At 71.3% G+C, this 49720-nt stretch carries 41 protein-coding genes; 23 read left to right on the top strand and 18 right to left on the bottom strand.

The annotated features are described in order from the left end of the window. On the top strand, positions 1 to 1950 hold a 1950-nt coding region (locus GT045_RS25870), incomplete at its 5' end, for a polymorphic toxin-type HINT domain-containing protein (protein WP_272926897.1). Positions 1951 to 2014: 64 nt separating this feature from the next. Next, positions 2015 to 2662 carry a hypothetical protein gene (locus tag GT045_RS25865; RefSeq protein ID WP_161335627.1) on the top strand — a complete coding sequence of 216 codons (648 nt, stop codon included), beginning with the start codon at positions 2015 to 2017 and terminating at the stop codon, positions 2660 to 2662. A 316-nt stretch (positions 2663 to 2978) separates the two neighbouring features. Here the strand turns inward: GT045_RS25865 and GT045_RS25860 are convergent, their stop codons facing one another. After that, entirely contained in the window at positions 2979 to 3959 is a 981-nt protein-coding gene (locus GT045_RS25860; RefSeq protein ID WP_161335626.1) for a winged helix-turn-helix domain-containing protein, read from the bottom strand. A gap of 378 nt (positions 3960 to 4337) precedes the next feature. Between GT045_RS25860 and GT045_RS25855 the strand changes: the two genes are divergently transcribed. From GT045_RS25855 to GT045_RS25840, 4 genes are all read left to right on the top strand, one after another. Further along, positions 4338 to 5552: an MFS transporter gene (locus GT045_RS25855; protein WP_161335625.1), complete on the top strand. Its 1215-nt coding sequence runs from the start codon at positions 4338 to 4340 to the stop codon at positions 5550 to 5552. Between the two features lie 212 nt (positions 5553 to 5764). Further along, complete coding sequence (locus tag GT045_RS25850; protein ID WP_161295914.1) at positions 5765 to 6271, top strand: MarR family transcriptional regulator; 507 nt, start codon at positions 5765 to 5767, stop codon at positions 6269 to 6271. A gap of 52 nt (positions 6272 to 6323) precedes the next feature. Continuing rightward, positions 6324 to 6662 carry a DUF3817 domain-containing protein gene (locus GT045_RS25845; protein WP_161295913.1) on the top strand — a complete coding sequence of 113 codons (339 nt, stop codon included), beginning with the start codon at positions 6324 to 6326 and terminating at the stop codon, positions 6660 to 6662. A gap of 75 nt (positions 6663 to 6737) precedes the next feature. After that, positions 6738 to 8438, top strand: coding sequence for a methylmalonyl-CoA mutase family protein (locus tag GT045_RS25840; RefSeq protein WP_161295911.1), 1701 nt, complete (start codon positions 6738 to 6740; stop codon positions 8436 to 8438). Positions 8439 to 8710: 272 nt separating this feature from the next. On the opposite strand, the gene GT045_RS25835 is transcribed toward GT045_RS25840, so the two are convergent. After that, entirely contained in the window at positions 8711 to 9337 is a 627-nt protein-coding gene (locus GT045_RS25835) for a TetR/AcrR family transcriptional regulator (RefSeq protein WP_161295909.1), read from the bottom strand. Between the two features lie 209 nt (positions 9338 to 9546). On the opposite strand from GT045_RS25835, the gene GT045_RS25830 reads away from it, so the two are divergent. From GT045_RS25830 to GT045_RS25810, 5 genes are all read left to right on the top strand, one after another. After that, positions 9547 to 10518: a tetratricopeptide repeat protein gene (locus GT045_RS25830; protein ID WP_161335624.1), complete on the top strand. Its 972-nt coding sequence runs from the start codon at positions 9547 to 9549 to the stop codon at positions 10516 to 10518. Between the two features lie 620 nt (positions 10519 to 11138). After that, positions 11139 to 11798 carry a DUF6230 family protein gene (locus GT045_RS25825; RefSeq protein ID WP_161295905.1) on the top strand — a complete coding sequence of 220 codons (660 nt, stop codon included), beginning with the start codon at positions 11139 to 11141 and terminating at the stop codon, positions 11796 to 11798. Positions 11799 to 11918: 120 nt separating this feature from the next. After that, positions 11919 to 12503, top strand: a complete 585-nt coding sequence (locus GT045_RS25820; protein WP_161295903.1) for a DUF6114 domain-containing protein — start codon at positions 11919 to 11921, stop codon at positions 12501 to 12503. Beyond that, positions 12493 to 13956 carry a hypothetical protein gene (locus tag GT045_RS25815; RefSeq protein ID WP_345942757.1) on the top strand — a complete coding sequence of 488 codons (1464 nt, stop codon included), beginning with the start codon at positions 12493 to 12495 and terminating at the stop codon, positions 13954 to 13956. The genes GT045_RS25820 and GT045_RS25815 overlap by 11 nt, the downstream gene beginning before the upstream one ends. Positions 13957 to 14503: 547 nt before the next feature. Further along, positions 14504 to 14986 carry a hypothetical protein gene (locus tag GT045_RS25810; protein WP_161335623.1) on the top strand — a complete coding sequence of 161 codons (483 nt, stop codon included), beginning with the start codon at positions 14504 to 14506 and terminating at the stop codon, positions 14984 to 14986. A gap of 84 nt (positions 14987 to 15070) precedes the next feature. Here GT045_RS25810 and GT045_RS25805 read toward each other — a convergent pair whose 3' ends face one another. After that, positions 15071 to 15460 (bottom strand): hypothetical protein, encoded by a 390-nt coding sequence (locus GT045_RS25805; RefSeq protein ID WP_161295899.1) that lies wholly within the window; start codon positions 15458 to 15460, stop codon positions 15071 to 15073. A 3-nt stretch (positions 15461 to 15463) separates the two neighbouring features. Continuing rightward, positions 15464 to 15943, bottom strand: coding sequence for a hypothetical protein (locus GT045_RS25800; RefSeq protein WP_161335622.1), 480 nt, complete (start codon positions 15941 to 15943; stop codon positions 15464 to 15466). 71 nt (positions 15944 to 16014) lie between these two features. Here GT045_RS25800 and GT045_RS25795 point away from each other — a divergent pair, with 71 nt between their 5' ends. The 3 genes from GT045_RS25795 to GT045_RS25785 all read left to right on the top strand — a co-directional run bounded on the left by GT045_RS25795 (position 16015) and on the right by GT045_RS25785 (position 17801). After that, complete coding sequence (locus GT045_RS25795; RefSeq protein WP_161335621.1) at positions 16015 to 16179, top strand: hypothetical protein; 165 nt, start codon at positions 16015 to 16017, stop codon at positions 16177 to 16179. A gap of 786 nt (positions 16180 to 16965) precedes the next feature. Continuing rightward, positions 16966 to 17256, top strand: coding sequence for a hypothetical protein (locus GT045_RS25790; RefSeq protein WP_161335620.1), 291 nt, complete (start codon positions 16966 to 16968; stop codon positions 17254 to 17256). Next, positions 17253 to 17801, top strand: coding sequence for a hypothetical protein (locus tag GT045_RS25785; protein WP_161335619.1), 549 nt, complete (start codon positions 17253 to 17255; stop codon positions 17799 to 17801). Before GT045_RS25790 ends, GT045_RS25785 begins: the two co-directional genes overlap by 4 nt. A gap of 509 nt (positions 17802 to 18310) precedes the next feature. Here GT045_RS25785 and pyk read toward each other — a convergent pair. From pyk to pta, 3 genes are all read right to left on the bottom strand, one after another. Next, a complete protein-coding gene (pyk, locus tag GT045_RS25780; RefSeq protein WP_161295890.1) occupies positions 18311 to 19738 on the bottom strand; it encodes a pyruvate kinase in 1428 nt (475 codons plus the stop codon). Between the two features lie 87 nt (positions 19739 to 19825). Further along, positions 19826 to 21037, bottom strand: a complete 1212-nt coding sequence (locus GT045_RS25775) for an acetate kinase (protein WP_161335618.1) — start codon at positions 21035 to 21037, stop codon at positions 19826 to 19828. Continuing rightward, positions 21034 to 23124 carry a phosphate acetyltransferase gene (pta, locus tag GT045_RS25770; RefSeq protein WP_161335617.1) on the bottom strand — a complete coding sequence of 697 codons (2091 nt, stop codon included), beginning with the start codon at positions 23122 to 23124 and terminating at the stop codon, positions 21034 to 21036. Before pta ends, GT045_RS25775 begins: the two co-directional genes overlap by 4 nt. Before the next feature lie 193 nt (positions 23125 to 23317). Here pta and GT045_RS25765 point away from each other — a divergent pair, with 193 nt between their 5' ends. Beyond that, positions 23318 to 24343, top strand: coding sequence for an ATP-dependent 6-phosphofructokinase (locus tag GT045_RS25765; RefSeq protein ID WP_161295884.1), 1026 nt, complete (start codon positions 23318 to 23320; stop codon positions 24341 to 24343). A 50-nt stretch (positions 24344 to 24393) separates the two neighbouring features. Here the strand turns inward: GT045_RS25765 and GT045_RS25760 are convergent, their stop codons facing one another. The 5 genes from GT045_RS25760 to GT045_RS25740 form a co-directional block, all read right to left on the bottom strand. Then, entirely contained in the window at positions 24394 to 25098 is a 705-nt protein-coding gene (locus tag GT045_RS25760) for an XRE family transcriptional regulator (RefSeq protein WP_345942756.1), read from the bottom strand. A 139-nt stretch (positions 25099 to 25237) separates the two neighbouring features. Continuing rightward, positions 25238 to 26065 (bottom strand): carbohydrate ABC transporter permease, encoded by an 828-nt coding sequence (locus GT045_RS25755; protein ID WP_161295880.1) that lies wholly within the window; start codon positions 26063 to 26065, stop codon positions 25238 to 25240. Further along, a complete protein-coding gene (locus tag GT045_RS25750; RefSeq protein ID WP_161295878.1) occupies positions 26065 to 26928 on the bottom strand; it encodes a sugar ABC transporter permease in 864 nt (287 codons plus the stop codon). Before GT045_RS25750 ends, GT045_RS25755 begins: the two co-directional genes overlap by 1 nt. Continuing rightward, positions 26925 to 28298 (bottom strand): extracellular solute-binding protein, encoded by a 1374-nt coding sequence (locus GT045_RS25745; RefSeq protein WP_161335616.1) that lies wholly within the window; start codon positions 28296 to 28298, stop codon positions 26925 to 26927. Before GT045_RS25745 ends, GT045_RS25750 begins: the two co-directional genes overlap by 4 nt. A gap of 185 nt (positions 28299 to 28483) precedes the next feature. Continuing rightward, a complete protein-coding gene (locus GT045_RS25740; RefSeq protein WP_161335615.1) occupies positions 28484 to 29341 on the bottom strand; it encodes a 5'-methylthioadenosine/S-adenosylhomocysteine nucleosidase in 858 nt (285 codons plus the stop codon). A 27-nt stretch (positions 29342 to 29368) separates the two neighbouring features. Between GT045_RS25740 and GT045_RS25735 the strand changes: the two genes are divergently transcribed. Together GT045_RS25735 and GT045_RS25730 are read left to right on the top strand one after the other, a co-directional pair. After that, on the top strand, positions 29369 to 29926 hold the full coding sequence (locus GT045_RS25735) for a hypothetical protein (RefSeq protein ID WP_161335614.1): 558 nt from the start codon (positions 29369 to 29371) through the stop codon (positions 29924 to 29926). Next, positions 29923 to 32103, top strand: coding sequence for a tetratricopeptide repeat protein (locus GT045_RS25730; RefSeq protein WP_161335613.1), 2181 nt, complete (start codon positions 29923 to 29925; stop codon positions 32101 to 32103). The genes GT045_RS25735 and GT045_RS25730 overlap by 4 nt, the downstream gene beginning before the upstream one ends. Here the strand turns inward: GT045_RS25730 and GT045_RS25725 are convergent. Then, a complete protein-coding gene (locus GT045_RS25725; protein ID WP_161335612.1) occupies positions 31985 to 32677 on the bottom strand; it encodes a response regulator in 693 nt (230 codons plus the stop codon). The two genes, GT045_RS25730 and GT045_RS25725, sit on opposite strands and share 119 nt — an antisense overlap. Beyond that, the gene (locus GT045_RS25720) at positions 32674 to 34482 is read right to left on the bottom strand and encodes a sensor histidine kinase (RefSeq protein WP_237538865.1); all 1809 of its coding nucleotides are present in this window, start codon (positions 34480 to 34482) and stop codon (positions 32674 to 32676) included. The genes GT045_RS25725 and GT045_RS25720 overlap by 4 nt, the downstream gene beginning before the upstream one ends. Before the next feature lie 154 nt (positions 34483 to 34636). Between GT045_RS25720 and GT045_RS25715 the strand changes: the two genes are divergently transcribed. After that, positions 34637 to 36025 (top strand): cation:dicarboxylase symporter family transporter, encoded by a 1389-nt coding sequence (locus GT045_RS25715; RefSeq protein ID WP_161335611.1) that lies wholly within the window; start codon positions 34637 to 34639, stop codon positions 36023 to 36025. 568 nt (positions 36026 to 36593) lie between these two features. On the opposite strand, the gene GT045_RS25710 is transcribed toward GT045_RS25715, so the two are convergent. Next, positions 36594 to 37208, bottom strand: a complete 615-nt coding sequence (locus GT045_RS25710; protein ID WP_161335610.1) for a TetR/AcrR family transcriptional regulator — start codon at positions 37206 to 37208, stop codon at positions 36594 to 36596. A 170-nt stretch (positions 37209 to 37378) separates the two neighbouring features. Here GT045_RS25710 and GT045_RS25705 point away from each other — a divergent pair, with 170 nt between their 5' ends. From GT045_RS25705 to GT045_RS25685, 5 genes are all read left to right on the top strand, one after another. After that, positions 37379 to 39052, top strand: a complete 1674-nt coding sequence (locus GT045_RS25705) for an MFS transporter (RefSeq protein ID WP_161298450.1) — start codon at positions 37379 to 37381, stop codon at positions 39050 to 39052. Between the two features lie 131 nt (positions 39053 to 39183). After that, entirely contained in the window at positions 39184 to 39942 is a 759-nt protein-coding gene (locus tag GT045_RS25700) for a DUF2127 domain-containing protein (RefSeq protein WP_161289861.1), read from the top strand. A 157-nt stretch (positions 39943 to 40099) separates the two neighbouring features. Continuing rightward, entirely contained in the window at positions 40100 to 42334 is a 2235-nt protein-coding gene (locus GT045_RS25695) for a UvrD-helicase domain-containing protein (protein WP_202529034.1), read from the top strand. A gap of 473 nt (positions 42335 to 42807) precedes the next feature. Beyond that, positions 42808 to 43008: a hypothetical protein gene (locus tag GT045_RS25690; protein ID WP_161335609.1), complete on the top strand. Its 201-nt coding sequence runs from the start codon at positions 42808 to 42810 to the stop codon at positions 43006 to 43008. Between the two features lie 143 nt (positions 43009 to 43151). Next, entirely contained in the window at positions 43152 to 45359 is a 2208-nt protein-coding gene (locus tag GT045_RS25685) for a hypothetical protein (protein ID WP_161335608.1), read from the top strand. A 21-nt stretch (positions 45360 to 45380) separates the two neighbouring features. Here the strand turns inward: GT045_RS25685 and glgB are convergent, their stop codons facing one another. The 3 genes from glgB to GT045_RS25670 form a co-directional block, all read right to left on the bottom strand. After that, positions 45381 to 47768: a 1,4-alpha-glucan branching enzyme gene (gene glgB / locus GT045_RS25680; RefSeq protein WP_161335607.1), complete on the bottom strand. Its 2388-nt coding sequence runs from the start codon at positions 47766 to 47768 to the stop codon at positions 45381 to 45383. Positions 47769 to 47795: 27 nt separating this feature from the next. Beyond that, entirely contained in the window at positions 47796 to 49220 is a 1425-nt protein-coding gene (locus tag GT045_RS25675) for a phosphotransferase (RefSeq protein WP_161297704.1), read from the bottom strand. A 108-nt stretch (positions 49221 to 49328) separates the two neighbouring features. Further along, the coding region (locus GT045_RS25670) for an alpha-glucosidase C-terminal domain-containing protein (protein WP_202516519.1) at positions 49329 to 49720 on the bottom strand (392 nt) is incomplete at its 5' end.

Raw genomic sequence — 49720 nt, 5'->3', positions numbered from 1 at the left:
GACCAGGCCAAGGGTGACGCCAAGGAGGCGTACGTCCACGCGGCGAACGCCGCCAAGTACGCCGCCGACGCCCGCACCTACTCCAAGGAGGCCCTCGGCTACGCGGCCGACGCCGCCAAGGCCGCAGCCGCGGCACAGGCGTCACTGGCCCGCACCATCACCTACGACCAGCAGGCCGCCGACGACGCGGCAGCCGCCGACAAGGCCGCCGGCAACGCCGAGGGCTACGCCAAGGACGCCCGCGACTCCGCCGACGCCGCCGAACTCGACGCCGAAGCCGCCCGCTCCGCCGCCAGCCAGGCCGAACAGGACGCCAAGGACGCCCGCGCCGCCGCCGACCGCGCCGACGCCGCGGCGACCGAGGCCGAACAGGCAGCCAAGGACGCCGACAAGTACGCCAAGGAAGCCCAGGAAGCAGCCGACCGCGCCGAGAAGGTGGCCAAGGCCAAGCAGATCAACGACGGAACCGTCACCGACGAGCGCGGCTCCATCGGCAACGTCTTCTACGTCATCGACCGCATCGAGAAGACCGGTGATCCGGAGGTCGTCAGCAAGACGGACGGCTGCGACCACTGGTGGAACCACCTCGCCTACCGGGGCGACTGCACGATCACCACGAAGATCAAGTACAAGGCCGTCCTGAACCTGTACCTGTGCGCCGCCGAGGGCATCGACCCGCAGAAGCTCATGTGCCCGACCGAGGCCACGACGTACATCGGTGAGATCAAGACCGACGAACTGTCCAAGGAGGTCACCCACACCATCACGATCGCCGAGTGGCAGGACGGCGTCGATCCCATCGACATCCTCTTCGGTAACTGGATCAAGTGCGCACAGAAGTTCTCCTCCGGCTTCGAGAGCGGTAGCTGGGGCGGCTGCGCGTGGGCATCCCTGGACGTCGCGAGCCTGTTCGCGGGCAAGATCATCCGACCCATCGCCGAGGCGCTGCGCGCCGTGGACGCCGCGTTCGTCACCGGCATCGGTGTCCGCGACGCCTTCAAGGCACTCAAGGCCATCGAAGGCATAGATGCGGCGGCGGTCGCCGCGATCGAGCGCGAAGTCGAGCTCTATGAGGAAATCGCGACCTCGTGCCCCCGGAACAGCTTCCCCGGCGACACCCGGGTGCTGATGTCCGACGGGACGCGCAGGCCGATCCGGGACGTCCGCGTCGGCGACCTGGTGCTCGCCACCGACCCCGATTCCGGGCAGGCTCGGCCGGAACCGGTCACCGACACCTTCCGGCACGACACGAGCCACCTGGTCGATATCGCCCTGGCAGGCGGCGGCACCCTGACGAGCACGACCGGACACCGCGTCTACGTGACCGGCCGTGGCTGGGCCCACGTCTCCGACTTGCGAGTCGGGGACCGGCTGCGCTCGGGCGACGGCTTCCTGCAGGCTGTGACCGCCCTGCGTGACCGCTCTGGTCTGGCTTCACAGCGGGTTTACGACCTCACGGTCGACGGTCTCCACACCTTCTACGTCCTTCCTCGGGGCGGGCAGTCCGACGAGGTACTCGTCCACAACTGCGTGAACATCGTGGCAGATGAGGGGGTGGAGCAGGCTCATACCCTTAAGGACCATGTCAACCCCACGGATCAGGAGATGCAGGCCGAGGCCGTCAAGAAGGGTCGCGCTACCAAGTGGACCGACCAGGACACCGCCGTCAAGAGCGTGCAGGCCGCCTTCGACAACTGGATTAGGAAGAAGAGCAACCGCACCCGGCTGGACAAGTGGCTCGCCCAGCAATCCCACAACCCGAGCTTCGACCCTCGCTTTGATCTGCTCGAATTCAGGTGGGAGCTGAGAGGCCAGGGGTCCCTCGGACGAGTGTGGATCAAAAACGGTCCGCAGGGTGTGGCGACCGGCAACGAGGTGGTCGTTCAGCTGAGATACGCGGGCAAGCACAAGCCGACCAGGTACGTGGTCTACACGTCCTATCCGGAATAGGAGGGTGACTCTGATGGCAGGGGCGGACGGAGAGTGGGTAAGCGCCGGACGGCAGGAGTTCATCGTGGACATTGGGCTGAGCTGGTTGGCGATGAAGTCCTGCCACCCGGTGTGGCTGTCCGCCGAGGACCACGACCGGTTCGTTCCGGGCGGCGGGCCGGTGGAGGTCCAGCTCCGTCTGGTGGAGGACGCCGTCACCGCGGTCGGCCGTACCATCGTCCTGCAGATCGGTGAGGACGTGCGGCGGCTGCTGGCCTCGGATCTGCCGGACGAGGTGCTCCGCGCCGTATGGATCGGAGCGACGAAGCGCTACTTCGATCCCGCGGAGTACGACCTGACGGGAGGACAGTGGCTGCGCCGCGTCGAAGGCGCGTGGGCCACCGGCATGCGCCGGTCCGACGCTGCATTCGTCCCGGCGCCGCCGCGGCCCGTGACGGACGCCCGGCTGCGCAGTGCGGTCCGGGAGCAGATCGGTGCCGTCGCCGACGTGTTGGGACAAGCGGCCGTCGACGGATCGGTACCCGGCCTGGTCCCGGCGTTGGAGCGGGTGGTCGACGAAGCCTGTGCGGACGTCGGTTTCCGGATGTTCCTGAGGTGCATGAAGGCGTACTTCGTGGCGATCGACGAGGAGCGCTGCGACGCCTTCACCGCCCTCGGCGAACGCTTCGGCTACCCGGAGTTCCTCGTGGACGACCACCTCAACGTCGGCTAGGGACGACGGGACCGACCAGCACCGCCCGGGTCCCGCCGAGACGGGAGCCATGCGACTCCGGTCTCGGCGGGACCTTCGCGTACCGCACGGCCCGCCCCTACGTACCCCACCCACCGCCCCGTGCAACTCCGTTGACAGCTCGCGGGGCGCTGCGACTACATCACCGAGCCTTGATTCCGCACTCCGCCAACTCACCCCGGAGCCGTTCCGTCTCCCAAGCCTCGTACCGGCAAGACGGCCACCACCAGGAACCTGACGTGACGAAGCACTACCAGGCAGTCTCGCCTGGATCGCCGGGCGGGCCGGAGGGACGCCGTCAGGCCGGGGAGGTCAGCGCCGTGCCGAGTGGGGTGCGTTCGTAGAGGACCTGGTGGCCGTAGCGTCGGGCGGTCAGCAGGCCCGCGTCGCGCAGCACCGCCAGGTGGGCCGACACCGACGACGCGGCCAGCCCCAGCCGGTGTGCCAGCGCGGAGGTCGACGCCGGTTCGTCCAGCGCGGCCAGCACCGCCGCCCGGTTGCGCCCCAGCAGCCGTACCAGCGCCCCGGGGACCCCGGCACCGGGCTCGGTCCACAGGCCGCCGACGCCCCGGGCCGGGTAGACCACTGTGGGCTGCCACGGGGGCTCGAAACCGGTGACCACGTCCGGCCACGAGAACACGCTCGGCATCAGCACCAGCCCTTGGCCGCCGAGGTCGCGGGCGTACTCGACGTGGAGCGCGAGGGTCAGCGTGCGGCCGTTCCAGGACAGCCGCGGGTCCAGCTCCGGCAGCAGCCTGCCGAGCCCCACCTCGGCCAGCCGCCGCGAGTGGAAGGCCACGTCCGCCTCCAGCAGGGCCCGCAGCCGCAGCCAGTCCGGCTCGACCAGCACCCGCCAGGCGTTCTCCAGGGCGTCCGCCAGCTCCCGCACCATCCGCACCGGATCCGCCAGCCAGGCCCGGCCGTGCGCCGACTCGAGCGCGCCCGGCGTGCAGGCCAGCGCGCGGGCGGTGTCCTCACGGGCCGTCGCCGGGTCGGACCGCCGAACGGCCGCGATCTCCTCCTCGAAGGTGGCCCCCGGTCCGATCGGCGGTGGGCCGAGCCAGTCCGGTGAGTGCCCTCGCCTCGGCATGAGCAGCCACAGCGGGGCGAGGTCCAGTCCGGCCGCCGCCGTACGGATCCGCCGCAGCCACGGCGCGTGGTACCCGTGCCGGTCCGGCCGCTTCAGGGTCCGCACCGCCTCATGGGTCTCCCAGAGCGGCGACACCGCGAACCGGCAGCGCAGGAAGTCGTCCTCACCGAAGCGCAGGAGAGAGGGCACGGGTCACCTTCCTCGGGCCCACAGCCGCCGACCGCCGACCGCCGACCGCCGGCCGTCGACCGCCAGCCGTGGGCCCGAGGGACCAGAGCCAGGGCCAGGGCGGGTGGCCACCGGCCAGGGGCCGGCGGCGGCGGGCGACGGTCCGGTAGCCGGGGCAGCCGACGGGCGACGGTCCGGTAGCCGGGGGAGCGGACTGGGAACGGTCCGGCAGCTGAGGCAGCCGACGGGGAACGGTCCGGCAGCCGGGGCAGCCGGCGGGTAACGGTCCGGCAGCCGGGGCGGCGGACCGGGGGCGGAAGCTCGGCCTCTCGGGTGAGAACATTCGGCCGCAGCCGAAACTCTACGGCCACCCCGCCCCGTCCGGGCACGCTGCCCCGCATGTCCGCACCGCCCCAGGCGGCCCCGGCGAGCCCCGTCGGATACGGCCGCGTCTTCGCCGTGCCCGAGTTCCGGGCCGTCTTCGCCGCGCACACCCTGTCCATGCTCGGCGTGATCGTCAGTGAGGTCGCCCTCTCCGTCCTCGTCTACGACACCACCGGCTCGGCCCTGCTGAGCGCGCTCACCTTCGCGCTGGGCTTCCTGCCCTACGCCCTCGGCGGCACGCTGCTCGCGCCGGTCGCCGACCGCTTCCCGGCCCGGCGGGTGCTCGTCACCTGCGACCTGGTCTGCGCCGGCTGCGTGGCCGTGATGGCGGGGCCCGGCACCGGCATCGGCGTCCTGCTCGCGCTGCGCTGCTGCCTCGCCGTCGTAGCCCCGGTCTTCACCGGCACCCGGACGGCCACCCTCGCCGACGTCCTCGGCGACGGAGACCTGTTCGTGCTCGGCCGCTCCCTGCTGCGGATCGTCGCCCAGAGCGCCCTCCTCGTCGGCTACGGCCTCGGCGGTCTGCTGCTCGCCGCCGTCACCCCGCGCCACGCCCTGCTGATCACCGTCGCCACCTTCCTCGCCTCCGCCGCCCTGCTCCGCCTGGGCACCCGGCGCCGCCCGGCCCGCGCGCCCGGCCCGACGGACACCCCGCCCGGCCTCCGGACACTGTTCGCCCACCCGCGGATCCGGCTCCTGCTCCTCCTCTTCTGGGTGCCGTCGGCGTTCGTCGTCGTCCCAGAGGCCCTGGCCGCGCCGTACGCCGACGCCCTGGGCAGCGGACCGGTGGGGCTCGGCCTGCTCATGTGCGGACTGCCGGCCGGCACGGTGGCGGGCGAGCTGTTCATAGGGGCCCGGCTGCGCCCAGCGGCCCGCGAACGCCTCGTACTCCCTCTGCTGCGCCTGTCCCTGCTGCCCTGCGCCGGCTACGCCCTGCACCCCGGGCTCGCCGGGTCCCTGCTGCTCCTGGTGCTGTCCGGGGCAGGCTCGGCGTACACCCTCGGCCTGGACCAGTGGTTCGTGCGGGCGGTGCCGGAGGAACTGCGCGGGCGGGCCATGACCGTGCTGAGCGCCGGGCTGATGACCGTCCAGGGCGTGGGCATGGCGCTGGCCGGGGTGGCCGCGCAGGCGGTGGGGGTCCGGGCGGCCGTGGCGGGCGCCGGGGCACTGGGCACCCTGTGCTGCTGCGGCCTCGCCCTGTGGTCGCGGACACGCGCGCCGGAAGCCTGAGCGCACCGGCCCGTGGTCGCGGGCACGCGCGCCGGAAGCCTGACGTGCACCGGCCCGTGGTCGCGGGCACGCGCGCCGGAAGCCTGACGGGCACCGGCCCGACTGCGGTCCGTGCCGCACCCGGCGCCGGCCGGACCCCGGCGGACCGGGCCGGTGACCGAAACCCGAGACGGAGCTGACCGGCATATGACCGGCCGGTAGGGTCTGATGACGTGCCGAAGCCTCTCAGCCTCCCGTTCGACCCCATCGCCCGCGCCGACGAGCTCTGGAAGCAGCGCTGGGGAACCGTACCGTCCATGGCCGCGATCACCTCGATCATGCGTGCCCAGCAGATCCTGCTCGCCGAGGTGGACGCGGTGGTCAAGCCGTACGGGCTGACGTTCGCCCGCTACGAGGCACTCGTGCTGCTGAACTTCTCCAAGGCCGGCCGGCTGCCGATGTCCAAGATCGGTGAGCGGCTGATGGTGCATCCCACGTCGGTGACCAACACCGTGGACCGGCTGGTGAAGTCCGGACTGGTGGCCAAGCGCCCCAACCCCGACGACGGCCGCGGCACCCTCGCGGTCATCACCGAGAAGGGCCGCGAGGTGGTCGACGCGGCCACCCGCGACCTGATGGCCATGGAATTCGGGCTCGGGGTGTACGACGCGGAGGAGTGCCGGGAGATCTTCGCGATGCTGCGCCCGCTGCGGATCGCGGCACACGACTTCGAGGAGTGACCCGGGGCACCCGGGGCAAGATCTCCCGGAACGGGTGGTTACGCTCGACTCCATGAAAAAGAGCGTGCTGACCCGCTACCGCGTACTGGCGTACATCACCGGTGTCCTGCTGGTGCTGCTGTGCCTGGGCATGATCGCGAAGTACGGGCTGGACGTCGACGGTGCCGCCGACTTCACCCGAGTCGTCGCCATCGCCCACGGCTGGCTGTACGTCGTCTACCTCGTCTTCGCCTTCGACCTGGGCTCCAAGGCGAAGTGGCCGGTCGGCAAGCAGCTGTGGGTGCTGCTCGCGGGCACCGTCCCCACCGCCGCGTTCTTCGTCGAGCGGAAGATCAGCCGCGAGCTGGAAGCCCGGGTCGCCGACCCGGCCCCGGCCGTCGCCAAGGCGTAGCGCACACCGCCGTACGGATGCCGTACGGCGGTCTGCCATCGACATTTACTAGGACGTCCAAGTAAATTCGAGGGTATGGACGCTCACGCCATCGAGGAGGGCCGCCGACGCTGGCAGGCCCGCTACGACGCCGCGCGCAAGCGCGACGCGGACTTCACCACGCTCTCCGGTGACCCAGTGGAGCCGGTGTACGGGCCCCGGCCAGGTGACACGTACGAGGGATTCGAGCGGATCGGCTGGCCCGGGGAGTACCCCTTCACGCGCGGGCTCCACCCGACCGGCTACCGCGGCCGCACCTGGACGATCCGCCAGTTCGCGGGGTTCGGCAACGCCGAGCAGACCAACGAGCGGTACAAGATGATCCTCGCCGCCGGCGGCGGGGGCCTGTCCGTCGCCTTCGACATGCCGACGCTGATGGGCCGCGACTCCGACGACCCGCGCGCGCTCGGCGAGGTCGGCCACTGCGGGGTCGCCATCGACTCGGCCGCCGACATGGAGGTGCTGTTCAAGGACATCCCGCTGGGGGACGTGACCACCTCCATGACCATCAGCGGGCCGGCCGTGCCCGTCTTCTGCATGTACCTGGTCGCCGCCGAGCGCCAGGGTGTCGATCCGCGGGTGCTCAACGGCACCCTCCAGACCGACATCTTCAAGGAGTACATCGCCCAGAAGGAGTGGCTCTTCCAGCCGGAGCCCCACCTGCGGCTGATCGGCGACCTGATGGAGTACTGCGCGGCGGGCATCCCGGCGTACAAGCCGCTGTCCGTCTCCGGCTACCACATCCGGGAGGCCGGGGCCACGGCCGCGCAGGAGCTGGCCTACACGCTGGCGGACGGCTTCGGGTACGTCGAGCTGGGCCTCAGCCGCGGGCTGGACGTCGACGTCTTCGCACCCGGCCTCTCCTTCTTCTTCGACGCCCACGTGGACTTCTTCGAGGAGATCGCCAAGTTCCGGGCCGCACGCCGGATCTGGGCCCGCTGGATGCGGGACGTCTACGGCGCGAAGACCGACAAGGCGCAGTGGCTGCGCTTCCACACCCAGACCGCCGGCGTCTCGCTGACCGCGCAGCAGCCGTACAACAACGTGGTGCGTACGGCCGTGGAGGCGCTGGCCGCGGTGCTCGGCGGGACCAACTCGCTGCACACCAACGCCCTGGACGAGACCCTCGCGCTGCCGAGCGAGCAGGCCGCGGAGATCGCGCTGCGCACCCAGCAGGTGCTGATGGAGGAGACCGGGGCCGCCAACGTGGCCGACCCGCTGGGCGGCTCCTGGTACGTCGAGCAGCTGACGGACCGGATCGAGGCGGACGCGGAGAAGATCTTCGAGCAGATCAAGGAGCGGGGCCTCAGGGCGCACCCCGACGGACAGCACCCGATCGGCCCCGTCACCTCCGGCATCCTGCGCGGGATCGAGGACGGCTGGTTCACCGGGGAGATCGCCGAGTCCGCCTTCCGCTACCAGCGGGCCCTGGAGAAGGGCGAGAAGAGGGTCGTGGGCGTCAACGTCGCCACCGGGTCGGTCACCGGCGACCTGGAGATCCTGCGGGTCAGCCACGAGGTGGAGCGGGAGCAGGTGCGCGTGCTCGCGGACCGCAGGTCCGCCCGCGACGAGGCGGCGGTGCGCGCGGAACTGGAGAAGATGCTGGCCGCCGCCCGGTCGGGCGCGAACATGATCGAGCCGATGCTGAACGCCGTCCGTGCCGAGGCCACGCTGGGCGAGATCTGCGGGGTGCTGCGGGACGAGTGGGGGGTGTACACGGAGCCGGCGGGCTTCTGACGGGCAGCCCGGCGCGCCGCCCACCGCATGGAGCAGGGGCGTGCGGTGGGCGGCGCGCGCCGTCGTACGTCACCTCCGTCGGCGCGCACGGCGCCGGCCGTGGGAGGCGGACATGGGCGGACGTGGGCGGGCGTCCGCGCCGCGCCCGGTGCCGCACGTGGGCGTTCGCCGCGCCCGGCGCCGGACGTGGGCGTCTGCCTTACCCGGTGCCGGCCGTGGGCGGGCGTTCCCCTCCCGCCGTGCCCGTGCCCGTGCCCGTGCCCGGGGGTGTCCTAGGCGTCCCGTGCGGCTCCCGCCAGTCCCAGGAGCAGTACGCGGGTGAAGTCGCGGACCCATGCCTCGTCCGCGGCCTTGCCGCTCACCAGGGTGCGGTGGACCACCGCGCCCGCCACCATGTCGAAGATCAGATCCACCGTGCGGGCGGATTCGGCCGGATCGGGCTGCGGGGGGAGTTCTCCGCGGAGCTGGGCCCGTGCGCGTCCCTCCAGGACCAGGCACATCTGCCGCTCCACGATGGAGGCGCGGATGCGCTCGCGCAGGGCGTCGTCGCGGGTGGACTCGGCGATCACCGCCATCAGGCCGCTCCTGGCCTCGGGGCGGGCCAGGATGGCCGCGAACTGGAGCACCACGCCCTCGATGTCGGCGGCCAGGCTGCCGCGGTCGGGCAGTTCCAGCTCGTCGAAGAGTTCGGCGACGGCGTCCACGACCAGTTCGTTCTTGCCGGACCAGCGGCGGTAGAGCGTGGTCTTCGCAACCCCGGCCCGCGTCGCCACGTCCCCCAGGGTGAGCTTGGACCAGCCCAGCTCGACCAGAGCCTGCCGGGTCGCGGCCAGGATCGCGGTGTCCGCGGCGGCGCTGCGCGGGCGCCCGGGACGGCTGGCGGGGGTGCGGCTCTGCATCCCCTGACCATAACCGGCGGGTCCTGTGGCGTCGTGAGGGAGATCACCGGGCTGTGGTGTCGCGCGGTGCCCTCATGGCATTACGCTACGACTCGTAGCGAAAGCTCGTGAGGGACGTATCACGGGTGACGACCGTCCGGCGTGGGGTGGGGACCCCGGCGCCGTACACCGCTTTTCACTCAGGCGCGCAAACGGGGGAGGATAGACGCATGCAGCCACGGAACATGTCCATGAGCGGTGTCGTCGACCTCGCCGCGGTGAAGGCGGCCCAAGAGGCCAAGGCCAAGGCCGAGCAGGCGCGCGCCGAAGCCGCCCGGCAGGGCGGGACGGGGGCCGTCTCTCCGGCCGATCTCGTCATCGACGTCGATGAGGCGGGGTTCGAGCAGGAAGTCCTGCAGCGCTCCGCCGAAGTGCCCGTCGTCATCGACTTCTGGGCCGAGTGGTGTCAGCCCTGCAAGCAGCTGAGCCCGGTCCTGGAGCGGCTGGCCGTCGAGTACAACGGCCGCTTCCTCCTCGCCAAGATCGATGTCGACGCCAACCAGATGCTGATGCAGCAGTTCGGGGTGCAGGGCATCCCGGCGGTGTTCGCCGTCGTCGCGGGCCAGGCGCTGCCGCTGTTCCAGGGAGCGGCCGACGAGCAGCAGATCCGGCAGACCCTGGACCAGCTGGTGACGGTCGCCGAACAGCGCTTCGGCCTGACCGGCCTGACCGTCGACCCGGACGCCGAGCCGGGCGGTGCCCCCGTCGCCGCGCCGGCGGAGGGCCCGTACGAGGCGGCGCTGAACGCCGCCGCGCAGGCGCTGGACGCCGGTGACCTCGGCGGTGCGGTCCGGGCGTACCAGAACGTGCTGGCCGACGACCCGGCGCACCCGGAGGCCAAGCTGGGCCTGGCCCAGGCCGAGCTGCTCCAGCGGGTGCAGGACATGGACCCGCAGAAGGTGCGTCAGGAGGCCGCCGAGAAGCCGAAGGACGCCGCCGCGCAGATCGCCGCCGCCGATCTGGACCTGGTGGGCGGCCATGTGGAGGACGCGTTCGGCCGGCTGATCGACACCGTGCAGAGCACGGCGGGCGACGACCGGGACGCCGTACGCGTCCGGCTGCTGGAGCTGTTCGAGGTCGTGGGCCAGGACGACCCGCGGGTGGTCGGGGCGCGCCGGGCGCTCGCCCGTGCCCTGTTCTGACCTGTCGTTAAACCCCGGCTTGTGATGCCGGGGTGAAAGATTCGCCACCGAGGCGCCACGGGGACCGCGCTTTACCAAATCTTGGTAATTGCGGTCCCTGTTACTCCGAGTAAGACGAGGCCGTTGGTCTGTCTGGATTCGTCCAGGGATCAACGGCTTTGCTCTGCCCATGAAAGCCACCGAGCGTCGCGCTCCGAGATCGGGCGGTCGTCCTCCGGTTATCCCGCCGTTACTAGCCAGTAACGAACCCCCTTGTGTCCAGGCCGAGAATGCACCACGATCGGCGACGCTCGGTCCATTCCCGTACCCCGGCATCCGGCCGGGTCGCGGGAGACTCTGGGTCCCCACCGAGCAGGGCCGGCGGCAGTGGCGCCGGTCCTGGGACAGGGGGGTCTTCGCCGGCCGGTGAAGCCTGTCCAGCAAGGTTGTGCGTGATGCGTGTCAGGCGCGACCAGTGGTTGTCGCTCGGGGGTGATCGCCGGTGATTCGGGCGCGATGCGCGCCTCCGGGTACGGGCGCTCTCCTTCCCGAGGACGTAGCACTTCTCCCATCCCTGCCTGGCCGAGCCGCCGACCGGCGCACGACCGGGCCAGGAGATGTACGTCCGAGAAGGAGGAAATATGGAGTCCCAGGTGCGTGGCGGGACCAGATGGAAGCGGTTCGCTGTGGTCATGGTGCCCAGCGTCGCCGCTACGGCAGCGATAGGCGTGGCCCTGGCGCAGGGTGCGCTGGCGGCTTCGTTCAGTGTGTCGGGCCAGTCGTTCAAGGTGTCGGCGAAGTTCCTCCACGGTGAGGGCTTCTCGCAGTACGGAGCGATCGACCAGGGCTACACCCTCACGGGTGACAAGGCCGCTCACCCGGTTGCGGTCTCGGCCTTCACCACGGCCCGCATCCAGAAGATGTGCCAGTCGGTCGTCACCCCGGACATCCCGATCCTCGGTGATGTCACGCTGCGGCTCGAGGCGGGTGACAGCGACGACGAGAACAAGCAGGTCCACGCGGAGCACCTGTACATCGACGTCGAGGACCTCGGCGCCGACGCCACCTTCAACAACATCGACATCGGCGTCGCCGCCAAGGACCTCAAGCACGAGAAGATCAAGAGTGGCGAGGTCCAGAACAAGCAGGCCAATCCGTTCGGCTTCGCCCAGCAGGCGGACTCGGCGGACCTGAGCAACGTGAAGCAGACGGCTTGGGCGACCACTGCCGGAACCTTCAAGCTCAGCGGTCTGCACATGTCGCTGGCGCGAGGCAGCGGCCCGAAGTACGAGTGCTACTAGTCACTCATTGGCGGGCGGGGGAGGCCCACGGCACTCCCGCCCGCCGACTCTACGGCCGCGTCTGACACGCGGCACACATCACCACCACGGCTATGCCGCCGCACCAGGGAGCTGTTTTCCATGAGCGCCGAGACTCCTGCCGCCGCACCTGGCCAGTTGACCCGCCGGAGGCTGCAGTTCCGCGCCTGGCGGGGCACGCGTCCGTTCTGGGCCGGTCTGCTCGTCATGATCGGCGGATTCTTCATCCTGTACTTCCCGTACGCGCACCTCCAGCTCGGCCACCTGACCCTGGCGATGGGAACCCCCGGCGGTTCCAGTTCCCTGATCATCGGTGTGCTGCTCATCGTCCTCGGGATCATCTTCTGGTTCCAGCAGCACATGCGTGTCTTCGGAGGCGCCGCGGCGATCCTGCTGGCGCTGGTGTCCCTCCCGATGTCGAACTTCGGCGGCTTCATCGTCGGATTCCTGTGCGCGCTGACCGGCGGAGCGATGGCCGTGTCCTGGGCGCCGGGCGCGCCTGCGAAGCAGCAGCCGTCGGCCGAGGCCGCCCCGGGCGAGGGCGGTGCCCCCGAAGCGGTGGTACCGCACCAGGGAACCGACCCGGTGGGCGACGGGGGCCCTTCCTCGGCGTACCAGCCCTGGGAGAACGACCTGTCAGGAACGAACCCGTCCAACGGGGCGAACGGGAGGCACAGTGCCGGCTGACGAGGTGACCCGCGGGACTGGCGTGGAGTCGCCCCGGGCGAGAACCGGGGCACGCCACGCGGCCCCCAAGAAGCCGCTGTTCACCAGGTTCCACATGCCGGCCGGCAAGGCGATAGCCACCGTGGCGATGCCGACCGCGGTGCTCGTGGGCCTCGGGTTCACGTCGTCGCTCGCCCTGGCCAGCAACGGCAGTCCTTCTCCCTCGAACTCGCAACAGGCCGAGGACTACAAGGACTGCGTCAAGGCGCTGGGCGACGACAAGGATCCCTCCGCCTCGCCGTCACCGTCCGCCTCGGAGAGCACGTCGGAGTCGGCCTCGCCGTCGTCCTCCCCGTCGCCCTCGGCCGACGACAAGGACACGCAGGGCGGTACGGACGGCACGGGCGAGCAGAGCAAGGGTTCGCCGGACGCCAAGGACACGGGCGGCATCCCCTCTTCGCCGGATTCAGGTTCCGACGACAAGGGCGCGCCCGAGCCGAGCGCGACCTCCGAGACCTCCGGCTCCGGTTCGGATTCCGCGGGCGACGCGACGAAGCCGGTACCGGAGGAGACGGGGAGCAAGACAGGGGGCATCCTCGGCACCATCGGGGACACGATCGGTGACATCCTCACCGGCGGTCACAAGGACTCCGGCGCGCCGTCCGCGACTTCGACGCCGACAGCGTCCCCGTCGTCCTCGTCGGGCACCCCGGCTTCGCCCGCCCCGGATTCGCCGTCCCACGCGCCGTCGAGTTCCGAGGGCTCCGGCTCGTCCTCCTCGGGCGGCGGCAGTGTCTCCGACACGGTCAAGGACACGGCCAAGAAGGCCGGGGACACGGTCGAGGACACGGCCAAGAAGGCCGGGGACACGGTCGAGGACACGGCGAAGAAGGCCGGGGACACGGTCAAGGACACCACCGACACCGTCTCCGAGACGGCAGGGGACGCGACCGGATCAGCCACGCCGAGCCCGTCCGCCAGCGAGTCCGCCTCCGCGAAGGACTGCGCGGCGGCCACGGACAAAGTGAGCGGCGTCGACAACAAGGTGCTGGTCGCCGACGATCCCTGGTACCTGGACGCCAGCTCGCTGTACCTCAAGCAGGCCGATTACCAGGGCGTCGTGGAGGTCCAGACGGCCAGTGGCAAGAAGAAGAAGGTGCTGAAGTACGTCATCTCCGGTGGCACCGTCATCGGGGACCTGCACCAGATAGTCAAGGACAAGCAGACGAACAAGACGTACCACGTCCAGGCGGCCAAGGACTCGGAGTCCAACATCACCGGCGGCGACACGGTGATGTACACCGAGAGTATATCCGGCAACCTGTTCGGGCTGCTCCCGGTGACGTTCAGTCCCGACAGCCCGCCCCCGCTGAACATCCCGTACATCTACTTCACCCACGTGAAGGTCACTCAGGCCGCCCAGTTCGGCGGCAACCTGACGATTCCCGGGATGCACCAGTACGTCGAGGGGTGAGCGCCGGCGTCCTCGACGGACCTCTTCGGATGCCGCGAGGGACCGTGCCCCGCCGGGTCGACCCGGCGGGGCACGGTCCCTCGCGGCATTGCACTTCGGCGGTCCCGAACCGAGATCGGCCGCCGCGACCAAGCGCACCGGTACCGACACCGCCCTGCGCACGCTCGTGACTCCGGACGCCTCGGCCGGCGAGTGGGCACAGGCCGCACCGCAGGACAAGGACGCGGGCCTCGCGGCCCTGAACGTCTTCCGCCGCCGGGCGAAGCTGAGCGACAGCAACAAGCCGTATCGTGCGGTGAACGACTCGCAGGGGCGTGAGTCCTGGGCGCCCGGGTTCGGCGGAGACATCGCTCATCGAGCAGGCCGCGCGGTACGCGCACGAGGTTCCGAGGACCAGGGACGACCCGGGCGGAGGCAACTTCGCAGACTACGCTTCGATGACATCACAACGGGTGCGACCGGTCAGAACCGCATCCCACTCGTCCTCGACGAGTTCGGCACCTCAAGAGCGCACAGCCGCACAACGTCTGGTAGGAGCGGAAAGAAGTTGATCTCATTCTCCTTCGAGCCTCGTGCCGAAGATGTCTTCTGGTCCTGCGGCGTGCGGCCCGAGCACCCGGACCGGCCCGAGCACCCCGAGCTGACCGGCGCGGACTTCTCCATGGACTTCTTCAAGGCGGACCTGCGGCTCGTCGTCCACGGTGTGGATCTCGGGCTGCGCACGCCCGGACTGCCCGTGGTCGACTTCGCACTCATGCTGGAGTACGCGAGGAGAGAGCTGGAGACACGGAGTGACATCGCGGTGGAGACGAGCGTGACCCAGCATGTGTTTTCCTTCAGCCGCGAGGCGGAGGCCGTCACCTTGACGACGAACTACGCGCCGGCCGTGGCCCGACTGACCTGGCCCGAGCTGCGGCAGCTCACGGAGCGGGCGAAGGCCGGGGCGTACCGGCTGATCACCACCGCGCATCCGCAACTGCGCGACAACGTGTGGCTGCGGGAGACCGTGGGAACTCCGTCGGCTGTGTGATCTTCCGGCCGTCGGGCAGTCACCCGAAGAACCGAGGGCGCCCCCTGTGACAGGGGGCGCCCTCGGTGTTTCACCGGGCCGGTGTCACACCTGCGCCGCCGCCTCCGCCATGGCGCGCGCCAGCGTGTCGAAGTTCTCCCGGTAGAAGCCCAGCCGGATGTGGAACGGCTCCTCCGTGAACGCGCCACCGCGCACCAGGAACATGGTGGGCACGGCGGTCAGCGCGCTGTGCGCCATGTGCAGTTCGGCCAGGGTCAGCCGGATGTCGCGTGACTCCGTGCGGGGTCCGGCCAGGCGCTCCAGCAGCCCGTCGACCGCTTCCCGGCCCGCGCCGACCAGCAGGGTCAGTTGCGTGTCGCCGAGGTCCTGCTCTCGCAGGTGGCTCAGCGCCTCGTACATCGCGGACGCCTGGGAGGGCGCCAGCCGGGCGATGAACGCGTCCCCGTCGCGGGTCAGCTTCAGCCGTGTCCTCAATGGTCACTCCTTCCCGCGTCGGTCCTGGCCGATGGGCTCGTAGCGGCCGCCGTCGTGGGACGACTCATACGACTTCTTGTAGGCGTGGATGCGGTGCGGCTGGCTGATGATGATCAGCTTCCGGTCCTCATCGTAGGCGACGGGGTTCTTCGTATCCGTGTCGATGTGGGTCTGCTTGCTCCGCCACTGCCGGAAGTAGTCGGCCATGTCCTCGAGGTTGCGGCCGACGCCCGGAGGGGCATGATCCGCCGCCTCCTTGATGTCGCTGCTGCCCATCCGCATCCGCTGGTACTCCACGCCGTCCGCCACGTCCGACCCGTACTTCTTCTCGATGTCGGCCAGTACCTCGTAGGGCAGGTCGTCGGCCAGATCGAAGTCGCAGACGTTCAGGTCGATGCCGTCGTCGGACGAGGCCGCCGCGGCGGTGGACACCGACGCCGGGCCGGCCGTGCCGACGAAGCCGGCGCTCCGCGCGGGCGCCACCCATCCGGGGCTTCTTCTTGCGGGACGGGAGGTTGGGCTCCTTCTTCGCCTTCTGCGCGAGTTTGCGGAGCTTGTCCAGCGTCTTCTTCGCCTTCGCGGACTTCTCGAAGAAGCCGAAAACGCCGGAGGACATCCGGACGATCGCCTTGACCGCCGTGCCCAGCTTCTGGATCGGGATCGCCTTGGCCAGCGTCCACAGGCAGCTCTCGACGTCCCCCTTGGTCAGACAGTTTTGAGGTCGGTCCAGCCGATTTCGTCGAGGAGGATCTGGCCACCGTTGTCCTTGACCCAGTCCAGCAGGCTCAGGGACGCCAGGGCGCGCGCCTGCCGGTACTGATCTACACACTCCTGTGGACCAGTACCGCGAGGCCATGGCGGCCGGGAACCAGGATGTTCTCGACTGGGTCAAGGCGAACGGCGGCCAGATCCTGCTCGACCTGCTGGGCGTGACGGACGCCAAGAAGTGCTTCTCCGATCCTGACGTGGAGAGCTGCCTGTGGACGGCGGTCAGCGCCATCAGCCTGGTCGCCCTGATCGGCAAGGCGCCCGCCGTGGCCACGGCCATGGTCCGGGTCGCCGGTGGACTCGCCAAGTTCTTCGAGGGTGCCTCCAAGGCACGCAAGACCTCACCAGCCGCTCCTGGACGGACGCCGGGCGTCTGCGGGTCGGTGACCGGCTACAGACCCCGGACCACGGCACCGTCAAGGTCGTCGGCGTCACCTCGTACACGAAGCCGCAGGTCACGTACGACCTCACGGTGGAGGGAACTCCTATTTCGTCGCGGCCGGGGACCCGGCCGCGACGAACAACATCAGCTGCAGGACGATCACGGAGGGTGCGCTGAAGCACATCGCGGACCAGCACCTGTGGGGTGGCAAGTACCACAAAGTGGGTGATAAGGGCAACGTGTCCGCAGAGGGATTGATGCCACCAAGCTCAAGAAGCCCATCGAGGAGGCTGCTCAGTTCGGGGAGGAGGCCCCGCGGGCCAAGGGTGACCCGCGCGGAGGCAACTACATCGACATGGACGGCGAGCTGGTCAAGTGGGCCGCGCTGGAGGACGGAGAACTGGTGATCATGCCGAAGAGGGTGCAGGGAGAGGAGCTGTCCCACCCAGTGCTGAGCGGTGGCGCGGCGGTGCGTGCCGCGGGCGAGGCTGAGGTCGCCGGCGGTGGGGGGCAGTACTTCGGCCTGCGCATCGACAACCACAGTGGTCACTTCTTCAAGGCGGGCGACCCGTTCTGGTCGCCGGGCGGCGGTGCGGAACAGTTGCGGAAGGAGATGTTCGAGGCGGCCGGGGTGCACTTCGGATGAATGGGCTCTTCGATGGCCTAGACCAGCTCGACCTGGACGCCCACGTACGCCGGTGGTCGGCTGCGGAGGTGGCCCGGGCGGAAGGGTCGGTGAACCACTGGATCGCCGCGGCGCAGATGTTCGCCGCCCGCATCCAGAAGGATCCGGCCCGGCTGACGGTGGAGCGGTGGCGGGCGGTCGGCACGGCATGGTCGGCTCTGCTCGCCGCCGCCGAGCGGGCCACGGGGACGCAGCACGGCGAATGGCTGCTGCGCGATCTGTGGCTCAGAAGCTCACTGTCCCAGTCGGTGGGTGCACGGACGGACGTACCGCTGCTCGATCCACGGACCGTGCTCGAACGGGCGCTCGGCGCCCTGCCGATGGACCGTGAGACGGCTGCAGCGCTGGCGCCGCGCTGGCGTGAGCTGGAGCGCTCGCAGATCCTCACGCTCCGGACGGTCCGCCGCCTGCTCAGCCCGGTGGCGCCGCTGCGGCAATGGCTGGCTGAGCACCCGCGGTGGGGCGAGTTCGAGGCGTGGCAACGGCTGGCCGCCGACCTGCCGTAGCCTCGGACGAACTCCGGACAGAACCGAGCGCGTCTCCTGGGGCGGGGCGCCCTCGGTGCCGAGCGGAACGGCCGGGAGGCGGCAGCCCCCGGAAAGCCGCAACGGAGGTGCCTTCACCGCCGACAGTCAGGGAGGCGGAGAAGTAACCGTCGGGGGACGGGGGCGATTTGAGAACACAGCTCAAGCTGACCCTGCTCGTCGGTGCCAGCCGGGAGGCGGTCGACGCGGTGGTGGAACGCCTGCCGGACCGCACACCAAGTCCTGAGACGCCGGGCTTGCCCGCTCGCCCTGGCCGACTGCACACGGTCCACGGGGCGTCGACCGCCGTACCCACCCTGTTCGCCGGGTCGGGCGGAGGTTACTGAAGGAGCCGGCCGGATTCCTACCGTGAGAACTTTGCACGCCCTGGCGAACGCCGTCGTGCCGGCGGCGCAGGTGTGACACCGGCCCGGTGAAACACCGAGGGCGCCCCCTGTCACAGGAGGCGCCCTCGGTGCCGTTCAGGGCCTCTACTTGCTCTGGCCGCCCAGGTGGTGGACGCGGAGCATGTTCGTCGTGCCGGGGACCCCGGGGGGCGAGCCGGCGGTGATGATGACCGTGTCGCCCGAGTCGAAGCGGCTCAGCTTGGCGATCTCCTGGTCCACCAGGTCGACCATCTCGTCGGTGGTGTTCACGAACGGCACGATGTGCGACTCCACGCCCCAGCTCAGGGTGAGCTGGTTGCGGGTGCCCTCGTCCGTGGTGAAGGCGATGATCGGCTGGCAGGCGCGGTACCGGGACAGCCGGCGCGCGGTGTCGCCGGACTGGGTGAAGGCGACCAGGCCCTTGGCGCCGAGGAAGTCGGCGATCTCCGCCGCCGCACGGGCCACCGAACCACCCTGCGTGCGCGGCTTCTTGCCGGGGACGAGGGGCTGCAGACCCTTGGAGAGCAGCTCCTGCTCGGCGGCGGTGACGATCTTCGACATCGTCCTGACCGTCTCGATCGGGTACGCGCCCACGCTCGACTCGGCCGACAGCATGACCGCGTCCGCGCCGTCCAGGATCGCGTTGGCGACGTCGGACGCCTCGGCGCGGGTCGGCCGGGAGTTGGTGATCATCGACTCCATCATCTGGGTCGCCACGATCACCGGCTTGGCGTTGCGCCGGCACAGCTCGATCAGGCGCTTCTGCACCATGGGGACCTTCTCGAGCGGGTACTCGACGGCGAGGTCGCCACGGGCGACCATGACCGCGTCGAACGCCGCGACGACGTCCTCCATGTTCTCCACCGCCTGCGGCTTCTCCACCTTGGCGATGACCGGGACCCGGCGGCCCTCCTCGTCCATGACGCGGTGGACGTCCTGGACGTCCTTGGCGTCGCGGACGAAGGACAGGGCGACCATGTCGCAGCCCATGCGGAGGGCGAAGCGGAGGTCCTCGACGTCCTTCTCGCTCAGCGCCGGCACGTTGACGGCCGCGCCGGGCAGGTTGATGCCCTTGTGGTCGGAGACGACACCGCCCTCGATGACGATGGTCTTGACCCGGGGCCCCTCGACGTCCAGGACCTTCAGCTCGACGTTGCCGTCGTTGATGAGGACCTGGTCACCGCGCGAGACGTCGCCCGGCAGCCCCTTGTACGTCGTACCGCAGATGTGCTTGTCGCCCGGCACGTCCTCGGTCGTGATGACGAACTCGTCACCGCGTTCCAGCTCGACCGGACCCTCGGCGAAGGTCTCCAGGCGGATCTTCGGGCCCTGGAGGTCGGCGAGGACGCCGATGGCGCGGCCGGTCTCCTTGGACGCGGCCCGGACGCGGTCGTACCGCGCCTGGTGCTCGGCGTGGGTGCCGTGGCTGAAGTTGAAACGGGCTACGTTCATGCCCGCCTCGATCATGGCGACGAGCATCTCGTGGGAGTCGACCGCGGGGCCGAGAGTACAGACGATTTTCGAACGGCGCATGGGGCGATCCTATCGGTTTGTTTCGCTACGGAATATTCCGTCTGGCGGAAGATACAAATGAGTGCCGCACCGCTCAGGTGCTGCTATTCAGTTCTTCTTTCCGACCAGTGCGTAGGTCTGCGTCGCGATCTCCAGTTCTTCGTCCGTCGGCACCACCGCGACCGCCACTCGGGCGGATTCGGGTGAAATGAGCCGAGGCTCGCCACCGCGCACGGCATTGCGCTCCGGGTCGACCGCCAGGCCCAGGCCCGCCAGGCCCGCGATCGCCGCCTCCCGCACCGCGGCCGCGTTCTCGCCGACCCCGGCGGTGAAGGCGACCGCGTCCACCGTGCCGAGCACCGCGTAATAGGCGCCGATGTACTTCTTGATCCGGTGAATGTAAATGTCGAAGGCGAGCGCGGCCTGTTCGTCGCCCGCCTCGACCCGGCGGCGGATCTCCCGCATGTCGTTGTCCCCGCACAGACCGAACAGGCCGCTCCTCTTGTTGAGGAGAGTGTCGATCTCGTCCATGGACATATCGCCAACCCGTGCCAAATGGAAGATGACGGCCGGGTCCAGGTCCCCGGAGCGCGTACCCATCACGAGCCCCTCCAAGGGCGTCAGCCCCATGGAGGTGTCCACGCACCGGCCCTTCTCCACCGCCGACGCGGAGGCGCCGTTGCCCAGGTGCAGCACGATCACGTTGACCTCGGCCGGGTCCTTGCCCAGCAGCCGCGCGGTCTCCCGGGAGACGTAGGCGTGCGAGGTGCCGTGGAAGCCGTAGCGGCGGATGCGGTGGCGGTCGGCGATCTTCGGGTCGATCGCGTAGCGCGCCGCCGACTCCGGCATCGTCGTGTGGAACGCCGTGTCGAAGACGGCGACCTGGGGCAGGTCGGGGCGGAGCGCCCGCGCGGTGCGGATACCGGTGAGGTTGGCCGGGTTGTGCAGCGGGGCGACCGGGATCAGCCGCTCGATCTCGGTGATCACCTCGTCGTCGACGACGGTCGGCTCGGTGAAGAACAGCCCGCCGTGCACCACGCGGTGACCGACCGCGGCCAGCTCGGGGGAGTCGAGGCCGAGGCCGTCGCGGCCCAGCTCCGCCGCGACCGCCTTGAGTGCGGCGTCGTGGTCGGCGATCGGCCCGGTGTGCTCGCGGGTGTCGCCGGAGGTGAGGCAGGTGTGCTTCAGCCGGGACGTCTGCTCACCGATGCGCTCGACCAGGCCCACCGCGAGACGGCTGCTGTCCCGCATGTCCAGGAGCTGGTACTTCACCGACGAGGAGCCGGAGTTGAGGACGAGGACACGGGTCGGGGAGGTCACTGCTGGGACGCCTTCTCGCTGGGGTTCTGGGCCTGGATCGCCGTGATGGCGACGGTGTTGACGATGTCCTGGACGAGCGCGCCCCGGGACAGGTCGTTGACCGGCTTGCGCAGGCCCTGCAGGACCGGGCCGACGGCGATCGCGCCGGCCGAGCGCTGCACGGCCTTGTAGGTGTTGTTGCCGGTGTTGAGGTCGGGGAAGATCAGCACGCTGGCCTGGCCCGCGACCTCGGAGCCGGGCAGCTTGGTGGCCGCCACGGACGGCTCCACGGCCGCGTCGTACTGGATGGGACCCTCGATCTTCAGGTCGGTCCGGCGCGAGCGCGCCAGCTCGGTGGCCTCGCGCACCTTGTCGACGTCGGCACCGGAGCCGGACGTGCCGGTGGAGTACGACAGCATCGCGATCCGCGGTTCCACGCCGAACTGCGCGGCCGTGCCCGCCGACTGGATGGCGATGTCCGCCAGCTGCTCGGCGTCCGGGTCCGGGTTGACCGCGCAGTCGCCGTAGACCAGCACCTTGTCCGCCAGGCACATGAAGAACACCGACGACACGATCGAGGAGTCCGGCCGGGTCTTGATGATCTCGAAGGCCGGCCGGATGGTGGCGGCCGTGGAGTGCACCGAGCCGGAGACCATCCCGTCGGCCAGGCCCTCCTGGACCATCAGGGTGCCGAAGTAGTTCACGTCGGAGACCACGTCGTAGGCCAGCTCGACCGTGACGCCCTTGTGCGCGCGCAGCGCCGCGTACTTCTCCGCGAAGGCGTCGCGCAGCCCTGAGGTGGCCGGGTCGATCAGCTGGGTGTCGCCGAGGTCGATGCCGAGGTCGGCGGCCGTCTTGCGGATCCGGTCGACCGGGCCGAGCAGGGTCAGGTCGCACACGCCCCGGCGCAGCAGCACCTCGGCCGCGTGCAGCACCCGCTCCTCGGTGCCCTCCGGGAGCACGACCCGCCGCTTGTCGGAGCGTGCCTGCTCCAGCAGCTTGTGCTCGAACATCATCGGGGTGACCCGGTCGCTGCTCGGCGCGGAGACCCGGCGGGCCAGGTCCGCGGTGTCGGCGTACCGCTCGAACAGGCCGAGGGCGGTCTCCGCCTTGCGCGGGGTGGCCGCGTTGAGCTTGCCCTCCAGGGAGAACAGCTGCTCGGCGGTGGGGAAGCTGTTGCCGGCCACCGACAGCACCGGGGTGCCCGGGGCGAGGCGGGCGGCGAGGGTGAGGACCTCGTCGCGCGGCACCTCGCCGAGCGTCAGCAGCACCCCGGCTATCGGGGGGGTGCCGGCGCTGTGCGCGGCCAGCGAGCCGACGACCAGGTCGGCGCGGTCGCCGGGGGTCACCACGAGGCAGCCGGGGGTGAGGGCGCCCAGCAGGTTGGGCAGCATGGCGCCGCCGAAGACGAAGTCCAGCGCGTCCCGGGCCAGGCCCGAGTCGTCGCCGAGCAGCACCCGGGCGCCGAGGGCGTGGGCGATCTGGGAGACGGTCGGCGCGGACAGCGCGGGCTCGTCCGGCACGACGTAGCAGGGCACCGGCAGCCGGTCGGCGAGCCGGCCGGCGATCTCGTCGCGGTCCGCGCGGGCCACCCGGTTGGTGACCATCGCCAGCACGTCGCACCCGAGGCCGTCGTACGCGCGGTAGGCGTTGCGGGTCTCGGCCAGCACCGACTCGGCGGTCTGCTTGCGTCCGCCCACCACCGGGATCACCGACGCGCCGAACTCGTTGGCGAGCCGGGCGTTCAGGGACAGCTCGTCCGGCAGCTGTGTGCCGGCGAAGTCGGTGCCGAGGACCAGGACCACGTCGTAGTCGCGGGCGACCAGGTGGAAGCGGTCGACGAGGGCGGAGACCAGCTCGTCGGTGCCCTGCTCGGCCTGGAGTGCGGACGCCTCGTGGTAGTCCATGCCGTAGACGGTCGCGGAGTCCTGCGAGAGCCGGTAGCGGGACCGCAGCAGCTCGAACAGGCGATCGGGCCCGTCGTGGACCAGCGGACGGAACACGCCCACCCGGTCGACCTGCCGGGTCAGGAGCTCCATGACTCCCAGCTCCACGACCTGGCGGCCGTCACCGCGGTCGATCCCGGTCACGTACACGCTGCGCGTCACGTGTCCACTCCGTTCCTCATGTCTTGGATGTCGCGTCTTCGGCATAAAAATCGCCCACCGAGGTGAGCAGGACCCTCTTGACAATACCCCCGCTGCCGGATAAGGCGCCCGTCAAGACCTCACCTGCCTGGCGGACGTGAAACAATCGACACCGGCTCACCGGTACACGACAGCGAGCAGGAGACACAGCACGATGCGCATCGGAGTTCTCACCGCAGGCGGCGACTGCCCCGGCCTGAACGCCGTGATCCGGTCCGTCGTGCACCGGGCGGTGGCGCAGTACGGCGACGAGGTCATCGGCTTCGAGGACGGCTACCGGGGCCTGCTGGACCGCCACTACCGCGCCCTCGACCTGGACGCCGTCAGCGGCATCCTGGCCCGCGGCGGCACCATCCTCGGCTCCTCCCGGCTGGAGCGCGACCGGCTGCGCGAGGCCTGCGAGGGCGCCGCCGACATGGTCGAGGAGTTCGGCATCGACGCGCTGATCCCGATCGGCGGCGAGGGCACCCTGACCGCGGCCCGCATGCTCTCCGACGCCGGCCTGCCGGTGGTCGGCGTCCCCAAGACCATCGACAACGACATCTCCTCCACCGACCGCACCTTCGGCTTCGACACCGCCGTCGGCGTCGCGACCGAGGCCATGGACCGGCTCAAGACCACCGCCGAGTCCCACCAGCGCGTGATGGTCGTGGAGGTCATGGGCCGGCACGCCGGCTGGATCGCCCTGGAGTCCGGCATGGCCGCCGGCGCCCACGGCATCTGCCTGCCCGAGCGCCCCTTCGACCCCGCCGACCTGGCCAAGATGGTCGAGGAGCGCTTCGCCCGCGGCAAGAAGTTCGCCGTCGTCTGCGTCGCCGAGGGCGCCCACCCCGCCGAGGGCTCCATGGACTACGGCAAGGGCGACATCGACCAGTACGGCCACGAGCGCTTCCAGGGCATCGGCACCGCGCTCGCCTACGAGCTGGAGCGGCGCCTGGGCAAGGAGGCCAAGCCGGTCATCCTCGGCCACGTCCAGCGCGGCGGCGTCCCCACCCCCTACGACCGGGTCCTCGCCACCCGCTTCGGCTGGCACGCCGTCGAGGCCGCGCACCGCGGCCAGTTCGGCCGGATGACCGCGCTGCGCGGCACCGACATCGTGATGGTGCCGCTCGCCGAGGCCGTCACCGAGCTGAAGACGGTACCGAAGGACCGGATGGACGAGGCCGAGTCGGTCTTCTGAGCCGCCGGGCTCCCGGGCCGCCCTTCGCGGGGTGGTCCGGCGGAACCCGTTCAGCCGGTCCGGCCCTCCACGGCCGTCCAGAAGTTGTCGACGATCCCGTCCAGGAACTGCTGCCCCGACTCGCTCGCGTTCCTGCTGCCGCCGCCCCAGCTGAGGGTGGCGGCCATGTGCCCCTGGTAGTCCTGGTGCAGTTCCTGCAGCACCTGTTCCACGACCTCCTTGTCCAGCGGGGCGAGCTTCATCACCGGCCGCACGTAGGCCTGCCAGCGCGTGGTCACCGCGCTGTGCAGCAGATCGGCGAGTTTCGCCTCGCGGCCGGTGACGGCCACGAAGTCGGGCAGGGCGAGTTCCAGGATCCGGGCGAGCGCGGCCGACTGCCGCTCGTTGCCCCGCCACTGGCCGCTCTCCTCCGCCTCCAGGTAGGCGCGCAGCTCCATGCCGACGGCGTGGGCGATGTCCTCGGCCGCGACGGCACGGGCGATGCGGTGCTCGCGCAGCGTCCTCGGCCGGCCGATCAGCTCGCCGGGTGAACACCACAGCACACCCGCGAGCGCGGTGAGTTCGGGGTTGCCCGGCGCGACGGTGCCGCGCTCCCAGGCGATCACGAGATCAGGGGTGACGTAGGGCAGTCCGTACGAGGCACGCATCCCGTAGGCGACGTGCTCGGGCCCCATGCCCAGCGCGGCGCGGAGCCTGCGGGCGGCCGGGGCGTTGAACGGGGGAGCTGGGGGGTTCGGTTGGGCTGAGTGGCGCACCCGGCACAAGGTAGGGGTGCACGGGGGCGGTGACTACGGTCGGTTCCGCCGAGATCACGGATCGTAGGAACGTACGGGTTGATCACGCCGAGTGAGGCGGCACTCGGTGTCAACGCCCGTGACCTGCTGCTGTCTCGTGTCACCCCTTCACGGCGCCACCCAGGGCGAACCCGCCGCCCAGCCGGCGTGCCACCAGAACATACAAAAGGATCACCGGTGTCGAATAGACCACGGAGAACGCGGCGAGCTGTCCGTAGGCCACCATGCCCCGGTTGCCGAAGAAGTCGTTGATGCTCACCGAGGCCGGCATCCGGTCCGGGGAGAGCAGCAGCATGAAGGGGACGAAGAAGTTCCCCCACATCATCACGAACGAGAACACGGTGACCACGGCGAGCCCGGGCCCCATCAGCGGCAGCACGATCCGGACCAGCGACTGCGGCGCCGACGCCCCGTCCGTCCACGCGGCCTCCTCCAGCTCCCTCGGCACGCCGTCCATGAAGTTCTTCATCAGCCAGATCGCGAAGGGAAGTTGGGAGGCGGCGAAGAAGAAGACCGTGCCCTGGAGGGTGTCGATGAGATTCACCCGGACGTACAGCGCGTACACCGGCACCATGATCGCGGTGATGGGCAGGCTCGTCGCGAACAGGATCGTCAGCAGGAACGGCCGGTTCAGCCGGGACCGGAACCGGGACAGCGGATACGCGGCGAGGGCGGCGCAGCCGACGGTCAGCGCCGTGCCGCCCCCGCACAGGACCAGACTGTTCAGCAGCGGGGTGAAGGTGATGTCGGGGGTGAGGATCGCGTCGAAGTTGTCCGGCGTGAACCCGTCAGGGACCCTGACCCGCAGCCCGGCGTGCGGGTCCACGGCGGACAGCAGCACCCACACGAGGGGCAGCGCGAAGGCGACCGCCACGGCCAGCAGCGAGATGTCGGCGGCGAGCCGCCGGGAGGCGCGCTTGCGGGGCATCAGACCTCCGTCCGCAGCAGCCGCAGATACACGACCGAGAACAGGGAGCCGACGAGCAGCAGGAGCAGGGCGACCGCGGTGCCGTACCCGATCATGCTGTTCTGGAACGCCTGCTCGTACATGAACAGCGGCAGCGTCTGGCTCCGGTCCCCCGGCCCGCCCCGTGTCATCACCCAGATGAGCCCGAAGACGGACAGTGTCTGGAGGGTGTTGAGCATCAGATTGGTGCCGATGGAGCGCCGGATCATCGGCAGCGTGATGTGCCACAGCCGCCGCCACCCGCCGGCCCCGTCCACCTCGGCGGCCTCCGTGATCTCGGCCGGGATCTCGGCGAGCGCCGCGGAGTAGACGAGCATCGAGAACGCCGTGCCCCGCCAGACGTTGGCGAAGGACACGGCGAGGATCGGCAGTGTGAAGAGCCAGTTCTGCCGGGGCAGGTGGAGCCAGTCCAGGAGGGCGTTCAAGGTGCCCTCACGGCGGAAGAACGCGTAGAGCAGGAACCCGGCGACCACCTCCGGCAGCACCCACGCGGTGACGACGACCCCGCCGACGAGGGTGCGGACGGGCTTCGACGCGCGCTTCATCAGGGCGGCCAGCGCCAGCCCCAGGGTGTTCTGCCCGATGAGCGCGGACAGGACGGTGAACACCACGGTCAGCAGGACGGCGTTCAGGAACGCGTCGTCCCGGAACGCCCGGCGGAAGTTGGCGAAGCCGACGAAGGAGGAGTGCGCCTGGCCGGTCAGCTGGAGGTCGGTGAAGGCGATCCAGCCGCAGTAGGCGATCGGCCCGGCGAGGAAGAGGAGCAGGAGGACGACGGCGGGGGCGAGGGGGAGGACCCGGACGGCCCCGTGCCCGCGCCTCACTTCCGGACCACTTGGCCGCCGGTGACGTCCGCGAGCGTGGCGTCGTACTCGCTCGCGGCCTTCGCCACGGACAGGTCACCGGTCGTGACCGCCTCCATGGCCTCCTGCACGGCGGTCGACACCTTCGGGTAGGCCGGGTACGCGGGCCGGTAGTGGGTGCTCGCCACGAGGTCGGTGAAGAACCTGATGCCGGGCTGGGCACCGGTGTACGCCGGATCGGCGGCGACGTCCTCGCGTACGGCGATCCCGGAGTTGGCGATGTACCACTTCCGGGCGTTGTCCTTGGTCTGGAGGGTCCGGATGAAGTCGAAGGCGAGGCCGGGGTTGGCCGCCTTGGCCGGGACGGACCAGGTCCAGCCCCCGGACATGCTGACCTTGCCCGGTGCCTGTCCGGCCTGTGTCGGCATGGCGGCGAGCCCCAGCTGCTTCGACCACTGCGGCCACTCGTGCCCGCTGCCCGGCAGCCAGTCCTGCGGCAGCCAGGAGCCGTCGAGGGCGATGCCGATCTTCCCCTGGGGGAGCAGCTCGCCGTTGACGGCGGTGTTGAAGTTCGGGTCGAGGGCGTCGGAGACGTCCGGCCCGAGCTTGTCCCGGTAGACGGTCTCCACGAACTCCAGCGAGTCCTTGAAGCCCTGGGACCCGGTGATCCACTTCTGGCTCCCGCTGTCGTACAGCGGATCCCGTGTGCCGTCGCCCGTGCCGTACAGGAGCATCTCGAATCCCTGCATGGTGGCCCGCTCACCCGCCGGCTTGCCGGTGTAGACGTTGAGCGGGACGACGCCGGGGACCTTCCGCTTGATGGTGCGGGCGGCGGCGAGGACGTCCTCCCAGGTCCTCGGCCGCCAGTCCGGCGGCAGCCCGGCCTTCCGGAACACCCGCCGGTCGAACCAGAGCCCGCGCGTGTCGGTCCCGTCCGGGACGCCGTACGTCTTCCCGTCCCGGCCCCTGGCCGCCGCCTTCGCGGAGTCGACGAACCGGCTCCAGTCGGGCCACTTCGCGAGGTACGGGTCGAGCGGCTTCAGGTACCCGCTGGTGATGTCGGAGTTGATGAGGAAGGTGTCCTCGTAGACCAGGTCGGGAGCGGTCCGCGGGGACCGCAGCATCTGCTGGAGCTTGGTGTAGTACTCCGCGTCCGGGGCCTTGATCGGCACGAACTCCACCTTCTTGCCCGGGTGCTCCCTCTCGAACTGCTCCTTGACGCCGGCGAGATAGGTGTCCATCACCTTGACGGAGTTGTCGGTGGACTGCTTGTAGGACACCTTGACCGTGTCCGGATCGCTCCCGGAGCCACCGCCGCAGGCGGTGAGCGCGGTGCCGGTGAGGGCGATGACGAGGAGGGGGGTGAGGGCGGCGGTGGGGCGCACGGGCATGACCTCCTGAGCACACGTGGGGGTGGCGCGGAGATTGCTGCCGTGTGAAGGTAAGAGCGGCGGTCCGGTCGGGTCAATGCGTCTGCGCGGGATTGGCGGGTCGGCGGCGATGTGCCGGGTGCGCAGGAAGTTGTTGCGGACGCGGACTCCCCTGGTGCTGCGCGTCCGGGGCGCCGGCGCGCGCCCTACGGCCGCTCGCCTTCGACCCGCTTCCCGACGACGGGTCCGTGGAAGGTGCCGCCCCGGAAGTCGATGTGGTCGCCGTCGTAGCGGGCCGGTGCTCCCTCCTCCCCGGCGCCGCCGGAACCGCCCTCCCGCAGGCGGTACTTGCGCAGCACCGCCACGGCCACCGCCGCCGCCCGTGCCGCCGCCCGCTCCTGCCAGCCCCCGGCGTCCGCCGCCGCCTTCCCGGCGTCCGCGTGGTCGCTGACGCCCCGCACGACGAGGGCGTCCCGCCCTTCCAGGTGCGCCGCGTGGGCCGCGCCCGAGCCCTCCATCTCGAACGCGACGGCGTCGTTGTAGTGCTCGTGGACGTGCCGGGCGATCCGGGACCCGGCGTCGGCGAGGACGACGTCCCCCGTGGCGACCGGCTTGAAGTGGACCCGCGGACCCGTCATGTCCCGTACGGCCGAACGCGCCGCCTGGAGCAGCGCGTGGGAGCCGGACCACGCCTCCGGCCGCACCTGGAGACCCGCCGCCGTCACCTTGCCCCCGTGGATGCCGTACACCTTCGTGCCCACCACGACGTCGCCGAGGCCGACGTCCTCCTTCAGGCCGCCGGCGACGCCCACGAACAGGACCGCCCGCGGCCGGAGCCAGCCGATGAGCGACGCGGTGAGCGCGGCGGTGTTCCTGGCCCCCTCGCCCAGCTCGGCGACGGCCACCTGCCAGGGGGAGCCGGGCAGCCGGCCCACTTCCACGAACGTCCCGTTGCCGGGGTGGACCAGTTCCTGCCGTTCCTCGACATGCGCGCGGACCGCCGCGTACTCCAGCGCGAGCGCGGTCAGGACCAGAACAGTGGGCTTCGTCTCCGGCACACTCATAAGGTACTGCCGGGGGAAGGGGCTTACGTGGTGGAACGAGACGTCACCGTGGGGCAGTTGCTGCTCAGCGAGTACCAGACCGTCAAGGACGAGCAGAAGACCCGGATCGGGTTCCGGGACAACCTGCTCTACGTCACCCTGACCGTCGTCGCGGCCGTGATCGCCGCCGCGGCCCAGGCCAGGCAGACGTCGATGCTGCTCGCACTGCCGCCGGTGTGCGTCGTGCTCGGCTGGACGTACCTCGTCAACGACCAGAAGATCTCGGCGATCGGGGCCTACGTCCGGACGGAGCTGGGACCCCGGCTGGCGGCGCTGGCCGGGGCGGAGGGCGGTGAGGTGTTCCGGTGGGAGGTGGCCCACCGGACGGACACCCGGCGGGTGCCCCGGAAGGTGCTGCAGTGCGTGGTGGACCTGCTGGCCTTCTGCGTGGTGCCGCTGAGCGCGCTGGTCGTGTACTGGGCGGCCGGCGACGTCTCCGCCGGGCTGGTGGCGGTGTCCGTGCTGGAGGCGGTCACGGTCGTGGGCCTCGGGGTGTGCGTGGTGCGGTACGCCGTGCCGTTCGGGGCGGGGGCCGCGGCCGGGTGAGCGATCACATCGACTTCCGGGGCGGCCGGTTCCGCGGGCAGGTCGTCGGCAAGGCGGAGTACCGGCAGCACGCACCGGCACCGACGGCACTGGACGCGCTGCCGCCGAGGGTGGCCGGATTCACCGGCCGCGACGACGAGTTGGGGCGGCTGCGTACCGCGCTGGACCCCGCGGCCGGTACCGGGCAGGCCGTCCTCGTCACCGCCGTGTCCGGACTCGGCGGCATCGGCAAGACGGCGCTCGCGGTGCAGGCGGCGTACGCGGCACGGGAGGCGGGGTGGTTTCCGGGCGGGGTGCTGTTCGTGGACCTCCACGGGTACGACGACGCACCGGTCACCGCCGACCAGGCACTGCGGTCACTGCTGCGGGCGCTCGGGGTCGAGCCGGAGCACATCCCGGCCACGGCGGACGAGCGGGCCGGGCTGTACCGGTCGCTGCTGGCGGGACGGGAGCCGGTGCTCATCGTGGCCGACAACGCCTCGTCGCCGGAGCAGGTGCGGCCGCTGCTGCCGGGGGTCGGGCGGCACCGGGTGCTGGTCACCTCGCGGGACCGGCTGGTCCAACTGGGGGCGCGGCTGGTGCCGGTGGACCAGCTGACGGCCGAAGCCGCGTGCGCGCTCCTCGACCGGGCGCTGCGGATCGCGGACCCGGACGACACCCGGGTCGCGGCGGCGGCGGACGCCGCGGCACGTCTGGCGGAGCTGTGCGGGCACCTGCCTCTGGCTCTGCAGATCGCGGTGGCGCTGCTGGCGGAGGATCCGGGCAAGACGGTCGAGGAACTCGCCGACGAGCTGGCCACGTCGTACGACCGGCTCACCGCCCTGGACGACGGCAACCGCAGCGTGCGCGCCGCGTTCGACCTGTCGTACCGCAGGCTTCCGGCCGAGCAGGGCCGCCTGCTGTGCCTGCTCGCCCTGGCGCCGGGGCCGGAGGTGAGCGAGGAGGTGGCCGCCGTCCTGGTCGGGGACGGGGGCCCTCCTTCGGCGGGGTTGAAGGCCCTGGCCCGCGCTCATCTGGTGGAGCGCGGGAGCGGTCCCGGTCGCTGGCGGATGCACGACCTCGTGCGTGTGTTCGGGGCGGGTGCCCTGACCGACGACGCGCAGACGCGGGATGCGGCCCGGGCACGGCTGCTCGCGCACTACCACCGCTGGGCGGACGCGGCGGACGACCGGCTGCAGTGGTTGCCCGGGAGGCCGCAACCCGAGCGCTTCGCCACCCGGGCCGAGGCACTGGCCTGGCTGGACGCGGAGCGCGCAGGGCTGGTTGCCGCGGTGCACTGGGGACGGGAGACACGGCACGCCGACACGGCCGTGCGACTGGCCCTGGTCCTGTGGGCGTACTTCGACTGGCGTCGCCACTTCGACGACTGGATCACGGTCAGCCGTATCGCCCTGGAGGCCGCCCAGCGTGCCGGGGACCGCCGCAGCGAAGCCGTGGCGTGCCAGAACCTCGGCCTCGCGCTCCAGGAGACGGGCCGCTCCGAGGAGGCGATCGAGGTTCTCACACGCGGGCGCGAATTGTGCCGGGCCATCGGGGACCGGCACGGCGAGGCCACGGCCTGGGACAACATCGGCCTCGTCCTGCGGAGCGCGGGCCGAGCGACGGAGGCGATCGATGTCCATTCCCATTCCCGTGCGCTGTTCGCGGCCGTCGAGGACCGGGACGGTGAAGCGATGGCGTGGAACAACCTCGGCAGCTCACTGCTGAAAGCGGACAGGGCCGAGGAGGCCGTCGCTGCCCACAGGCGTGCCCGCGACCTCTACCGGAAGCTCAGGGACCGCCACAACGAGGGCAAAGCCTGGTACAACCTCGGCGAGAGCCTCCGTGCGCTGAACCGCACCAGGGCGGCGATCCAGGCGTACCGGAAGGATCTGGAGATCTGCCGCGAGTTCGACGACTGGTACGGGGCCGGCCAGACACTTGGTGCCCTGGCTCTGGCCTCCGCGTACGAGCACCGGCTCGGTGAGGCGCGCTCCTACTACCTGCAGTCCGCCGACGCCTACACGCGGGCCGCCGCCCCCGCTGACGCCGCCGAAGCCCGCACTCTGGCTGAGGCGATCAGCGCCCCGGCGCTCCCCACCGGTACATCAGCTCCGGCCGCCCCACCTGCCCGTACACCGGTTTCCGTGCGGCCCGGCCTGACTCCACCAGGTGCTCCAGGTACCGCCGGGCGGTGATCCGCGAGATTCCAACGGCCTCGGCCACCCCGGCCGCCGTGAGCCCCTCCGCCGCCTCCCGCAGCGTGCCCGTCACCCGCTCCAGCGTCGGCCCGCTCAACCCCTTCGGCAGGGCGGCGGGCGACGGCGCCCGCAGGACCCCCAGGGCCCGGTCGACCTCGTCCTGCCCGCTCGCCTCGCCCACCGCCGCGTGGAACTCGGCGTACCGGACCAGCCGGTCCCGGAGCGTCGCGAAGGTGAACGGTTTGAGGACGTACTGGACGACCCCCAGCGAGACGCCCTCCCGCACCACCGCCAGATCCCGCGCCGAGGTCACCGCTATCACGTCCGCGTGGTACCCGGCCGCCCGCAGCGACCGGGCCAGCTGCAGGCCGTGCACGTCCGGCAGGTGCAGGTCCAGCAGCAGCAGGTCCACCGGCGTACGGTCCAGGATGCGCCGCGCCTGAGCGCCCGTGTGCGCCTTGCCGACCGCGACGAACCCGGGGACCCGGCCGACGTACATCACGTGCGCGTCGGCGGCCACCGGGTCGTCCTCGACGACGAGGACGCGGATGGGCTGCTGTCCGTCGCTCATCTGCCGCCGCCCATGGCCGTGCCGCCGCTCCGGAGCGCGCTGCCGTCGGTGGTCGTGCCGCCGTCCGGAGGCGGGTTGCCGTTCGCAGTCGTGCCGCCGCTCCGCAGCGCGCTGCCGTTGGTGGTCGTGCCGCGCTCCGGGGGTGTCCCACCGCTTGCGGGCTTGTCGCCCTCCGCCGACGCGCTCAGCGGCAACCGCACCTCGAACACCGCCCCGGCCTCGCCGTCCCCGCCGTGCCCGCCGTGCCCGCCGGGCTCCGCCACCGTCAACGTGCCCTCGTGGCGGGTCACCGTCTGCCGGACCAGGGCCAGCCCGAGGCCCCGGCCGCCCGGTCCGGCCGGCTTCGTGGAGAACCCCCGTCGGAACACCAGGTCGGCGTGGGCTGGGTCGACACCGGGGCCGGTGTCGCGCACCCGCAGGACCAGTTCGGCGGGCGAGGCGTACGCCGTCACGGTCACCCGTGCCCCCGCCGTCCCCTGTGCCGCGTCCACCGCGTTGTCGATCAGGTTGCCGAGGATCGTGACCAGGTCCCGGGCCGGCAGTTCGAGCGGGAGCAGGCCGTCGTCCAGGCGGCTGTCCGCCGAGACCACCAGCTCCACGCCCCGCTCGTTGGCCTGCGCGGTCTTGCCCAGCAGCAGGGCGGCCAGCACCGGTTCGCCCACCGCGGCCACCACCTGGTCGGTGAGGGCCTGCGCCAGCTCCAGCTCGGCCGTGGCGAACTCCACCGCCTCCTCGGCCCGGCCCAGCTCGATCAGCGAGACGACGGTGTGCAGCCGGTTGGCCGCCTCGTGCGCCTGCGAGCGCAGGGCCTGCGTGAAGCCGCGCTCGGAGTCCAACTCGCCCATCAGTGACTGGAGTTCGGTGACATCGCGCAGGGTGACGACCGTACCCCGCTGTTCGCCGCCGGAGACGGGGGACGTGTTCACCACCAGCACCCGGGACGCCGTCAGGTGCACCTCGTCCACCCGGGGCTCGCCGGACAGCAGCGCGCCGGTCAGCGGGGCGGGCAGGCCGAGGGCCGCCACCGAACGGCCCACGACCTCCTCCTCGGGGCCCACCGCGAGCAGTTCGCGGCCACCGTCGTTGATCAGGGCCACCCGGTACCGGCCGTCCAGCATCAACAGCCCCTCCCGGACCGCGTGCAGCGCGGCCTGGTGGTAGTCGTGCATGCGGCTCAGCTCGGTGGCGTTCATGCCGTGGGTGTGGCGGCGCAGGCGGGCGTTGATGACGTACGTGCCGACCGCGCCCAGCAGCAGGGTGCCGCCGGCCACTCCGAGCAGCGCCGCGACCTGGTCCTGCACCCGGGCGCTGATCGTCTCCACCTTGATGCCGGCGCTCACCAGCCCGACGATCCGGCCGGCGTCCGTCACGGGGGTCACCGCGCGGACGGACGGGCCGAGCGTGCCGGTGTAGGTCTCGGTGAGGGTGCGGCCGTGCTGGGCGGCGGCGATGTTGCCGAGGAAGCGTTTGCCGATCTGCTTCTGGTCGGGGTGGGTCCAGCGGATGCCGGACGGGTTCATGATCGTGACGAAGTCGACGTTCGCGTCCCGGGTGACCCGCAGGGCGTACGGCTCCAGCCGGGCCGTGGGGTCCGGGGCGCGGATCGCCGTACGCACCGAGGGGGAGTCGGCGACCGAGCGGGCGACCGCCGTGGCCTGCCGGGCGGCGGCGTCCTCGGCCTGCCGCTGGTCGCTGACGTAGGTGAACAGCGCGTACCCGGCCACGACCAGTGCGATCAGCACGGCCTGCACGGCGAACAGCTGGCCGGCGAGGCTGCGGGGCCTCGGGAGGGCGGGTAGGCGCATGTCAGCAGTGTGCCTCTCCGCTCAATCGTGAACTAAATGAACGGAAGGGTGACCGCCCTCACACGGCGGGAGATAGTCACGGCATTCCCCAACAACGCCCGGACGTGAGCCGCACGCCGGTTGTTCGCCGACGAAGACGTCAAGGAGGGCAGTCGTGGCCCCCAGCACCCCCGATACGGCACCTGCCGCACCCCGCGCGAAGCGGGACCGGACCCACTACCTGTACATCGCCGTCATCGCGGCGGTCGCGCTCGGCATCGCCGTGGGGCTGATCTGGCCCGATGCGGCGGTGGAGCTGAAGCCGCTGGGCACCGGGTTCGTGAACCTGATCAAGATGATGATCTCGCCGATCATCTTCTGCACGATCGTGCTCGGCATCGGTTCCGTGCGCAAGGCCGCCAAGGTGGGCGCCGTCGGCGGCATCGCCCTCGGCTACTTCCTGGTGATGTCGCTCGTCGCGCTCGCCATCGGCCTCGTGGTCGGCAACGTGCTGCACCCCGGTGACGGGCTGCACCTGACCGACGCGCTCAAGCAGAGCGGACACGCCCAGATCGAGAGCGACGCGCTGCCGCCCGTCGACTTCGTGCTGTCGATCATCCCGACCACGTTCGTGTCCGCGTTCACCCAGGGCCAGGTGCTCCAGACGCTGCTGGTGGCGCTGCTCGCCGGGTTCGCGCTCCAGGCCATGGGCGAGGCCGGCCAGCCGGTGCTGCGGGGTGTCGAGCACATCCAGCGCCTCGTCTTCCGCATCCTGTCCATGGTGATGTGGGCCGCGCCGATCGGTGCGTTCGGGGCGATCGCGGCGGTGGTCGGCTCCGCGGGCGTCGACGCGCTCAAGAGCCTCGCCGTGCTGATGCTCGGCTTCTACCTCACCTGTTTCCTGTTCGTCTTCATCGTGCTCGGGGCGCTGCTGCGGATCGTCGCGGGGCTGAACGTCTTCTCCCTGTTCAAGTACCTCGCCCGGGAGTTCCTGCTGATCCTGTCCACCTCGTCGTCGGAGTCGGCGCTGCCGCGGCTGATCGCGAAGATGGAGCACCTGGGCGTGAGCCGGCCGGTCGTCGGCATCACCGTGCCCACCGGCTACTCGTTCAACCTCGACGGCACGATGATCTACATGACGATGGCGTCGCTGTACATCGCGGACGCGCTGGGGACGCCGATGTCGGTCGGCGAGCAGATCCCGCTGCTGCTGTTCCTGCTGCTGGCGTCGAAGGGCGCGGCGGGCGTCAGCGGGGCCGGGCTCGCGACCCTGGCCGGCGGGCTCCAGTCGCACAAGCCGGCGCTGGTGGACGGGGTCGGGCTGATCGTCGGCATCGACCGGTTCATGAGCGAGGCGCGCGCGCTGACGAACTTCGCGGGCAACGCGGTCGCGACGGTGCTCGTGGGCACGTGGACCAGGGAGATCGACATGGTGCGGGTCCGGCGGGTGCTGGCGGGGGAGCTGCCGTTCGACGAGACGACGGCGCGGGAGGAGGGCGAGCCGACGGCTTCCGGGCCGTCCGGGGCCCGGGACGACGGGGGCAAGGAGCTGACCAGGGCTTGAGCGTCCGCCGAACCCCGAGCGTCTGCCGCGGCGGCCGAACCCTGGGCGTCTGCCGCGTCGGCCGACCCATGGGTGTCTGCCGCGGCGGCCGAACCTGGGCGTCTGCCGCGAGTGTCAGGCGGCGCGAGCGTCCGCCGCGTCGCCAGGGCCCGAGCGTCTGCCGCGGCGGCCGACCCATGGGCGTCTGTCGCGGCGGCCGAACCCTGGGCGTCTGCCGCGAGTGTCAGGCGGCGCGAGCGTCCGCCGCGTCGCCAGGACCCGAGCGTCTGTCGCGGCGGCCGAACCCTGGGCGTCCGTCGCGACCCGCCGCCGGGTGGCTGCGGGGCGCGGGTGGCTGCCGGGGCGCGGGTGGCTTGGCGCGCAGTTCCCCGCCCCTGAAGGGGCGCGGCGCGCCCTTCGGCTCCGGGCGTCCGGCCCGGCCTGAACCCGGGCCGGGCGTCCGGTTCGGTGTGTCCGGGCCCGGAGGACGGTCCGCCCTGTGTCCGGGCCGGGTGTTCGGCCCGGGCCGTGTCCCGGCCCGCGTCCCGTCTGCCGGCCGAAAGGGCGCGGAGCGCGCCGCGGCTTCGGGTCACCGCACCCCGGACACCAGCTCGGCCGCCCGTGCGGCGGGTACGCCGGCCGCCGTCAGGACGGCGACCGTGGCGGAGCGGCCCGCTTCCTCCGCCGGCACGAGGCCGTCGTTCACCGCCTCCATCACCGCGAAGAGCATCTGCTCGTGCACGTACGCGAGGGCCGGCGCGGGCAGCGGTGAGCTGAAGGCACCCTCGTCCAGCCCCCGCTGCAGCAGGCTGACCTTGTTCTCGCGCAGCGGTGCCAGGCGTTCGCGGATGCCCTGCACGGTGACCGTGCGCTGGGCCAGGGCGATCAGCAGCCGGTAGCGGTCGGCGACCGGCCACAGGGCGAGCACCGAGCGGGCCACCGCCTGCGCGGGGTCGTTCACCCCGGCGCGGGCGCGGGAGTCGGCGTCCGCCAGTGCCTCCACGGCTCCGTCCACCAGGGTGCTGATCAGCGCTTCCCGGCTGGGGAAATGGCCGTAGACCGTCCGTCGTACGACCCCTGCGGCCCGCGCGATCTGGTCCATGGACGCGTCGGGATCGCGCAGCAGTTCGGCGAGGGCGACGTCGAGGATACGGCGTCGGTTGGCGTCGGCGCGGCTGCTGTTACCCGTGGTCATGGCGGTCATTCTGCCTCCCCGGACCGTGGCCCGGGCCCCTGCCCGGGCCTTCCCGGACCACGGGGGACACCCCGGCCTGACTTGCACAGCGTTGTGCAACAACGTACATTGCACATGGTTGTGCAATTACACGCCACTGTGCAAGTCCGTCGCGTACCCCGAGGAAGGCGATCCCTGCCATGCGACTCGTCATGACCGAACCGGTCGAAAGGATGGAGCGCCCCTACGCCCGGCGCTGGTGGGCGCTGCTGGTGCTCTGCCTCAGTCTGCTGATCATCGTGATGGCGAACACCGCCCTCACGGTCGCGGCGCCCGACATGACGAAGGACCTCGGCCTCTCCAGCGCCGACCTCCAGTGGGTGATCGACGGCTACACCGTCCCCTACGCGGCGCTGATGCTGCTGCTCGGCGCCATCGGCGACAAGTACAGCCGGCGCGGCGCGCTCGTCCTCGGGCTCGTCGTCTTCGGCTCGGGTGCCGTCTTCGGCTACCTCGCCGACAGCGCGGCCACCGTCATCGCGGCCCGCGCCGTGATGGGCGTCGGCGCCGCGCTGATCATGCCGGCCACGCTCTCGCTGCTCGCCGCGACCTTCCCGCGCGCCGAGCGGGCCAAGGCCATCGTGCTGTGGACGGCCACCGCCGGCCTCGCCATCGCCGCCGGGCCGGTGGTCGCCGGCGCCCTGCTGCGCGACCACGGCTGGTCCTCCACCTTCCTGATCAACGTGCCCATCGCGGCCGTCGCCGTCGTCGCCGCCCTGGTCCTCGTGCCGCCGTCCAAGGCCGGCCACCACGACCGCATCGACTACGTCGGCGGCGCGCTGTCGGTGATCTGGACCGGCGCGCTCATCTACATGATCATCGAGGGTCCGCACTTCGGCTGGGGCGCCAAGGCCGTCGGAGCCGCCGTGACCGCTGGTGTCGGCCTGGTCGCCTTCGTCCTGTGGGAGCTGCGCCACCCGCGCCCGATCCTGGACGTGCGCCGCTTCGCCCACCGCCGCTTCGCGGGCTCCAACCTCGCCGTCGCCCTGTTCTTCCTCGCCGTCTTCGGCGCCTTCTACTACCTCACCCAGCACCTGCAGTTCGTCCTCGGCTACGACGCCCTGGAGACCGGCGTACGCATGCTGCCGCTGGCCGGTGCCGTCTTCGTCGGCTCCGCCCTGACCGGCTGGCTCACCCCCCGCGTCGGCATGAAGTGGACCGTCAGCGCCGGCATGGTCGGCGGCACCACCGCCCTCGCGCTGCTGACGCAGGTGGACGCCGGCTCCACCTACGGCGACTTCGTCGCCCCGCTGATCATCCTGGGCCTCGCCATCGGCCTCGCCCTGTCGCCCTGCACCGACGCCATCATGGGCGCGTTCCCGGAGTCCGAGCTGGGCGTCGGCGGCGCCGTCAACGACACCTCGCTGGAGCTGGGCGGCTCGCTCGGCATCGCCATCCTGGGCTCGCTGCTCGCCACCTCTTACGGCGACCACCTCTCCGACGCCACCGCGGGCAGCAAGCTCCCCGCGAGCGCCCTGGACACCGCGCAGGACTCGGTCGGCGCCGGGTACGCCGTCGCGCAGGGCATCGGCGAGAAGGCGCACGAGGCCGCCGCGCGGGCCCAGCAGGCGAGCGACCCGCAGCAGGCCGCGCAGCTCAAGCAGCAGGCCGGCGAACTCGCGGGCGGTGCCCGGCAGATGGCCGATGCGGTCGGCTCCGCCTTCTCCGACGCGGTCGCCCACACGAGCCTGGTCGGCGCGGTGATCCTCGGCATCGGCACGGTCCTGGTGGCCGTCCTGCTGCCGCGCCGCGAGGCCGCGGCGGCCGAGGTGAAGGAAGAGGAGAGGGAACTGGCGAACAGCACGGCCGACTGATCGCCGAACGCCGTCATCCACTAACGTGCCGACCCGGACCGACCGGGACGGCACGTTCGTGCGTGGCGACCCGGACCGACCGGGACGGCACGTTCGTGCGTGGCGTCGGCGACTGTACGGAGGCACGGGGGATGAAGATCGACTGGGACCGGCGGACCTGCGCGCGCAAGGGGCATGTGACCTACGCGCCCGACGACCCCCGGCTGCGGCACCGGCTGCACGCCCGGACCGCGCTCGGAGACGTCTGGCGCTGCCTGCGCTGCGGCGACTTCGTGCTCGGCGGCCCGCACGGCTCGGGGCCGGCCGCCGACGCGCCGCTCGTCCCGCGCGGCAAGGTGCTGCGGGACCTGTTCGTGCTGCGTTTCCTCGCCGTCGAGCGGGCCGTGCGCGGGGTGTTCATCGTGCTGGTCGCGGTCGCGGTGTGGAAGTTCAGCAACAGCCAGAACGCCGTGCGCCGCCTCTTCGACGAATACCTGGACGTCTTCCGCCCGGTGTTCCGGCACTTCCACTACGACCTCGACCACTCGCCGGTCGTCGGCTCCGTGCAGAAGGCCTTCGGCTACCGGCACTCCACGCTGCTGCTCGTGGCCGGCCTGCTGCTGGCCTACGCGCTGATCGAACTGATCGAGGCGGTCGGCCTCTGGTACGCCAAGCGCTGGGCGGAGTACCTGACGGTGGTCGCGACGGCCGCGTTCCTCCCGCTGGAGATCTACGAACTCACCGAGCACGTCAGCTGGCTGAAGATCGCCACGCTCGTCCTCAACATCCTCGCGGTCCTCTACATCGCCCTCACCAAGCGCCTGTTCGGGCTGCGTGGCGGCCGCCGCAGGTTCGAGGAGGAACGGCACAGCGCCTCGCTGCTGGAGGTGGAGGAGTCAGCTGGCGTCTGATCGAAAAAATCCCCCGGGCAATTGCGTCCGGGGGATTTCTTTGCGTATATTCAGTGGTTCGCGACTTCATTTTCGAAATGGTCGCGGAGAACATCACTGAGCAGAGTATATCCGGGCGGGAGCGGAATTGTCAAACACCGAATTTCCGGACGATGAATTGCGTCAGGAGCAGGAATTCATCGACGGACTGTACGCGCGCGTGGACGTGCTGCGCGGTGAGGCCGAGGACTCGGTCGCGGACGCGCTCGCCCAGGGCGACAAGCCCATGCAGGCACGGCTGGAGCGGGACATCCTGGTCGCCGAGCGGTCCGGGCTGCTCGCCGCGCTGGACGCCGTGGACGGCTCGCTGTGCTTCGGCCGGATCGACCTCACCGACGGCACGAAGCACCACATCGGCCGGATCGGACTGCGCGAGGACGACAGCGCGCGCACGCCGGTCCTCATCGACTGGCGGGCCGACGTCGCCCGCCCCTTCTACCTGGCCACCGGCCACACCCCGATGGGCCTGCGCCGCCGCCGGCACATCACCACCGAGGGCCGGACCGTCACCTCCCTGCACGACGAGATCCTGGACCTCGGCGACGCCACCCGCACCGGCCACGAGGACCACGACGCCGACGCCGTCCTGCTGGCCGCGCTGAACTCGGCGCGCACCGGCCGGATGGGCGACATCGTGCAGACCATCCAGGCCGAGCAGGACGAGATCATCCGGGCGCCCCACCGCGGCGTACTGGTCGTCGAGGGCGGCCCCGGCACCGGCAAGACCGCGGTCGCCCTGCACCGCGCGGCCTACCTGCTGTACGAACACCGGGAGCTGCTGGCCCGCCGGGCCGTCCTCATCGTCGGCCCGAACCCGGCCTTCCTCGGCTACATCGGCGAGGTGCTGCCCTCCCTCGGCGAGACCGGGGTGCTGCTGGCCACCGTCGGCGAGCTCTTCCCGGGCGTGAAGGCCACCGCCGCCGACACCCCCGAGGCGGCCGCCGTCAAGGGCCGCGCCGACATGGCGGACGCGCTCGCCGCCGCCGTACGCGACCGGCAGGCCCTGCCCGACCCGGTCATCGCGATCGAGCACGACCGCGAGGTGCTGATGCTGGACGACGGCCTGGCCGGTGTCGCCCGGGAACGCACCCGCGCGGCCGGGCTGCCGCACAACGCCGCCCGCGAGTACTTCGAGGGGCACATCCTCAACACCCTCACCGAGCTGTACGCCGAGCGCGTGGGCACCGACCCCTACGACGGCAGCAGTCTGCTCGACCCCGCCGACATCACCCAGATCCGCGACGAACTCGCCGAGAACCCCGAGGTCTGGGACGCCATCGACCGGCTGTGGCCCCGCATCACCCCGCAGCGGCTGCTCGCCGACTTCCTCGCCGAGCCGGACCGGTACCTCCCGGCCGCCGACGCCGACGCGGTCCGCCGCCCGGTGACCCGCGCCTGGACGGTCGCCGACGTGCCACTGCTGGACGAGGCCGCCGAACTGCTCGGCGAGGACGAACGGCTGGCCCGGGCGCGCGCGGAACGCGAACGCGAGACGCAGATCGCCTACGCGCAGGGCGTCCTCGACGTGTCCTACGCCTCCCGCACCTACGAGTTCGAGGACAAGGAGGACGACGACCCGGACGCCTCCGAGGTCCTGTCGGCGCACGACATCATCGACGCCGAGCGCTTCGCCGAACGGCAGGAGGAGGCGGACCACCGCAGCGCCGCCGAGCGGGCCGCCGCCGACCGCACCTGGGCGTTCGGCCACATCATCGTGGACGAGGCGCAGGAGTTGTCGCCGATGGCCTGGCGGCTGCTGATGCGGCGCAGCCCGACCCGCTCGATGACCCTGGTCGGCGACCCCGCCCAGACGGCGGAGGCGGCCGGGGCCGGCTCCTGGTCGGACATCCTCGCCCCCTACGTGGAGGACCGCTGGGAGCACACCCGCCTGGGCGTCAACTACCGCACCCCGGCCGAGATCATGGATCTGGCGGCGGCCGTGGTCCGCGCCGGGAACCCGGACTTCGAGCCGCCGAGTTCCGTCCGCTCCACCGGTGTACGGCCCTGGGTGCGGCAGGCGCCCGGTGACCTGCCCGGCGCGGTGGCGGAGGCGGTCGCCGAACTCACCCCCGCCGAGGGCCGCCTGGCGGTGATCGCCCCCCGTGCGCTGCACCGCTCCCTGGCCGCGCGCCTGGACGGCGTCACCGCGAGCGCCGAGCCCGACCTGACCCGCACGGTCGTGCTGCTCGACCCCCGCCAGGCCAAGGGCCTCGAATTCGACTCCGTCCTGGTGGTGGAGCCGGCCGCCTACGGCACGAGCGACCTGTACGTGGCCCTGACCCGCGCCACCCAGCGGCTCGGGGTGCTGCACACGGGGCAGCTGCCGCCGGGACTCGCCGCGTCCGACGGGTAGCGGCCGGACCCCGGGCTCCCCGCGACCGGTGCGGCGCACACCCTCCGCACCGGTCGCGGGTGACCGATCCGAAGGACGTGTCACGCGGCCGGATCCACCCCTCGCTAGCACTGATCCCCGGAAGGGTCAATGAGAAAGGGCCTGTCGGATCGATGGAATGACACGGTCTCTTGTTCGATGCGTACGTCCATCGAATGAAGGGTTTCCCGAGTTGGGATTTGGAACCTCTGGTCAGAGCATTCGTATCCGTCATCAGTCTGATGTCGAGGTGGCTCGCAAGGGCGGCGGCTCGAGCGATTGTGATCGAGAAACGCTATGAATTCATCGCGGATGCGCCCGAGGTGACCGTCGGACCGGTAGCGGTCTTCGCGGGGTACCGGTCCGAAGAGCGGTCGACACCGGATGACGGAGATGCAAGTCTTCTGGCTGTCCGAACCAGGGGGGTTCGGTGTCGGAACCTTTTAGGGAAGGTCATGTCCGCACTGGATGACGGCAGCTCGTCCGGCCTCGAGGGCCTGAAGCGGCAACTCGACACGATGGAGCACCGGTTGGTGGAGATCGGCGAGCACATCGAGGAGATGGGGAGGAGGCAGGAGAGGCGCAACGCCAGAGAACTCCTGTTCTCGATCCTGGGGCTGCTCCGGGGTGTCTTCTTCGATATCTTCAAGCACTGATCGAAGTTGATCGATTCGTATTGACCAGTGACGCTACTTGTTCTTTCTCCCGCCCTCACAGGTGACACCCCCACGCTCCGGTGGACGACGACCTTCCTCTCATCTTCTAATGCGGTATGCCGTTCGGAGACTTGGGGATTTAGATGGCTGACGACACACGTCCATTTCCGGCACCTGCCTCCCGGGAGGAGCAGGAGGAGTGGATCGAGGCGGTGCTACGCACCCCGGGGGTGAACGTCCCGCGAGGGGCGCTGGGCAATATCGCGCCCTTCGTCGTCGAGCCGGGCACCCTGTTGGGCGTAGCCGACGCGGCAGGCAGACGAGTGCTCGCGGACCGCGTGCTGAGCCGGATCACCACCGAGGCCGGGGACATGACCGTGGTGAACGTCCGCATGCACGGTGTCGGTGGCGTCGTCTGGGAGAACAACGAACGCATCAGCTCCGCCTGGCACTCCCTGGCGGACCCCTCAGCGGCCACGGACGACCGTCGAGCCCTGGCACGGATCCATCCTTGGACCCGGGTGACCTCCGAAGGCGGGGAGGAGGCCCTCGCGGCACTGCGGAGGTTCGTCTCCAGCAGGGAGGAGTTGGTGTCCGACGTCAGACTGGCGGTCGACGCACTGGCCAGACGGGTCGGCCACCGGCCCTACGACCTGAAGCAGGAACTCATCCTCAACGGGCAGCAGGAGCCCGGCCTGTACGTCGCCCAGCACTTCCAGCTGGAAGAGCCCCCACCGGCAGGTGAGGACGGGCGACCCCTGCACCCGGCCGAACACTGGGGGTGGATGGCCGTCCGCGGCAACAACCGGACCAAGGAGCGCCAGGAGATCTACGGGGTGAGTTCCGCGGAGGTGCTCACCGGCGTACCCCTCAAACGGCTGGGAGGGGAAGGGGAGGCCCTGGTCTTCGATCCCCACCAGTGGCTGGCACGGCTGTCGGAGACCCTCAACCAGGAGTACGCGCGGGAGGGGGAATGGGAGCCGGACAGCTCCGCCCGCGCCGTGCGGGCGAAGAACGTCGCGGTGGTCGGAGCCCAACTGGTCGTCGGGAGCACCACCCCACGCCGTCTGTACCGCATCGTGCAGATGAGCAACCGGCGGGACCACGTGCACCCGCCCCTGGGGTTCACCCAGAACGACCGGAGCCGTGCGCTCGCCCGCAGCGTTCTCGGCGCCTACGTGGCCGCCGGCCAGCTGGACGAGCAGACGGCCGAGGTCCTCTCCGGGGCAGCCCCGGTGACCGAGCTCCCGGGGGCGCCGAGCGGCGCCACCGTCAGCGAACTCCGGGACCTGCGGTCGATGATGCTGCTGCGTGAGCTGTTTCCCACCGACGGCGCCAAGCGCTTCATCATCCGGCGGGTACTGAGCGAATCCCCGCCCTCCCAGCTCACCGCCCCCGAGGTGAACCAGCGTGCCCGGGCGTGGTCGGCCCTGACGTCGGAGAGCTACCCCAAGGCCTGGAACCCGCGCATCGGCGAGGTGTTCCAGGTGTCGGAGGTGCGTACCGGTCTGGACGTCTCCCGGCGCCCCCTCCGGGAGCTCCTCGCGGTGGCCGACACGGAGGAGCAGGCATTCGAGGAGTTGGTGAGCTACCGCGCCGCGCACTGGCTGGCCGCTTTCGGCATTCTCGAGGCCGACCGCGGTTCCCTGGAGGGCCAGAAGTCCGACGAGGACGACGGCACGGAGGCGACCCGCGTCCGGCGCGGTGTCCGCAACGCGCTCAACGCCCTGCGGAACAACAGCAGGCTGCAGGCCGTCGCCCTGCTCAGGGAACTGGCGCTCGCCATGGACGCGGGCGACCGCAGACCGTTCCGCGTCAGCCGGTCCGGAGCGCCGCTTCCCGAACCGATGAGCCGCGCGTGGTTCAACCGCGAGTTCCCCAAGGAGACGGGCAAGCGGGCCGCCAGGCCCAGGGTGCCCGGTGCACGCGCCGCAGCGCCGGCCGGTGACGCCGCGGGCCTGCTTCGGTCCCAGGCCGCGACGCCCCTGGCGGCACCCGCCCGAACCGAGTTCGCCCAGCCACCGGCGGACGGGCACGACCCGGCCCCCCGGCCGGCCGCGGACGAGGGCACGCCCGAGAGGCCGGCACCGTTCCCCGGTCCCGATGTGGGGGAAGGCGCCTCGCACCTCGAGCAGTGGGCGGACGAACTCCGCGCCCGGGTCGGCCGGCTGCTCGACGCGTCACAGGACGCCAGGGAGCTGCTGGACCGCATGGCCGACCGGGCCCGGGAGGAGAACGTCCGGTCGGTGTTCAGCCGGGGGCAGGCCGACGAGATCGCCCGCCACGTCCCGCGCGTGCTGCGCACCCTGCGTGAACTCCCGGAACTGGTGGAAGCCCTGACCGAGCCGTGACGGCCCGGCCAGGCGCGCTCCTCAGGCCGGCCGCAGCCACACCGTCGACAGGGGCGGCAGGGTCAGCCGGATGCTCGCCGGGCGGCCGTGCGCGCCCTGCGGCTCCGGCTTGACCGGTTCGGGATGGGTCACCTCGCCGCCGCCGTACCGGGCCGCGTCCGTGTTCAGCGCCTCCGCCCAGGCCGGCACGTCCTCCGGCACCCCGATCCGGTAGTCGTGGCGGACCACCGGTGCCAGGTGGGAGACGGCGAGCAGCGGGGTGCCGTCGGCGTCACGGCGCAGGAACGCGAAGACGTTGTCGTCCGCGGCGTCCCCGGTGATCCACTCGAAGCCCCCCGGATCGGTGTCCCGCTGCCACAGCGCCGGGGTCGCGCGGTACACCGCGTTGAGGTCCCGTACGAGGTCCCGCACGCCCCGGTGGTCCGCCTCGGCGCCGTACGCCGGGTCCAGCAGCCACCAGTCGGGGCCGTGCGCCTCGGACCACTCGGCGCCCTGCGCGAACTCCTGCCCCATGAAGAGGAGCTGCTTGCCCGGGTGGGCCCACATGAAGCCCAGGTAGGCGCGGTGGTTCGCGCGCTGCTGCCACCAGTCGCCCGGCATCTTCGACACCAGGGACCGCTTCCCGTGGACCACCTCGTCGTGGGAGATGGGCAGGACGTAGTTCTCGCTGTAGGCGTACACCATCGAGAACGTCATCTCGCCGTGGTGGTACCTGCGGTGCACGGGATCGTGGCTCATGTACCGCAGCGAGTCGTGCATCCAGCCCATGTTCCACTTCAGGCCGAACCCGAGGCCGCCGAAGCCGCTCGGGCCCTTCTGGTGGGTGGGCCGGGTCACGCCGTCCCAGGCCGTCGACTCCTCGGCGATGGTCACCACCCCCGGGCAGCGCCGGTACACGGTGGCGTTCATCTCCTGCAGGAAGGCCACCGCGTCCAGGTTCTCCCGGCCGCCGTGCTCGTTCGGCGTCCACTGGCCCGGCTCGCGCGAGTAGTCGAGGTAGAGCATCGAGGCGACCGCGTCCACCCGCAGTCCGTCGATGTGGAACTCCTCGCACCAGTACACCGCGTTCGCCACCAGGAAGTTGCGCACCTCGCGCCGCCCGAAGTCGAACTCCAGCGTGCCCCAGTCGGGGTGGGCGGCCCGCCGCGGGTCGTGGTGCTCGTACAGGGGGCGGCCGTCGAACTCGGCGAGCGCCCATGCGTCGCGCGGGAAGTGGGCCGGCACCCAGTCCATCAGCACGCCGATACCGGCCTGGTGCAGCCGGTCCACCAGGTACTTGAAGTCGTCGGGGGTGCCGAGGCGGGCCGTCGGGGCGTAGAAGCCGGTGACCTGGTAACCCCACGACCCGCCGAAGGGATGCTCGGCGACCGGCATCAGCTCGACGTGCGTGAAGCCCATCTCGCTGACGTACGCCGGGAGCTGCTCGGCCAGCTGCCGGTAGGTCAGACCCGGCCGCCAGGAGGGCAGATGCACCTCGTAGACCGAGAAGGGCGCCTCGTGCGGCGGTGTGTCCGCGCGCCGGGCCAGCCACTCGGCGTCGCCCCACTCGTGCGTGGAGACGTGCACGATCGAGGAGGTGGCCGGCGGGACCTCGGTACGCCGGGCCAGCGGATCGGCGCGCAGGGTGCGCGAGCCGTCCGGGCGGGTGATCTCGAACTTGTACAGCTCACCCTCGCCGACGCCGGGCACGAACAGCTCCCAGACCCCGGTGCCACCCAGCGAGCGCATCGGGAAGGCGGTGCCGTCCCAGAAGGTGAACCCGCCCGTGACCCGGACGCCCCGCGCGTTCGGCGCCCACACCGCGAACCGGGTGCCGGCCACGCCCTGCCGGGTGGTGACGTGCGCGCCGAGCGCCCGCCACAGCTGCTCGTGCCGGCCCTCGCCGATCAGGTGCAGGTCCAGGTCGCCCAGGGTGGGCAGGAAACGATAGGCGTCCTCGGTCTCGTGGACCGTGCCGTCGTACGTCACGAGCAGCCGGTAGGCGGGGACGTCGGTCAGCGGCAGCAGCGCGGAGAAGAAGCCGTCGCCGTCGTCGTGCAGGTCCGCCCGCAGCTCACCGGAGACGACCGCGACCGCTTCGGCGTGCGGGCGGAAGGCACGGAAGGCGACCCCGCCGGGCACCGGGTGCGCGCCGAGGACGGCGTGCGGATCGTGGTGGGTGCCGTGCAGCAGCCGCTCGCGGTCGGCCGCGTGGACGGCGGGGGACACGGCGACCTCCAGCCCGGGCGGCGCCGGCTGCAGGGGCACCCGCGTCTTCGCCGGATCCGGTGCCCCCGGCGTCCGTGTCGGCGTCGACGTCTGTGTCGGCTCCCTCGGCTCCCTCGTCTTCTTCTCGGCCGTCGTGCCGGTGTCGGCCTTGGTCCTGGTCTTGCCTGACTTGTTCCTGGCGGCTGGCTTCTTGGACGTCACGGGTGAGTCTCCCGGGCGAGGATCGGGTCAGGTCGGGTCGGGGACGGCGAGGCGGCGGATCGCCGACAGCGGTACGGGGAGCCAGTCGGGGCGGTGCCGGGCCTCGTAGACGACCTCGTAGACCGCCTTGTCGGTCTCGTAGGCCCGCAGCAGCACCGGATCGGTGCGCGGGTCACGGCCGGACACCTCCGCGTACCCGGAGCAGTAGGCCGCACGGCAGGCGTGCGCCCACTCCGGGGCGGCCGGGTTCGCCGAGTGGGCCGCGTAGTCGAAGGAGCGGAGCATCCCCGCGACGTCCCGCACCGGCGGCTGCGGCATGCGCCGTTCGGCCAGCGGCCGGGCCGGCTCACCCTCGAAGTCGATCAGCGACCACTCCCCGGACGGCGAGCGCAGGCACTGCCCCAGGTGCAGGTCGCCGTGCACGCGCTGGGCGGTCCAGGTGCGGCCCTCGGCGGCGAGCGAGGACAGCGCCGTGTAGGCCGAGCGCAGCCCCTGCTCGTACGGCCGCAGCGCCGGCACCGCCTGCACGGCCGCCGCGAGCCGTTCGGTCATGCCGTCGACGAGCAGTTCCAGCTGGGTGTGGCCGAGCGTGACCGTAGGCAGAGCCCGGGCCAGGGCGGTGTGCACCTCGGCGGTGGCCCGGCCCAGTGCGCGGGCCTCGGCGGCGAAGTCCTCGCCCTTGGCCAGCTCGCGCAGCGCCAGCTCCCAGCCGTCGCCGGCCCCGCTGACGTAGGGCTGGAGCACGGCGAGGACGTACGGCTCCCCGCCCGGCTCGGCGCTGAGCCAGCCCGTGGGCGGGGGCACCCGGGGGCAGCCCTGACGGGCCAGGGCGAGGGGTATCTCCAGGTCGGGGTTGACACCGGGCACGACCCGGCGCAACAGCTTGAGAATGAACGTATCTCCATAGACGACGGAGGAGTTGGACTGCTCCGCGGTCATCATCCGGGCCACGAGACCCGCCCGGATCTCCTGGCGCGGATCCCGCTCGAACCGCAGGTCCCCGACCCGGGCGCGGGTGCGCAGGGCCTCCAGGAGCACCTCGGCCGGCCGGGCGTCGTACAGGGCCTCGTACACCGTGAGTCCGGTGAGCGGGCCGTCGGTCACATGTCCGATCAGCGCGGGCGCGAGCCGGGGTGGCAGCGCCTCGCGCACACCTATGAGGAGCTGGTAGCAGTCGCCCGGGTGCGGCGGGGCGCCCGGCGCGGAGGGCTGATGGACGCGCAGGAGCAGGTGGTACAGGCCCAGCCGCCCGGTGGGGGCGCCGCCCTGTTCGGGCGGGTCCGCGAGCCGGGGGGAGGGCAGCAGTTCGGTGACGGCCACCGGGGTGAAGCCGGTGACCGGGCGCCCCTTGCCCGCGAACCAGCGCTGCCGGGGCAGCCAGGTGCGCAGCAACGGGTCGAGCGAGGCGAGGAGGGAGCCGGTGGTGCCGGAGGGGGTGACCGTTTCCGCCATGGGGCGTCACGTCCTTTCCCCGGAGGTCGTCGGGGTGTTACTGATGCGTGCCCCGGGTGGGGCGGTGGAAACGCCGCACCGCCCCACCCGGCCGGAGGGTGGCCGGGACTACACGGCGTCCTGACGCAGCCGGAACCAGTAGAAGCCGTGGCCCGCGAGGGTGAGCAGGTACGGCAGTTCACCGATCGCCGGGAACCGGACCCCGCCGAACAGCTCGACGGGATGCCGGCCGCCGAACCGGCTCAGGTCCAGCTCCGTGGGCTGGGCGAAGCGGGAGAAGTTGTGGACGCACAGCACCAGGTCGTCGTCCCCTCCCTCCTCCGCCAGGGGTGCCTCGCGCAGGAAGGCGAGCACCGCGGGGTTCGAGGACGGCAGCTCGGTGTAGGAGCCGAGTCCGAAGGCGGGGTTCTGCTTCCGGATCTCGATCATGCGGCGGGTCCAGTGCAGCAGGCTGGACGGCGAGGACATGGAGGCTTCCACGTTGGTGACCTGGTAGCCGT

Source organism: Streptomyces sp. SID486 (genome assembly GCF_009865385.1).
Classification (GTDB): domain Bacteria; phylum Actinomycetota; class Actinomycetes; order Streptomycetales; family Streptomycetaceae; genus Streptomyces.
Note: the sequence above shows the minus strand (reverse complement) of the source record. Positions and strands in the feature narration are given on the sequence as shown.

What these genes read in the sequence shown, in the direction of transcription:
- GT045_RS25825 (WP_161295905.1), top strand. Translation starts at nt 11,139, where the DNA reads ATGGAGTCCCAGGTGCGTGGCGGGACCAGATGGAAGCGGTTCGCTGTG.
- GT045_RS25790 (WP_161335620.1), top strand. Translation starts at nt 16,966, where the DNA reads ATGGACGGCGAGCTGGTCAAGTGGGCCGCGCTGGAGGACGGAGAACTG.
- GT045_RS25745 (WP_161335616.1), bottom strand. Translation starts at nt 28,298, where the DNA reads ATGCCCGTGCGCCCCACCGCCGCCCTCACCCCCCTCCTCGTCATCGCC.
- GT045_RS25840 (WP_161295911.1), top strand. Translation starts at nt 6,738, where the DNA reads ATGGACGCTCACGCCATCGAGGAGGGCCGCCGACGCTGGCAGGCCCGC.
- pyk (WP_161295890.1), bottom strand. Translation starts at nt 19,738, where the DNA reads ATGCGCCGTTCGAAAATCGTCTGTACTCTCGGCCCCGCGGTCGACTCC.
- GT045_RS25845 (WP_161295913.1), top strand. Translation starts at nt 6,324, where the DNA reads ATGAAAAAGAGCGTGCTGACCCGCTACCGCGTACTGGCGTACATCACC.
- GT045_RS25700 (WP_161289861.1), top strand. Translation starts at nt 39,184, where the DNA reads ATGAAGATCGACTGGGACCGGCGGACCTGCGCGCGCAAGGGGCATGTG.
- GT045_RS25705 (WP_161298450.1), top strand. Translation starts at nt 37,379, where the DNA reads ATGCGACTCGTCATGACCGAACCGGTCGAAAGGATGGAGCGCCCCTAC.
- GT045_RS25765 (WP_161295884.1), top strand. Translation starts at nt 23,318, where the DNA reads ATGCGCATCGGAGTTCTCACCGCAGGCGGCGACTGCCCCGGCCTGAAC.
- GT045_RS25690 (WP_161335609.1), top strand. Translation starts at nt 42,808, where the DNA reads ATGTCCGCACTGGATGACGGCAGCTCGTCCGGCCTCGAGGGCCTGAAG.
- GT045_RS25720 (WP_237538865.1), bottom strand. Translation starts at nt 34,482, where the DNA reads ATGCGCCTACCCGCCCTCCCGAGGCCCCGCAGCCTCGCCGGCCAGCTG.
- GT045_RS25755 (WP_161295880.1), bottom strand. Translation starts at nt 26,065, where the DNA reads ATGCCCCGCAAGCGCGCCTCCCGGCGGCTCGCCGCCGACATCTCGCTG.
- GT045_RS25725 (WP_161335612.1), bottom strand. Translation starts at nt 32,677, where the DNA reads ATGAGCGACGGACAGCAGCCCATCCGCGTCCTCGTCGTCGAGGACGAC.
- GT045_RS25710 (WP_161335610.1), bottom strand. Translation starts at nt 37,208, where the DNA reads ATGACCGCCATGACCACGGGTAACAGCAGCCGCGCCGACGCCAACCGA.
- GT045_RS25785 (WP_161335619.1), top strand. Translation starts at nt 17,253, where the DNA reads ATGAATGGGCTCTTCGATGGCCTAGACCAGCTCGACCTGGACGCCCAC.
- GT045_RS25685 (WP_161335608.1), top strand. Translation starts at nt 43,152, where the DNA reads ATGGCTGACGACACACGTCCATTTCCGGCACCTGCCTCCCGGGAGGAG.
- GT045_RS25675 (WP_161297704.1), bottom strand. Translation starts at nt 49,220, where the DNA reads ATGGCGGAAACGGTCACCCCCTCCGGCACCACCGGCTCCCTCCTCGCC.
- GT045_RS25740 (WP_161335615.1), bottom strand. Translation starts at nt 29,341, where the DNA reads ATGAGTGTGCCGGAGACGAAGCCCACTGTTCTGGTCCTGACCGCGCTC.
- GT045_RS25855 (WP_161335625.1), top strand. Translation starts at nt 4,338, where the DNA reads ATGTCCGCACCGCCCCAGGCGGCCCCGGCGAGCCCCGTCGGATACGGC.
- GT045_RS25820 (WP_161295903.1), top strand. Translation starts at nt 11,919, where the DNA reads ATGAGCGCCGAGACTCCTGCCGCCGCACCTGGCCAGTTGACCCGCCGG.
- GT045_RS25835 (WP_161295909.1), bottom strand. Translation starts at nt 9,337, where the DNA reads ATGCAGAGCCGCACCCCCGCCAGCCGTCCCGGGCGCCCGCGCAGCGCC.
- GT045_RS25830 (WP_161335624.1), top strand. Translation starts at nt 9,547, where the DNA reads ATGCAGCCACGGAACATGTCCATGAGCGGTGTCGTCGACCTCGCCGCG.